This window comes from Williamsia deligens, assembly GCF_024171765.1.
GTDB classification, from domain to species: domain Bacteria; phylum Actinomycetota; class Actinomycetes; order Mycobacteriales; family Mycobacteriaceae; genus Williamsia_A; species Williamsia_A deligens.
Genome location: NZ_JAMTCI010000002.1, coordinates 401,385 through 458,787, shown reverse-complemented (window position 1 = coordinate 458,787; position 57,403 = coordinate 401,385). Strand labels below are relative to the sequence as shown.

52 protein-coding genes (2 of these 52 only partly in view) are annotated in these 57,403 nt (G+C 71.1%); 40 read left to right on the top strand and 12 right to left on the bottom strand.

Features of this window, described 5'->3' with window-relative positions; all coding sequences use genetic code 11:
* Both frr and LX14_RS16415 read left to right on the top strand, forming a co-directional pair.
* Positions 1-385 carry the 3' portion of a ribosome recycling factor gene (frr, locus tag LX14_RS16420; RefSeq protein ID WP_253648398.1) on the top strand. Its footprint begins 173 nt before the window's first position, so only the last 385 of its 558 coding nucleotides appear in the window; its start codon lies beyond the left edge, outside the window; its stop codon occupies positions 383-385.
* Complete coding sequence (locus tag LX14_RS16415; protein ID WP_253648397.1) at positions 382-1,263, top strand: phosphatidate cytidylyltransferase; 882 nt, start codon at positions 382-384, stop codon at positions 1,261-1,263. The genes frr and LX14_RS16415 overlap by 4 nt, the downstream gene beginning before the upstream one ends.
* 40 nt (positions 1,264-1,303) lie before the next feature.
* On the opposite strand, the gene LX14_RS16410 is transcribed toward LX14_RS16415, so the two are convergent.
* Entirely contained in the window at positions 1,304-1,657 is a 354-nt protein-coding gene (locus LX14_RS16410) for a LapA family protein (protein WP_253648396.1), read from the bottom strand.
* 127 nt (positions 1,658-1,784) lie between these two features.
* Here LX14_RS16410 and rlmN point away from each other — a divergent pair, with 127 nt between their 5' ends.
* Positions 1,785-2,894, top strand: a complete 1,110-nt coding sequence (gene rlmN / locus LX14_RS16405; protein WP_253648395.1) for a dual-specificity RNA methyltransferase RlmN — start codon at positions 1,785-1,787, stop codon at positions 2,892-2,894.
* Positions 2,895-2,912: 18 nt separating this feature from the next.
* On the opposite strand, the gene LX14_RS16400 is transcribed toward rlmN, so the two are convergent.
* A complete protein-coding gene (locus tag LX14_RS16400; RefSeq protein ID WP_253648394.1) occupies positions 2,913-3,206 on the bottom strand; it encodes a DUF2631 domain-containing protein in 294 nt (97 codons plus the stop codon).
* A 167-nt stretch (positions 3,207-3,373) separates the two neighbouring features.
* Between LX14_RS16400 and dxr the strand changes: the two genes are divergently transcribed.
* The 9 genes from dxr to LX14_RS16355 all read left to right on the top strand — a co-directional run bounded on the left by dxr (position 3,374) and on the right by LX14_RS16355 (position 14,521).
* Complete coding sequence (dxr, locus tag LX14_RS16395) at positions 3,374-4,549, top strand: 1-deoxy-D-xylulose-5-phosphate reductoisomerase (protein WP_253648586.1); 1,176 nt, start codon at positions 3,374-3,376, stop codon at positions 4,547-4,549.
* Positions 4,550-4,588: 39 nt separating this feature from the next.
* Positions 4,589-5,803 carry a M50 family metallopeptidase gene (locus LX14_RS16390; protein ID WP_253648393.1) on the top strand — a complete coding sequence of 405 codons (1,215 nt, stop codon included), beginning with the start codon at positions 4,589-4,591 and terminating at the stop codon, positions 5,801-5,803.
* A 12-nt stretch (positions 5,804-5,815) separates the two neighbouring features.
* Positions 5,816-7,012: a flavodoxin-dependent (E)-4-hydroxy-3-methylbut-2-enyl-diphosphate synthase gene (gene ispG, locus LX14_RS16385; protein ID WP_253648392.1), complete on the top strand. Its 1,197-nt coding sequence runs from the start codon at positions 5,816-5,818 to the stop codon at positions 7,010-7,012.
* A gap of 81 nt (positions 7,013-7,093) precedes the next feature.
* Positions 7,094-7,930 (top strand): GNAT family N-acetyltransferase, encoded by an 837-nt coding sequence (locus LX14_RS16380; RefSeq protein WP_253648391.1) that lies wholly within the window; start codon positions 7,094-7,096, stop codon positions 7,928-7,930.
* 98 nt (positions 7,931-8,028) lie between these two features.
* Positions 8,029-9,870, top strand: coding sequence for a penicillin-binding transpeptidase domain-containing protein (locus LX14_RS16375; RefSeq protein ID WP_253648390.1), 1,842 nt, complete (start codon positions 8,029-8,031; stop codon positions 9,868-9,870).
* A 23-nt stretch (positions 9,871-9,893) separates the two neighbouring features.
* A complete protein-coding gene (gene map, locus LX14_RS16370) occupies positions 9,894-10,757 on the top strand; it encodes a type I methionyl aminopeptidase (RefSeq protein WP_253648389.1) in 864 nt (287 codons plus the stop codon).
* Between the two features lie 7 nt (positions 10,758-10,764).
* Positions 10,765-12,303 carry a cobyric acid synthase gene (locus tag LX14_RS16365; RefSeq protein ID WP_253648388.1) on the top strand — a complete coding sequence of 513 codons (1,539 nt, stop codon included), beginning with the start codon at positions 10,765-10,767 and terminating at the stop codon, positions 12,301-12,303.
* 62 nt (positions 12,304-12,365) lie between these two features.
* Positions 12,366-13,190, top strand: coding sequence for an alpha/beta fold hydrolase (locus tag LX14_RS16360; protein WP_253648387.1), 825 nt, complete (start codon positions 12,366-12,368; stop codon positions 13,188-13,190).
* Positions 13,184-14,521 carry a carboxylesterase family protein gene (locus LX14_RS16355; protein WP_253648386.1) on the top strand — a complete coding sequence of 446 codons (1,338 nt, stop codon included), beginning with the start codon at positions 13,184-13,186 and terminating at the stop codon, positions 14,519-14,521. The genes LX14_RS16360 and LX14_RS16355 overlap by 7 nt, the downstream gene beginning before the upstream one ends.
* 29 nt (positions 14,522-14,550) lie before the next feature.
* On the opposite strand, the gene mtr is transcribed toward LX14_RS16355, so the two are convergent.
* Complete coding sequence (gene mtr, locus LX14_RS16350) at positions 14,551-15,936, bottom strand: mycothione reductase (protein ID WP_253648385.1); 1,386 nt, start codon at positions 15,934-15,936, stop codon at positions 14,551-14,553.
* The gene (locus tag LX14_RS16345; protein WP_253648384.1) at positions 15,933-17,000 is read right to left on the bottom strand and encodes an alpha/beta hydrolase; all 1,068 of its coding nucleotides are present in this window, start codon (positions 16,998-17,000) and stop codon (positions 15,933-15,935) included. Before LX14_RS16345 ends, mtr begins: the two co-directional genes overlap by 4 nt.
* A 133-nt stretch (positions 17,001-17,133) precedes the next feature.
* On the opposite strand from LX14_RS16345, the gene mqo reads away from it, so the two are divergent.
* The 7 genes from mqo to LX14_RS16310 all read left to right on the top strand — a co-directional run bounded on the left by mqo (position 17,134) and on the right by LX14_RS16310 (position 26,241).
* The gene (gene mqo / locus LX14_RS16340) at positions 17,134-18,753 is read left to right on the top strand and encodes a malate dehydrogenase (quinone) (protein WP_372505411.1); all 1,620 of its coding nucleotides are present in this window, start codon (positions 17,134-17,136) and stop codon (positions 18,751-18,753) included.
* A 14-nt stretch (positions 18,754-18,767) separates the two neighbouring features.
* Entirely contained in the window at positions 18,768-19,238 is a 471-nt protein-coding gene (locus LX14_RS16335) for a GNAT family N-acetyltransferase (RefSeq protein WP_253648382.1), read from the top strand.
* Positions 19,235-21,310 (top strand): VWA domain-containing protein, encoded by a 2,076-nt coding sequence (locus LX14_RS16330; protein WP_253648381.1) that lies wholly within the window; start codon positions 19,235-19,237, stop codon positions 21,308-21,310. The genes LX14_RS16335 and LX14_RS16330 overlap by 4 nt, the downstream gene beginning before the upstream one ends.
* Before the next feature lie 20 nt (positions 21,311-21,330).
* Positions 21,331-21,948, top strand: a complete 618-nt coding sequence (gene cobO, locus LX14_RS16325; protein WP_253648380.1) for a cob(I)yrinic acid a,c-diamide adenosyltransferase — start codon at positions 21,331-21,333, stop codon at positions 21,946-21,948.
* Positions 21,942-23,399, top strand: a complete 1,458-nt coding sequence (locus LX14_RS16320) for a cobyrinic acid a,c-diamide synthase CobB (protein ID WP_253648379.1) — start codon at positions 21,942-21,944, stop codon at positions 23,397-23,399. The genes cobO and LX14_RS16320 overlap by 7 nt, the downstream gene beginning before the upstream one ends.
* Positions 23,396-24,655, top strand: coding sequence for a uroporphyrinogen-III C-methyltransferase (gene cobA / locus LX14_RS16315; protein ID WP_253648378.1), 1,260 nt, complete (start codon positions 23,396-23,398; stop codon positions 24,653-24,655). The genes LX14_RS16320 and cobA overlap by 4 nt, the downstream gene beginning before the upstream one ends.
* A gap of 155 nt (positions 24,656-24,810) precedes the next feature.
* The gene (locus LX14_RS16310; RefSeq protein WP_253648585.1) at positions 24,811-26,241 is read left to right on the top strand and encodes an MFS transporter; all 1,431 of its coding nucleotides are present in this window, start codon (positions 24,811-24,813) and stop codon (positions 26,239-26,241) included.
* Between the two features lie 12 nt (positions 26,242-26,253).
* Here the strand turns inward: LX14_RS16310 and yaaA are convergent, their stop codons facing one another.
* Positions 26,254-26,997, bottom strand: coding sequence for a peroxide stress protein YaaA (yaaA, locus tag LX14_RS16305; protein WP_253648377.1), 744 nt, complete (start codon positions 26,995-26,997; stop codon positions 26,254-26,256).
* A gap of 107 nt (positions 26,998-27,104) precedes the next feature.
* On the opposite strand from yaaA, the gene LX14_RS16300 reads away from it, so the two are divergent.
* Positions 27,105-28,832, top strand: a complete 1,728-nt coding sequence (locus LX14_RS16300) for a proline--tRNA ligase (RefSeq protein ID WP_253648584.1) — start codon at positions 27,105-27,107, stop codon at positions 28,830-28,832.
* Positions 28,833-28,864: 32 nt separating this feature from the next.
* Here the strand turns inward: LX14_RS16300 and LX14_RS16295 are convergent, their stop codons facing one another.
* Together LX14_RS16295 and LX14_RS16290 are read right to left on the bottom strand one after the other, a co-directional pair.
* Complete coding sequence (locus LX14_RS16295; RefSeq protein WP_253648376.1) at positions 28,865-29,299, bottom strand: ferritin-like domain-containing protein; 435 nt, start codon at positions 29,297-29,299, stop codon at positions 28,865-28,867.
* On the bottom strand, positions 29,296-29,859 hold the full coding sequence (locus tag LX14_RS16290; RefSeq protein ID WP_253648375.1) for a hypothetical protein: 564 nt from the start codon (positions 29,857-29,859) through the stop codon (positions 29,296-29,298). Before LX14_RS16290 ends, LX14_RS16295 begins: the two co-directional genes overlap by 4 nt.
* A gap of 183 nt (positions 29,860-30,042) precedes the next feature.
* On the opposite strand from LX14_RS16290, the gene rimP reads away from it, so the two are divergent.
* The 10 genes from rimP to truB all read left to right on the top strand — a co-directional run bounded on the left by rimP (position 30,043) and on the right by truB (position 40,669).
* On the top strand, positions 30,043-30,675 hold the full coding sequence (rimP, locus tag LX14_RS16285) for a ribosome maturation factor RimP (protein ID WP_253648374.1): 633 nt from the start codon (positions 30,043-30,045) through the stop codon (positions 30,673-30,675).
* On the top strand, positions 30,672-31,736 hold the full coding sequence (gene nusA / locus LX14_RS16280; RefSeq protein ID WP_253648373.1) for a transcription termination factor NusA: 1,065 nt from the start codon (positions 30,672-30,674) through the stop codon (positions 31,734-31,736). The genes rimP and nusA overlap by 4 nt, the downstream gene beginning before the upstream one ends.
* A gap of 64 nt (positions 31,737-31,800) precedes the next feature.
* Positions 31,801-32,208 (top strand): YlxR family protein, encoded by a 408-nt coding sequence (locus LX14_RS16275; protein ID WP_253648372.1) that lies wholly within the window; start codon positions 31,801-31,803, stop codon positions 32,206-32,208.
* 80 nt (positions 32,209-32,288) lie between these two features.
* Positions 32,289-35,144: a translation initiation factor IF-2 gene (infB, locus tag LX14_RS16270; protein WP_253648371.1), complete on the top strand. Its 2,856-nt coding sequence runs from the start codon at positions 32,289-32,291 to the stop codon at positions 35,142-35,144.
* 112 nt (positions 35,145-35,256) lie between these two features.
* The gene (gene rbfA, locus LX14_RS16265) at positions 35,257-35,766 is read left to right on the top strand and encodes a 30S ribosome-binding factor RbfA (RefSeq protein WP_253648370.1); all 510 of its coding nucleotides are present in this window, start codon (positions 35,257-35,259) and stop codon (positions 35,764-35,766) included.
* A 50-nt stretch (positions 35,767-35,816) separates the two neighbouring features.
* Positions 35,817-36,764 (top strand): DHH family phosphoesterase, encoded by a 948-nt coding sequence (locus LX14_RS16260; RefSeq protein WP_253648583.1) that lies wholly within the window; start codon positions 35,817-35,819, stop codon positions 36,762-36,764.
* An 86-nt stretch (positions 36,765-36,850) separates the two neighbouring features.
* On the top strand, positions 36,851-38,095 hold the full coding sequence (locus tag LX14_RS16255) for an MATE family efflux transporter (RefSeq protein ID WP_253648582.1): 1,245 nt from the start codon (positions 36,851-36,853) through the stop codon (positions 38,093-38,095).
* Between the two features lie 23 nt (positions 38,096-38,118).
* Positions 38,119-39,102: a metallophosphoesterase family protein gene (locus LX14_RS16250; RefSeq protein ID WP_253648369.1), complete on the top strand. Its 984-nt coding sequence runs from the start codon at positions 38,119-38,121 to the stop codon at positions 39,100-39,102.
* The gene (locus tag LX14_RS16245; protein WP_308214133.1) at positions 39,099-39,752 is read left to right on the top strand and encodes a 4'-phosphopantetheinyl transferase family protein; all 654 of its coding nucleotides are present in this window, start codon (positions 39,099-39,101) and stop codon (positions 39,750-39,752) included. The genes LX14_RS16250 and LX14_RS16245 overlap by 4 nt, the downstream gene beginning before the upstream one ends.
* A 74-nt stretch (positions 39,753-39,826) precedes the next feature.
* On the top strand, positions 39,827-40,669 hold the full coding sequence (truB, locus tag LX14_RS16240) for a tRNA pseudouridine(55) synthase TruB (protein ID WP_253648580.1): 843 nt from the start codon (positions 39,827-39,829) through the stop codon (positions 40,667-40,669).
* Here the strand turns inward: truB and LX14_RS16235 are convergent.
* Positions 40,666-41,400, bottom strand: a complete 735-nt coding sequence (locus LX14_RS16235) for a metal-dependent transcriptional regulator (protein ID WP_308214131.1) — start codon at positions 41,398-41,400, stop codon at positions 40,666-40,668. The two genes, truB and LX14_RS16235, sit on opposite strands and share 4 nt — an antisense overlap.
* Positions 41,401-41,501: 101 nt before the next feature.
* Between LX14_RS16235 and LX14_RS16230 the strand changes: the two genes are divergently transcribed.
* From LX14_RS16230 to LX14_RS16195, 8 genes are all read left to right on the top strand, one after another.
* Positions 41,502-42,488, top strand: a complete 987-nt coding sequence (locus LX14_RS16230) for a bifunctional riboflavin kinase/FAD synthetase (protein ID WP_253648368.1) — start codon at positions 41,502-41,504, stop codon at positions 42,486-42,488.
* 106 nt (positions 42,489-42,594) lie between these two features.
* Positions 42,595-43,641, top strand: coding sequence for an ABC transporter substrate-binding protein (locus LX14_RS16225; RefSeq protein WP_253648367.1), 1,047 nt, complete (start codon positions 42,595-42,597; stop codon positions 43,639-43,641).
* A gap of 62 nt (positions 43,642-43,703) precedes the next feature.
* Entirely contained in the window at positions 43,704-44,714 is a 1,011-nt protein-coding gene (locus LX14_RS16220) for a FecCD family ABC transporter permease (protein WP_253648578.1), read from the top strand.
* Positions 44,711-45,490, top strand: coding sequence for an ABC transporter ATP-binding protein (locus LX14_RS16215; RefSeq protein ID WP_253648366.1), 780 nt, complete (start codon positions 44,711-44,713; stop codon positions 45,488-45,490). Before LX14_RS16220 ends, LX14_RS16215 begins: the two co-directional genes overlap by 4 nt.
* Complete coding sequence (locus LX14_RS16210; RefSeq protein WP_253648365.1) at positions 45,487-46,746, top strand: MFS transporter; 1,260 nt, start codon at positions 45,487-45,489, stop codon at positions 46,744-46,746. The genes LX14_RS16215 and LX14_RS16210 overlap by 4 nt, the downstream gene beginning before the upstream one ends.
* A gap of 143 nt (positions 46,747-46,889) precedes the next feature.
* Positions 46,890-47,159 carry a 30S ribosomal protein S15 gene (rpsO, locus tag LX14_RS16205; RefSeq protein WP_253648364.1) on the top strand — a complete coding sequence of 90 codons (270 nt, stop codon included), beginning with the start codon at positions 46,890-46,892 and terminating at the stop codon, positions 47,157-47,159.
* A gap of 391 nt (positions 47,160-47,550) precedes the next feature.
* Entirely contained in the window at positions 47,551-49,839 is a 2,289-nt protein-coding gene (locus tag LX14_RS16200; RefSeq protein WP_253648363.1) for a polyribonucleotide nucleotidyltransferase, read from the top strand.
* Positions 49,836-51,155 carry a M16 family metallopeptidase gene (locus LX14_RS16195; protein ID WP_253648577.1) on the top strand — a complete coding sequence of 440 codons (1,320 nt, stop codon included), beginning with the start codon at positions 49,836-49,838 and terminating at the stop codon, positions 51,153-51,155. The genes LX14_RS16200 and LX14_RS16195 overlap by 4 nt, the downstream gene beginning before the upstream one ends.
* 6 nt (positions 51,156-51,161) lie before the next feature.
* Here LX14_RS16195 and LX14_RS16190 read toward each other — a convergent pair whose 3' ends face one another.
* A complete protein-coding gene (locus LX14_RS16190; RefSeq protein WP_253648362.1) occupies positions 51,162-51,950 on the bottom strand; it encodes an AAC(3) family N-acetyltransferase in 789 nt (262 codons plus the stop codon).
* A 39-nt stretch (positions 51,951-51,989) separates the two neighbouring features.
* A complete protein-coding gene (locus tag LX14_RS16185; RefSeq protein ID WP_253648361.1) occupies positions 51,990-53,495 on the bottom strand; it encodes an amino acid permease in 1,506 nt (501 codons plus the stop codon).
* Positions 53,496-53,631: 136 nt separating this feature from the next.
* On the opposite strand from LX14_RS16185, the gene LX14_RS16180 reads away from it, so the two are divergent.
* Positions 53,632-55,482 carry a DUF294 nucleotidyltransferase-like domain-containing protein gene (locus LX14_RS16180; RefSeq protein ID WP_253648360.1) on the top strand — a complete coding sequence of 617 codons (1,851 nt, stop codon included), beginning with the start codon at positions 53,632-53,634 and terminating at the stop codon, positions 55,480-55,482.
* Between the two features lie 17 nt (positions 55,483-55,499).
* On the opposite strand, the gene ald is transcribed toward LX14_RS16180, so the two are convergent.
* Positions 55,500-56,606 carry an alanine dehydrogenase gene (gene ald / locus LX14_RS16175; protein ID WP_253648359.1) on the bottom strand — a complete coding sequence of 369 codons (1,107 nt, stop codon included), beginning with the start codon at positions 56,604-56,606 and terminating at the stop codon, positions 55,500-55,502.
* 152 nt (positions 56,607-56,758) lie between these two features.
* Here ald and LX14_RS16170 point away from each other — a divergent pair, with 152 nt between their 5' ends.
* The gene (locus LX14_RS16170) at positions 56,759-57,250 is read left to right on the top strand and encodes an Lrp/AsnC family transcriptional regulator (RefSeq protein WP_253648358.1); all 492 of its coding nucleotides are present in this window, start codon (positions 56,759-56,761) and stop codon (positions 57,248-57,250) included.
* Positions 57,251-57,285: 35 nt separating this feature from the next.
* Here the strand turns inward: LX14_RS16170 and LX14_RS16165 are convergent, their stop codons facing one another.
* A protein-coding gene (locus LX14_RS16165; protein WP_253648357.1) for an NAD(P)/FAD-dependent oxidoreductase crosses the window boundary here: on the bottom strand, positions 57,286-57,403 show its final stretch. Its footprint extends 1,076 nt past the window's final position; the window shows 118 of its 1,194 coding nt (coding positions 1,077-1,194); its start codon lies off the right edge, out of view; the stop codon is at positions 57,286-57,288.

The following is a 57,403-nucleotide window of genomic DNA, read 5'->3' as shown; positions in this document are numbered from 1 at the left end:
CACCCCGGAGGCGCGGCTCGTGGTCATCAAGCCCTACGAGGCGTCGTCGCTGAACGCCATCGAGACCGCCATCCGCAACTCCGATCTCGGCGTGAACCCCACCAACGACGGGTCGATAATCCGTGTCGCCGTGCCGCAGCTGACCGAGGAACGTCGCCGCGAACTGGTCAAGCAGGTGAAGTCCAAGGGTGAGGACGCGAAGATCTCCATCCGCAACGTGCGCCGCAAGGCCGTCGACGAGCTCAAGCGCATCCAGAAGGACGGCGAGGCCGGCGAGGACGAGGTGAACCGCGCGGAGAAGGACCTCGACAAGACCACCGCCGGGTACGTCACCCAGGTCGACGAGCTGGTGAAGAACAAGGAAAGCGAGCTGCTGGAGGTGTGAGTACCGACAGCGAGGGCGCTCGGGTGACCGAGGAGACGCAGGAAACCGCGGCGCAGAAGACGTCCCGCGCGGGTCGTGACCTGCCGGCGGCGATCGCGGTCGGTGGGTCGCTCGGCGTCGGCGTCATCCTCGTCCTGGTGTTCGTCCCCCTCGTCTGGATCCCGGTCGTCGCCGTGTCGATCGCGGTCGCCACCTGGGAGGTCGTGAAACGCGTCCGGGACGGTGGCTACGCCGTCGGCGTGGCGCCGCTCATGCTCGGTGGGCAGGCGATCATGTGGTCGGCGTGGCCGTGGGGACCCACCGGGGCATTGGTCGCCTTCGCGGCGACTGTGCTGGTGGCGATGGTGTGGAAGCTGCTGAGCAGCGGACGGACCACGGCCCCGGTCAACTACCTCCGCGATCTCGCGGTCACCGTGTTCGTGCTCGCCTGGCTGCCGCTGTTCGCGGCGTTCGCCATCATCATGGTCACCCAGGATCACGGCTGGGCGCGTGTGCTCACCCTCATGATCGTCGTCGTGTGCTCCGACGTCGGCGGCTACACCGCCGGTGTGCTGTTCGGTCGGCACCCGATGGTGCCGGCGATCAGTCCGAAGAAGTCCTGGGAGGGGATGGGCGGGTCGCTGGTGTTCGGCACCGTCGGCTCGGTGCTCCTGGTGACGTTCCTGCTCGACGCGCACTGGTGGATCGGCCTGGCCCTCGGCCCGGTGCTGGTGATCTGCGCGACCCTCGGCGACCTCGTCGAGTCGCAGGTCAAGCGCGACCTCGGTATCAAGGACATGGGCACGCTGCTGCCCGGCCACGGCGGAATCATGGACCGTCTCGACTCGATCCTGCCCAGCGCGTTCGTGGTCTGGGCGATCCTCGGCGCCCTGCTGTGACGCGCCCGCCGCGCCCGGGCACCGGGCGCGGCGGAACGGGTCAGGCCTTGCGGACCGCCCGACGCACCTGGAACATCCGCGCGCCGCCCACGACGGCGGTGATGAGGGCGCCGGCGATGGCGGCGATCAGCAGGCTCACACCCTGCGGCAGGTTCACCTGCCAGAAGAAGAGCTGGATCTCCTGCTTGTCCAGGTTCTGCAGGATGAAGACCAGGAGCAGGATCAGCACGATCGCCCCGACGATGATGCCGACCCACGCCGACTTGGTCCGGGTGTGGCGGACCTCGGCGAGTGCCTGCTTGACCGAGTCGGGCTGGTCGCCGTGGGGGGCGGGCGGACCGTCGTCCCGGGTCGGGTCGGGGTCCGATGCGGCGGAGGACTGGGGGTTCGTCATGGCAGTCATCATCCACCGTCGCCCCACGCCGCGCGACGACTCGCGTGGGGATGGTGACCGATCGTGACCAGGCATCCGCCGCGGTGACGATTGGATTTCTGCGCGCAGGTGGGGGACCGTTTCGGGTATGGCAGGCCCCGCACTTCCCCTCGTGTTCGACGCACCCCGACGGGGTCGTCCGCCGACCCACCTCGCCGACCTCGACCAGGCCGGGCGACGGGAGGCGGTCGCCGCCCTGGGTCTGCCGACGTTCCGTGCCGATCAGCTCGCTCGCCAGTACTACAGCCGACTGTGCGCCGATCCCGAGGAGATGACCGATCTGCCTGCGGGGATGCGGGCGGCGGTCGCGCAGGCGTTGTTCCCGACCTTGATGACCCCGGTGCGGCACATCGCGTGCGACGACGGGACCACGCGCAAGACGTTGTGGCGTCTGCACGACGGCACCATGCTTGAGTCGGTGCTGATGGGGTACTCCGGCCGCACGACGGTGTGCGTGTCGAGTCAGGCGGGCTGCGGGATGGCCTGCCCGTTCTGTGCGACCGGCCAGGGCGGGTTGGACCGCAACCTGTCCACCGCCGAGATCGTCGACCAGGTCCGCGCGGCGGCGCGTGCCGTCGCCGACGGGGAGCTGACCGGCGCCCGACGCCTGTCGAACGTGGTGTTCATGGGCATGGGCGAGCCTCTCGCCAACTACACGCGGGTGCGCGACGCCGTGCACCGCATCACGGCACCGGCACCCGAGGGACTCGGGATCTCGCAGCGGTCGGTGACCGTGTCGACGGTCGGCCTCGCCCCGGCGATCCGGCGTCTCGCCGACGAGAAGATGCAGGTGCGGCTGGCCGTGTCCCTGCACACGCCCGACGACGAACTCCGCGACACCCTCGTCCCGGTGAACAACCGCTGGTCGGTCGAGGAGGTGCTGGAATCGGCCCGGTACTACGCCGACGTGTCCGGCCGGCGGGTGTCGATCGAGTACGCCCTGATCCGTGACGTGAACGATCAGCCGTGGCGGGCGGATCTGCTGGCCCGTCGCCTGCGCAAGCACCTCGGACATCTGGTGCACGTCAACGTCATCCCGCTGAACCCGACACCGGGCAGCGAGTGGGACGCCGCGCCCAAGGACGTCGAGCGGGAGTTCGTCCGCCGGGTCAACGAGGGCGGTGTGGTGTGCACCGTGCGGGACACCCGTGGTCAGGAGATCGCTGCCGCGTGCGGGCAGCTCGCCGCAGAAGGGTGAGACCCAGAAGACTCTGGGTCAGTTCTTCCACTTGCCGCGCGAGAGCACGAGGTCGCGGAGCAGGACGAACCACAGCACGGCGGTGACGCCGATGAGGTACAGGTCCTCGACGTGACCCTTGTGGTTGCCGATGATCATCGCCAGCAGCGCCAGACCGGAGATCCAGCCCGCGATGCGCATCGCGGTCTTCGACTCACCGTGCCACCCGAACCTCGCCGACGGCGCGTCCGTGGGCTCGCGACGCCAACCGGTGTCGACGACCTGCACCTCGTGCGAGTGGTCGTCGGTCTGGGCGATCTCGGTGTCGGCCACGGTTCCTCCTGGATCTCCCGCACCGGCCACGCGGCGCGGCGCCGTCAACGATGGCGTGTAGTAGCCACAGCATATCGGGGGGCACAATGACCGTCGTGCCATCACCCCCGCGCCCGCCGGGCTCCCCGTCGACCACCCCGTCGACCACGCCGTCGGACGGGCGCCGCATCCGGGTCACGATCCTCGGCTCGACGGGGTCGATCGGGGTGCAGGCCCTCGAGGTCGTCGCCGAGCACCCCGAGCGGTTCGAGGTCGTCGCGCTGGCCGCCGGCGGGTCGAACCCGCAGCTCGTCGCCGAGCAGATGGCGGCGACGGGGGTGGCCTCGGACAGGGTGGCGATCGCCGACCCGTCCGCCGCCCGCCGTCTCGACGCACTCCTCGACGGCGGTCCACTCGCCCGCGGGCCGGTCCGCAGCGGCGCGAACGCCCTCGTCGACCTCGTCGGCGACGTCCCCGCCGATGTCGTCCTCAACGGGGTCGTGGGCTCGCTCGGCCTCCGTCCCACCCTGGCCGCCCTGGCCTCCGGTGCTCAGCTGGCCCTGGCCAACAAGGAATCACTCGTCGCCGGGGGATCGCTGGTCCTGGCCGCCGCCGCGCCCGGTCAGATCGTCCCGGTGGACTCCGAGCACTCCGCGATCGCGCAGTGCCTGCGGTCGGGGACGGCCGCCGAGGTGGAGCGGCTCGTCGTGACCGCGTCCGGCGGGCCCTTCCGCGGGTGGACGGCCGAGCAGGTCGCCGACGTCACCCCCGAGCAGGCCGGCAAGCACCCCACCTGGTCGATGGGTCCGATGATCACCCTGAACTCGGCGACGCTGGTGAACAAGGCGCTCGAGGTGGTCGAGGCGCACCTGCTGTTCGATGTCCCGTACGACCGCATCGACGTCACCGTGCACCCGCAGTCGATCGTGCACTCGATGGTCACCTTCGTCGACGGCGCCACCATCGCCAAGGCCTCACCGCCGTCGATGAAACTGCCCATCGCGCTGGCCCTGGGCTGGCCCGACCGGGTCCCGGGCGCGTCGAGCGCCTGCGACTTCACCACCGCGTCGCAGTGGACGTTCGAGCCCGTCGACGCCGAGGTGTTCCCCGCGATCGACCTCGCCCGTGCGGCCGGGACGCGGGGTGGCTCGCTGACCTGCGTGTTCAACGCGGCGAACGAGATCTCTGCGCAGGCCTTCCTCGACGGCGCCATCACGTTCCCGCGCATCGTCGGGATCGTGTCCGACGTCCTCGAGCGAGCCGACGAGTGGTCGCGGGAACCGGGTACCGTGGACGACGTCCTCGCAGCCGACGCATGGGCGCGGCGCAGCGCGGAGGACCTGGTGGCGGCGCAGTCGCGCTGATCCCACCCACGGCGAACTCGGGCAGGAGGACACGGGCAGGTGGGCTTCATCATCGGCGTGGTCGTGTTCGCGCTCGGACTGCTGCTGTCCATCGCATGGCACGAGTGCGGCCACATGTGGGCCGCGCAGCGCACCGGCATGGTCGTCCGGCGGTACTTCGTCGGCTTCGGCCCCACCCTGTGGTCGACGCGGCGCGGGGACACCGAGTACGGCATCAAGGCGATCCCGCTGGGTGGTTTCTGCGACATCGCCGGGATGACCACCTACGACGAGGTCGCACCCGAACACGCCGACCGCGCCATGTTCCGGCAGAAGGCGTGGAAGCGGCTGGTCGTGTTGCTCGCCGGACCGGCCCAGAACTTCATCCTGGGGTTCGTCCTCATCGTCATCCTCGCCATCGGGTGGGGGTTGCCGAACCTGAACGCGCCACCGCCGCCCGCGAAGGTCGCGACCACGGACTGCGTCTCGTCGACCATCGCCGGTGACGGGACCTCCTCACCGTGCACCGGGACCGGGCCCGCCGCGGCCGCGGGTCTGCTCCCCGGTGACCAGATCCTCTCGGTGAACGGCGCGAACGTCACGACCGCCGCCCAGATGACGCCACTCGTCCGGTACTCCTCGGGTCCGCTCGATCTCGCGATCCGCAGGGACGGCGTCGTCCGGCAGGTACAGATCACGCCGGACACGGTCACCTACCAGCCCGGCACGGGCACCGGTCTCGACGCACCGCTGACCGTCCGCCAGATCGGCATCTCCTACCCGCAGACCTCCCACAAGGACTTCAGCGTCGTCGGCGCCGTCCCCGGAGCGGTGGTCTTCACCGGCCAGCTCGCCCACGCCACCTGGGACTCGCTGATCGCGCTGCCGCAGAAGGTCGGGGCGCTGTGGACCGCGGTCACCGGTGGCGAACGCGCCGCCGACACCCCGGTCAGCGTGCTGGGCGCGACGGTCATCGGGGGACAGGCCGCCGAACGCGGCCTGTGGCAGACGTTCGTGCTGCTGCTGGTGAGCATCAACTTCTTCCTCGGCCTGTTCAACCTCGTGCCACTGCTCCCGCTCGACGGCGGGCACATGGCCATCGTCGGATACGAGAAGATCCGCGACACCATCCGTCGACGCCTCGGGATGAGCCGCGCCGGGCCCGTCGACTACCTCAAGCTCATGCCCGCCACCTATGCGGTGCTCGCGGTGATGGGGTCCTACATGGTCCTCACCCTGACCGCCGACATCGTCAATCCGCTCAAGCTCTTCTAGAAGGTGACCTCGATGACCTCCGGGAACACGAACGCCGAGAACTCGGCCCCGACAATCGGTCTCGGCATGCCCGCACCGCCACCGCCGGTGCTCGCCCCGCGGCGGAAGACCCGGCAGATCATGGTCGGGTCGGTCGGCGTCGGCAGCGACCACCCCATCTCGGTGCAGTCGATGACCACCACGAAGACCCACGACATCAACGCCACGCTGCAGCAGATCGCGCAGCTGACCGCGTCGGGATGCGACATCGTCCGCGTCGCGTGCCCACGTCAGGAGGACGCCGACGCCCTCGCGACGATCGCGAGGAAGAGCCAGATCCCGGTCATCGCCGACATCCACTTCCAGCCGCGGTACATCTTCGCGGCGATCGAGGCCGGCTGTGCGGCAGTGCGCGTGAACCCCGGCAACATCAAGGAGTTCGACGGCCGCGTCAAGGACGTCGCCCTCGCCGCGAAGGACGCCGGCATCCCCATCCGCATCGGCGTGAACGCCGGGTCGCTGGATCCCCGCCTGCTCGCGAAGTACGGACGGGCCACCCCCGAGGCACTCGTCGAGTCGGCGCTGTGGGAGGCGAGCCTGTTCGAGGAGCACGGCTACGGCGACATCAAGATCTCGGTCAAACACAACGACCCGGTGATCATGGTCGAGGCCTACCGGCAGCTCGCCGCCCAGAGCGACTACCCCCTGCATCTCGGTGTCACCGAGGCGGGACCGGCCTTCCAGGGCACCATCAAGTCGGCGGTCGCGTTCGGCTCGCTCCTGGCCGACGGCATCGGCGACACCATCCGCGTGTCCCTCTCGGCGCCGCCCGCCGAGGAGGTGAAGGTCGGCGACCAGATCCTGCAGTCGCTGAACCTGCGGCCCCGCAAGCTCGAGATCGTGTCCTGCCCGTCGTGCGGTCGTGCGCAGGTCGACGTGTACTCCCTCGCCGACCAGGTCTCCGCCGGGCTCGAGGGCATGGACATCCCGCTGCGGGTCGCGGTCATGGGGTGCGTCGTCAATGGCCCGGGCGAGGCCCGCGACGCCGACCTCGGTGTGGCGTCGGGCAACGGCAAGGGACAGATCTTCGTGAAGGGCGAGGTCATCAAGACCGTGCCCGAGGCGCAGATCGTCGAGACCCTGATCGAGGAAGCCCTACGCATCGCCGAGGAAACAGGGGACACTGGCGAGGGGACCACCGCCGGGTCTCCGGTCGTCAGCGTCGGATAGCCGACGCGCGACCCACCCGGTGACCCCCTTCCGCCCCGCCGACCGGCGAGACGGTCCGCACCCGGTCGGCCAGGAGAGACGGTGCTGAAGCTGGTGGGCGACAAGCCACTCGGTGCGCGTGACGCGCCCGCGGTGACGCGTGCGCTCGAGAGCGACCCCGTCGCGATGTGCATGGTGGCCGCCCGCGTCGAGGAACACGGGCTCGCGCCGAGGATGCTCGGTGGCGAACTGTGGACCGCCGGGGACCCCGCCACGTCTCTGTGCTTCTCGGGCGCCAACCTCATCCCGCTCCTCGGTGACGCCGCCGACATGGCCTCGTTCGCGGCCCGTGCGATCCGCTCGCCGCGGCACTGCTCGTCGGTCGTCGGCCGCGCCGAGTACGTCCTGCCGTTCTGGGAGCACGCCTGTCAGGAGTGGGGCCCGGCCCGCGAGATCCGGGACCGCCAGCCGCTGCTCGCCGTGTCGGGGCCACCCGCCATCGCGCCGGATCCGCGGGTCCGTCGGGTACGTCTCTCCGAGATCGACGCCTATCTCCCCGCGGCCGTCGAGATGTTCCGCGGTGAGGTCGGCGTGGACCCGTGCGCCGGTGACGGTGGCCGGTCCTATCGACGTCGGATCGCCGCCCTCATCTCGTCGGGCCGAGCGTTCGCACGATTCGAAGGCGGCGAGGTGGTGTTCAAGGCCGAGATCGGGTCGATGTCGTCGCGGGTCGGCCAGATCCAGGGTGTGTGGACCGCCGAACACAAGCGGGGGCGTGGGCTCGGTGCCGCCGGTACCGCTGCGGTGGTCGCCGCGATCGCCGCGCAGGGACGGGTGTCGAGCCTCTACGTGAACGACTTCAACGGCCCGGCGCGTCAGATCTACCGGCGGGTCGGGCTCACCGAGGTGGGCGCCTTCGCCACCGTCCTGGTGGACTGACACCCTCGTCGATCAGGGCGCTCTCACCCACTTCACAGGTCCGCGCGCTGCGTGGCATCCCGGAACCGGGTCACCCGGGCCCTAGCATCGCAGGCGCGATGACGAGAACACGACGGGCGACCACACGGGTGCGGGTGCTGACCGTGCTGGTGGCGGCAGCCGTCTGCGTACCCCTCGCGGTGGCCTGCTCCACGACCGACGACGGGCCCCGCGCGGCGGCGTCGTCGTTCCTCGGGGTCGTCGCCGACCGCCGACTCGACGCGGCGGCCGCACAGACCGACACCCCCGGTCAGGCCCGCACCGATCTCGACGCCGCCTGGAGCGGCCTGCAGGCGGACGGGTTGCGCACCGACGTGGGTCGCAGTCGCGTCGACGGCGACACCGCCACCGTCGACGTCCGCTGGTCGTGGGCGTTGCCGCGGAAGGCGACCTGGACCTACGACGGCCGCCTCGACATGGCCCGCACCGACGACGGGTGGCGGGTGCGGTGGACGTCCACCGACATCCACCCGGACCTCGGTGCGACACAACGGATGTCGCTGCAGACGATCACGGCGCCCGTCGGGTCGGTCAACGAGTCGGACGGGTCGTCGGTGCTGGTCCCCGGATCGGTGTACCGGGTGGGGTTGACCGCGTCGACGGCGGCGCAGACGTCGACCGCGGCCGACTCCGCCACGAGCCTCGCCGACGTGCTGCGGCGATTCGACCCGACGGTGGACCCGCAGGCCATCGCCGAGGAGTCCACCGCGCGGTCCGGCGAATACGTCGTGATGACCCTGCGTCGCGACCAGTACGACCAGGTCAGCGACCAGTTGGCCGCCATCCCGGGGGTCACCGCCTCCGACCAGGCCGACCTCGTGCCCACCGATCCCACCTTCGCCCCCGACCTGATGACGCAGATCAAGAAGCAGGTCGCGTCCGATCTCGACGGCAAGTCCGGGTGGCGCGTGGTGTCGCTCAACCCGAACGGCGCGACCGCCGGGGTGCTCGCCGAGGTGGACCCGGCACCGTCACCGTCGGTCGCGATCAGCCTGTCGCGCCAGGTGCAGACCGCGGCCCAGCGCGCGGTCGACGCGGCCTCCCGGTTCAAGACGATGATGGTGGTGGTGCAGCCCTCGACGGGTCGCATCCTCGCGATCGCCCAGAACCGCATGGCGGACGCCGACGGCCCGCTGGCCACGATCGGTCTCTACCCCCCGGGGTCGACCTTCAAGATGGTGACGTCGGCCGCGGCGATCGGCACGGGGCTGGCGAAGCCGTCGACGATGGTCGGGTGTCCGGGGACGGTCACGATCGGACCCCGCACGATCCCGAACTACGACGAGTTCGCGCTCGGCACCGTGCCGTTGCAGACCGCGTTCGCGAAGTCCTGCAACACCACCTTCGCCAAGCTCGCCAGTGAGATGGGCCCGTCGGACCTCGCCGCGGCGGCCGCGAGGATGGGCATCGGCCCGCACTACGACATCCCCGGCATCCCCGTCGACTCCGGGTCCGTGCCCATCGCACCCGACCTCATCCAACGCACGGAGGACGGCTTCGGTCAGGGCAAGGTCCTCACCAGTCCGTTCGGCCTGGCGATGGTGGCGGCCACCGTCGCCCACGGGTCGACCCCGGTGCCGCAGCTCATCCTCGACCGGGCGACGACGGTGAGCGGACCGCACCCGACGATCGACCCCGCCGTGATCACCAACCTGCGGCCGATGATGCGCCAGGTCGTCGAGGACGGCACCGCCGACCGCATCAAGGACCAGGGCGAGGTGTTCGGCAAGACGGGGGAGGCCGAGGTCCCCGGCGGGTCGCACGCGTGGTTCGCCGGCTACCGGGGCGATCTGGCCTTCGCCACCCTGGTGGTGCTGGGCGCGAGTTCCGACAACGCCGTCGGCGTGACCCGCGACTTCTTCGCCGACCTGCCCACGGATTTCCTCGCGGACCCGCGCTGATCGCGCGCGATAAGCTGGGCGACATGTCTGTTCGCACCGCCCTGGCGCCCGGCGTCGTCTCCCCGACGCTGCCGGTGCCCTCCTCCATCCCGCGGCCCGAGTACGCGTGGCGCCCGACGGTGAACGAGGGCAACGAGCCGTGGGTGCAGACGCCGGAGACCATCGAGAAGATGCGGGTCGCAGGACGTATCGCCGCCGACGCGCTCGCCGAGGCGGGCAAGGCCGTCGCCCCCGGCGTCACGACCGACCACCTCGACCGCATCGCCCACGAGTACATGGTCGATCACGGCGCGTACCCGTCGACGCTGGGCTACCGCGGCTTCCCGAAGTCGTGCTGCACCTCGCTGAACGAGGTGATCTGCCACGGGATCCCGGACTCGACGGTGATCGAGGACGGCGACATCGTCAACATCGACGTCACCGCCTACATCGACGGTGTCCACGGGGACACCAACGCCACGTTCCTCGCCGGCGACGTGAGCCAGGAGAACCGCGACCTCGTCGAGCGCACCCACACCGCGACGATGCGCGCCATCAAGGCCGTGCGCGCGGGTCGCGAACTCAACGTGGTCGGTCGGGTGATCGAGGCGTACGCGAACCGCTTCGGCTACAGCGTCGTCCGCGACTTCACCGGGCACGGCATCGGCGAGACCTTCCACAACGGACTCGTCGTCCTGCACTACGACCAGCCCAACGTCGACACCGTGTTGGAACCCGGCATGGTGTTCACCATCGAGCCGATGATCAACATCGGGTCGCTGCCGTACGAGATCTGGGACGACGGCTGGACCGTCGTCACCCGGGACCGGAAGTGGACCGCACAGTTCGAGCACACCCTGGTGGTCACCGAGGACGGCGCGGAGATCCTCACCCTGCCGTCCGAGTAGGGCGTCGATGCGTGGTGCGGTGCTCGTCGGGGGCACGACCTCCGACGCCGGCAAGAGTCTCGTCGTGGCAGGACTGTGTCGGTCGCTGGCACGTCGGGGCGTCGCGGTGGCCCCGTTCAAGGCCCAGAACATGTCGAACAACTCCGTCGTCACCGCCGACGGCGGTGAGATCGGACGCGCGCAGGGGATGCAGGCGCAGGCCTGCGGCCTCGAGCCCTCGACGCGCTTCAACCCGGTCCTGCTCAAACCCGGCAGCGACAGCCGCTCGGCGGTCGTCGTGCGCGGACGACCGGACGGGTGGATCGGCGCGGCCGACTACCACGATCGACGGGCCGCCCTCGCCGACGTGGTGAACACCGAACTGGCCTCGCTGCGTGCGGATTACGACGTCGTCGTCTGCGAGGGTGCCGGCTCGGTCGCCGAGATCAACCTGCGCGACACCGACATCGCCAACATGGGGCTCGCGACCGCGGCCGACATCGGGGTGCTCGTCGTCGGCGACATCGACCGCGGGGGAGTGCTGGCCCATCTGCTCGGGACGATGGCCGCATTGTCCGACGCCGACCAGCGCCTGGTGGCCGGGTTCGTCGTCAACAAGTTCCGTGGCGCCCGGTCGATCCTGCAGCCGGGACTCGACGCGCTCGCCGAGCGGACCGGGCGGCCCACGCTGGGCGTGCTGCCCTGGCTCGACGATCTCTGGCTCGACGCCGAGGACTCCCTGTCGTCGCCCATCGGACGTCCGATCGGACCGTCGACCCCGGCGGTCGGCGGCGATCGTCTGTCGGTCGCGGCGATCCGCCTGCCGCGCCTGTCGAACTCGACCGATCTGGAGGCCCTGGCGTGTGAACCGGGCGTCGACGTGCGCTGGGTCGACGACATCGCCAGCGTCGCCGCGGCCGACCTCGCCGTGCTCCCCGGGACCCGGGCGACGGTGGACGACCTCGCGTGGCTGCGGCGGCGTGGCCTCGACCGCGCCCTGCTCGACCGGGCGCGGCACCACCGGCCGATCGTCGGGATCTGCGGTGGCTACCAGATGCTCGGCGAGACCATCGTCGACGGCGTCGAGTCGTCGGGGACGGGGAGCGGTGCCCGTGTGGTCGACGGCCTGGGCATCCTCGACCTGACGATCCGGTTCGAGCAGGAGAAGACCGTCCGCCCGGTGACCGGCACGTGGGGGACCCACCGCGTGCAGGGCTATGAGATCCACCACGGGCGCGTCGTCGACAACGGGCACAGGCCCTTGTTGGTCGACGACGACCACGGTCCCGAAGGCAGTGTCGGCGAGGCGGTCTGGGGCACCCACTGGCACGGGTTGCTCGCGAACGACGACGCCCGTCGTGTCCTGCTCGACGAGGTCGCCACCGCCGCCCGGCGTGCGGATTTCCGCGTCGCCCCGGACACCGACGTCGAGGCGGCGCGTGTCGCCCAACTCGACCGGCTCGCCGACGCCGTCGACGAGCATCTCGACCTCGACGCCGTCGACGCGCTGATCACCGACGGTCCGCCGCGCAGCGCGTCCACCGTGCACACCACCGTCATCGGCTGAGGGCCGGTGACACCTCGGCGGACCCCCGCCGTCACCGCCTGCGCCGACGTAGGCTGACCGCGATGGACGTACAGACCCAGACCGTGACCGTCGGTGACCTCGACTTCACCGTCCGCACCGGCGGCCCGCCCACCGGTCCCGCGGTCCTGCTGCTGCACGGATTCCCCAATGTCGGAACGTGTTACGACGGTGTCGTGGCTCGTCTGCACGAGTCCGGTCTGCGCACGATCGTGCCCGACCAGCGCGGGTACTCACCGGGCGCACAGCCGACCGAGGTGCAGGCGTACGGCATCGCGCATCTCGTCGACGACGCCATCGGAATCCTCGACGCCGTGGGCGTCCACTACGCCCTGGCCGTCGGGCACGACTGGGGTGCGCTGGTGGCCTGGCACCTCGCGGGACGGCACCCGGAACGCCTGACCGGCCTCGTCGCCGCCAGCGTCGGCCACCCGTCGGCCATCGCGGGCTCCCTCTCGCACGATGACGACCAGCGCCGCCGGTCGTCGTACATCCCCGGGTTCATCGACCCGTCGGCCGAGGACACCCTTCTCGCCGACGACGGTGCGCGCCTGTGTGCACTCGTCCCCGACGACTCGGTCCTGCCGCTGCTGCACCGGCCGACGCTGACCGGTGCCCTGAACTGGTACCGCGCCAACTTCACCGGCGACATCGCGGGGAACCTGGCGTGCCCTCCGGTGGAGGTCCCCACCACGATGGTGTGGAGTGACGGCGACCCCGCACTCGGCCGTGCCCAGGCGGAGGCCAGCGGCCGGTTCGTCTACTCCGACTACCGCTTCTCCGAGCTCCACGGCGTCGACCACTGGGTGCCGCAGAACGCCGCGGCCTCGCTCGCGAGTGAGATCGCGCTGCGCTCCTCCACATGGTGACTCCGGCGGACACCACGGTCGTCGACGCACCGGCCGGGCGGTTCCGTGTCCGCGTCGCGGGTGGGGTCCTGCACGCGTCCGGGGTGCGGTACGCCCGAGCAGAACGGTTCGCGCCGTGCGAACCCGTCGTCCGGACCGACGAGGTCGTCGACGCGACGCGACCGGGCCCGGCGTGCCCGCAGATCGTGTCGCGGCTGGCCTCGGTCACAGGGCCTGTCGCCGACGAGCTCGAGCAGTCCGAGGACTGCCTCGTCCTGTCGGTCTTCGCACTCCACACCCCGGAGAACGCGGACCCCGCCCAGCCGGCGCGCCCGGTGATCGTGTGGATCCACGGGGGCGCGTACGTCTCCGGGGGCGGCGAGGCGGTCGCCCACGACTTCACCGCGATGGTCGCGGAACAGGACGTGGTGGTGGTGTCGGTGACCTACCGACTCGGCATCCTCGGCTTCCTGCCGATCGACGGGGTCGCCCCGGCGAACCTCGGGCTCTCCGACATCCTGGCTGCGCTGCGCTGGGTTCACTCGACCATCGCCGCGTTCGGCGGTGACCCGGACCGCATCACGGCGATGGGGCATTCCGCCGGCGCGGACGCGCTGTACGCCCTGATGGGGCTCGAGGAGGTCACCGACATGCTGTCCGGTGTCATCCTCCAGAGCGGTCCCTTCGACATCCGGCGCGACGTCGACGCCATGACGGCGGCGATGTCCGCGGCGGCGTCGGAGGCGCTCGGCGACGACCCGGCCGGCCTGTCCGTCGACGACGTCCTGGCGGCGCACGTCGCCGCCCTGTCCGCGGCGCAGGGACACCCGGGTGCCGGGGTCGCCTACGGTCCGCTGTACGGCCATGCGCCCCTGCCGACCCGCGGGCAGGCGATCGCGCATCGGGCCTCGGCGGCACCGGGCGTCGCGATGGTCGTCGGGTGGGCCGCCGACGACGGCTCGCCCTACGTCGACCTCGTCCCACCGCTGGCCCGCATCGCCGGACTGCCCGTCGTGGGACGCCCCGCACGATCGCTCATCACCCGCGGCATCACCCGACGCGTGTTCTCCGGGCCCGCACGTCGCGTCGCCGGGGATCACCGTGCCGCGGGCGGGTCGGCACAGACGTACCGGTTCGCCTGGCGCGCGGCGGGATTCGCCGAGGGCGCCTGCCACAGCGTGGAACTGCCGTTCCTGATGGGTGCCGACGACGCGTGGTCGCGGGCACCGATGCTCGGGGACGACCCAGACGCCGCCCTGCGCCAGCACGGTCCGATGATGCGCCGCCACTGGGCCGATGTCGCACGCACGGGGCGTGTCCCGGACGTCGGCGACCACGTCGACCTCCCCTGAGCGGCCGCGACCGCCCAGGAGGGGGCGGGTCAGATGTCGAGTCCGAGCAGCGCGTTCTCGAGCACCTCGGGCATCGCCGGGTGGATCCAGTACTGACCGCGGGCCATCGTGTGGGCGTCGAGGCCGAACGACATCGCCTGCACGACAGGCTGGATGACCGTGGGCGCCTGCGGGCCGAGGATGTGGGTGCCGACGATGCGGCCCGTCCCGCGCTCGGCGATCACCTTGCACAGCCCGGTGGTGTCCTCCATCGCCCAGCCGTAGGCGACGTCGCCGTACGCCTGGACCTTGACCGTGATGTCGATGCCCTGCTCGCGCGCCTGCTTCTCGGTGAGACCCACGGCGGCGATCTGCGGGTGGGTGAAGACGGCCGACGGGACGACGTCGTGCGGGAAGGTGTCGAGGTCGTCGGCATCCCAGTCGCGCTCGAGGTTGGCCTGCACCACCCGCGCCTCGGCGTTCGCGACGTGCTTGAGCTGGTACGGAGAGCTGACGTCGCCCAGCGTCCACACGTCCCGCGCCGCGGTCCTGCCGTGGCTGTCGCACTCGACGCGTCCCGCGTCGTCGAGCTCGACGCCGATCGTGTCCAGGGCGAGACCGTCGCCGTTGGGCTTGCGGCCGGTCGCGACCAGGATCGCGTCGCCGGTGACCGACGAGCCGTCCGACAGCTCGAGGATCACCGCACCCTCGTCGCCGAGGCGAGCCCGGGTGACCTCCACGCCGGTGCGCACGTCGTGACGCTCCCGGGCGATCTCGGTGTAGCGGGCGGCGATGTCCTCGTCGTGGGCCCGCAGGAGGTGGTCGCCGCGGACGATCATCGTGACGTGCGACCCGAGCGACCCGAACACGTGCGCCATCTCGGCGGCGATGTACCCGCCGCCGATCACGAGCAGCCGCTCCGGCAGGTTCGCGAGCCGCATGATGTCGTCGTTGGTGTGGTACGGGACACCGGAATCCGCGATCGCGGGCGGGATGACAGGGCGCGACCCCGCGGCGATCACCACCCGGCGCGCGATCACCTCCGTGCCGTCGTCGGCGGTGAGGCGGTAGCCGTCGTCGGTGCGTCCGTCGAAGCGGACGTGCGAGCGGACCACCGTGACGTTGTCGCACCGGTTCTCGCGGTAGTCCAGGCCTCCCTGCGAGATCGGGTCGATGCGTCCGAACACCCGGGTGACGATGTCGCGCCAGCGGACGTCGTCGACGTGGGCGTCGATCCCGTACTGCGAGGACTCGGCGATCGTCGTCGCCACCTCACCGGCGTAGACGAACATCTTCGACGGGATGCACCCGACGTTGAGGCAGGTGCCGCCGAAGACGCCCTGGTCGGCGATGACCACCGACCAGTCGTCGAACCTGCTGTCGACGATGGAGTTGCCACTGCCCGAACCGATCACGGCGAGGTCGACGACGGTCATGAAGAAGCTCCTGACGATGGTGCGGATCCCGTCGACGGTGCGTGCACCGACCGACGGGACGAGAGGGTGGGGGTCGCCCTGGCCAGCCAGTCGGTCAGCTCGGCGTAGGCGATGTCGCGGGCGGGGGAGCGCGACAGGAAGACGTCGTGCCGGGCGCCGGGGACGGGGACGACGGTGACCCGGTTGCCCAGGCATCCGCTCCACCGCGCGATCTGGGCGACGTCGAGAACGGCGTCGGCGGAGTCGATCTCGGCACGGTAGGGACCGCCGAGCACCGATCGGTCCGATCGCAGGACCAGCGACGGGACGCCCACGTCGATCCCGCGGTGCAGCGTCGCGTGGCCGCGTCGGACCGCGGACAGGAACCCGAAGGTCACCGGGAACCCGCCGAGGGGCTTGAGGTCGAGGTCGTACTCCCACTCACCGTGGGCCGAGACGTGCAGGCTCTCGCCGTACCCGCCGGGGAGCCGCTGGGGGATCTCCCGCGTCGGCGCGACCGCCGCCACCGCGTGGACGAGGAGGGTGCCGTAGGAGCGCAGCGCCGGCGCGCCCTGGAGGTCGAACCACGGGCTGTTGAGGGCCAGTCCGGCCACGCGGGCGTGTCGGACGGGGTCGGTGCGGCGCAGGCGGTCCAGCCACAGCGGGGTGATGAGCCCACCGGTGGAGTGCGCGGCGACCACGACCGGCGCCCCGCCGGTCTCGGCCTCGACGATGTCGAGGGCTGCGTTCAGATCCGCGTCGTAGGTCGCCAGGTCGGTGATGTGGTGCGGCGTCTGGCCGTCCCGTCGCGAGCGGCCGCACTTGCGCAGGTCGAGCGCGAAGAAGTCGAACCCCGTCGCCGCGAACGCCTCGGCGAGAGGGGCCTGGAAGAAGTAGTCGGTGAAGCCGTGCACGTAGAGGACAGCCGCACGGGGGGCCTGACCTGTCGGCGGGGTGGGGTCGGGGCGATGGCGGATCACCGTGGCGACGACCGGGGTCTCGCCGTCGGGATCGGCCCCGAGGTCGACGGTGGTGGCGGTGAATCCGTCACCGAGCAGGTCGGGGTCCCAGTGCACCGAGGTCACCGGGCCAACTGTAGACACCGGTCCCCGTCGCGCCCGCGACGAGGAGATGGTGACCGATCACACCTGCGGAATCGCCCACAGGTGGATGGTCTGCGACCCGGCCCGGGGTGGACAATCACCGAGAAGGTGGACAATGGGTTCACGAGACACACATGGGCGGCTCGGCGAGGCGCCGCCCGACGGCGACAGGGGTTTCACAGTGGCTGACGACACCGCAGGATCCGACACCACGACGGCAGACGTCGTCCTCATCGGCGCGGGCATCATGAGCGCGACCCTCGGGGCGCTCATCCGTCAGTTGCAGCCCGACTGGACCATCGCGGTCTACGAACGCCTCGACGCGGCCGCCGCCGAGAGCAGCGACCCGTGGAACAACGCCGGCACCGGCCACTCCGCCCTGTGCGAGCTGAACTACACGCCGCAGAACTCCGACGGTGGTGTCGACATCGCCAAGGCGCTGACCATCAACGAGCAGTTCCAGGTGTCCCGTCAGTTCTGGGCGCACTCGGTGGAGAAGGGTCTGCTCGACACCCCCGCCGAGTTCATCAACCCGATCCCGCACGTCAGCTTCTGTCACGGCGCCGACGGTGTGGACTACCTGCGCAAGCGTTACGACGCGCTCGCCTCGCAGCCGTTGTTCGCCGACATGGAGTACATCGACGACGACGCGGAGTTCGAGCGGCGTCTGCCCCTGATGTCGGCCGGTCGTGACTTCTCGGACCCGGTCGCCCTGAACTGGTACACCAACGGCACCGACGTCGACTTCGGCGCGCTCACCCAGAAGCTGCTCAACATCGTCGCCGAGGGTGGGACGGTCAACTTCGGTCACTCGGTGACCAACCTCAAGCAGCAGTCCGACGGCAGCTGGGTCGTCAAGGTCGCCAACCTGCGCACCAAGCGCAAGTCGTCCGTGCGGGCCAAGTTCGTGTTCGTCGGCGCCGGTGGCGGTGCCCTGCACCTGCTGCAGAAGTCCGGTATCCCCGAGGCGCGTCAGTTCGGTGGCTTCCCGGTGTCGGGGGCGTTCTTCCGCTGCACGAACCCCGAACTCGTCGACGAGCACAAGGCCAAGGTCTACGGCCGCGCGGCGGTCGGCGCGCCGCCGATGTCGGTGCCGCACCTCGACACCCGCGTCATCAACCACAAGCCGGGTCTGCTGTTCGGCCCGTACGCGGGGTGGTCGCCGAAGTTCCTCAAGGAGGGCAGCAACACCGACCTGCTGACGTCGGTGACGCCGTTCAACGCGTTCCCGATGGCCAGCATCGCACCGAAGGAGTTCGGCCTGCTGAAGTACCTCATCAGCGAGCTCGCCGCCGGTCCGGCCGATCGTGTGGAGACGCTGCGCGAGTTCGTGCCGCGGGCCGTCGGCTCCGACTGGGAACTCATCACCGCCGGCCAGCGCGTCCAGGTCATCCGCAAGAAGAGCGCCTTCAACGGTGCCCTCGAGTTCGGTACGGCCGTCGTCAACTCCGCCGACGGCACCATCGCCGGCCTGCTGGGTGCCTCGCCGGGCGCCTCGACCGCCGTGCCCGCGATGCTCGACGTGCTCGAGCGCTGCTTCCCGTCGCAGTTCGCCGCCTGGAAGCCGCGACTGACCGACATGATCCCGTCGTTCGGGCGCACCCTGAACTCCGAACCGGACCTGTTCCGCGAGGTGTTCGACTGGAGCTCGCGTGTGCTGTCGCTGACCGAGACCCCCGCCGACGATTCGGTCGAGCAGGGCGAACGTCGAATGGCCGCACCCTCGGCCGTGTGATAGCCATGGGACCCATGACCGTCACCGCGTCCCTGCATCGCAGCTGGGCTCTCGACCTCGACACCGCCACGCTGTACCGGATCCTCAAGCTGCGCGTGGACGTGTTCGTCGTCGAGCAGTCGTGCCCGTATGCCGAACTCGACGGTCGCGACCTCGCTCAGGACACCCGTCACCTGTGGCTCGAGGAGGACGGGCAGGTGGTGTGCACGTTGCGCCTGCTCGAGGAGCACGACGACGGCAAGTCGTTCCGGATCGGTCGTCTGTGCACCGAGCGCGCCCATCGCGGGCAGGGCCACACGACCCGCCTGCTGCGGACGGCGCTCGCCGAGGTCGGCTCGAACGCGTGCCGCATCGACGCGCAGACCTACCTCGTCGACATGTACGCCAAGCACGGCTTCGCCCCGGAGGGCCCGGAGTACCTGCTCGACGGCATCCCGCACGTGCCCATGCGGCGCGGCGGCGGGGCGCCCTGGCAGCCGGCGTGACCTCGACGCTCTTCCCGTTCAGTGCCGTCGTCGGACAGGACCGACTCAAGCTCGCGCTGATCCTGTGCGCCGTCGCCCCCGAGATCGGCGGGGTCCTCATCCGCGGTGAGAAGGGCACGGCCAAGTCCACGGTCGTGCGTGCGCTCACACCGCTGCTACCGCCCGACCCTGACACGGGTGCGGCCGGTCGCCTCGTCGAACTGCCCATCGGAGCCACCGACGACCGCGTCGTGGGGTCGCTCGACGTGCAGAAGATCCTGCGCGACGGCGAGACGGCGTTCACGCCGGGACTCCTCGCCGACGCCGACGGCGGCGTGCTCTACATCGACGAGGTCAACCTCCTGGCCGACCACCTCGTCGACCTACTTCTCGACGCCGCCGCGATGGGTCAGGTGACGGTCGAACGCGATGCGATCTCGCGGTCCTACCGATCGCGGTTCGTGCTCGTCGGGACGATGAACCCCGAGGAGGGGGAACTGCGGCCGCAGCTGCTGGACCGCTTCGGTCTCGCCGTGGCCGTCGCGGCGACCCAGGACGTCGACGAGCGCGTCGAGGTGGTCACCCGGCGCATGGAGTTCGACGCGGATCCCGCGGCGTTCGCCGCCCGGTGGGTGGCCGCCGACGCATCGGTGGCGCAGGACATCGCCCGAGCGCGTGCGCTGATCGCGGACGTCCGCACGCCGCGGTCGGAGCTGCGGCGTATCGCGGCAGCGTGCACCGCCCTGGGTGTCGACGGGTTGCGGGCCGACATCGTCGTCGCACGCACGGCCCGGGCGCACGCGGCGTGGCGCGGTGCCGACGCCGTGAACGCCCACGACATCCGCGTGGCGCTGGAACTCGCCGCGCCCCATCGTCGCCGGCGCGACCCCTTCGACGACGCCGACCTCGGCGAGGACGCCCTGGATTCGGCACTGCAGGCCGGCGACGACGCCGCGCAGTCCACCCCACCGGACCGCACCCCGGAACCCCCGCCCTCGAACGGCCAGGGTTCCGAGTCGGAGCACGGTCCCGAATCCCCGACGAGCGACGTGGCGGGGCCGACGCCCGGCAGCGCCGGCGGTGGACCCGACGGGGGTGACTTCGACGGGGGTGACTTCGACGGGCGCGGACCCGACGACGACGATCCGGGACCCGGCTCGGGTGGGCAGGCCGCCGACGGCCCCGGAGACCCGGCGCCGTCCTCCACCTCCCGGACGTCGGGATCACAGACATCGACATCCCCGTCCTCGGCGCCCGCACGGACGGGTGCGCTCCGCGTCGACACCGCGTCGGCGTCGCTGCGCCCGTCGGTCGCGCGCAGCGTCCGCGCCACGGGGATCGGCGACGGGGATCCCGGGCGACGCTCCGCGGCGTGGAGTCGCCGCGGTGCCGCCGTCGGGAGCAGGGCGTACGACGGCACCGGGGTGCACATCACGGCCTCGGTGCTCGCCGCGGTGACGGACATCGCCGTGGTCGCCCGCACGCCCGCAACCGCGGTGACCGTCGCGCCCCGTCACCTCCGCTCGCCGGTGCGTGTCGGCCGCGAGGGCAACCTCGTCGTGTTCTGCGTCGACCTGTCGGGCTCGATGACCGCACGTCGACGCCTCGACGCGGTCGGTGCGGCCTGCGCCTCCCTGCTGCGCGACTCCTACCAGCGGCGTGACCGCGTGGCGGTGGTCGCCGCCCGCGGCGACGGCGCCGAGGTGCTGGTGCCGCCGACTCGGTCGTCGTACATCGCTGCACAGCGACTCTCCGGCGCGCGGACAGGGGGACGCACACCCCTCGCCGAGGGCATGCTCGAGAGCCTCGCGCTGATGGATCGCGCCCGGCACACCGACGCCCGGCGGCGTCCGCTGCTGGTCGTCGTCACCGACGGACGGGCGACCGCCGGCCGCGACGCTCCGACCCGGGCCTGGGAGGCGGCGGGACGGGTGCGGTCGCGGGGGATCACGTCGGTCGTCGTCGACTGCGAGGCCGGTGTCGTCCGTCTCGGCCTCGCCCGCACGCTCGCAACACATCTGTCGGCCACGTGGATGCCCCTGTCGGAGATCACCGGGGACGCGATGACCGGTATCGTCCGCTCGGCCGCCTGAGCGGCGAGAGGAGAACGCCGATGCCCCAGGGAGTCCCCGCCACCGTGCCCGACGACGGTCTCACCACCCGTCAGCGCCGCAACGCCGCGGTGCTCGCGGTCCACACCGGCGACGGCAAGGGCAAGTCGACCGCCGCGTTCGGCATGGCGATGCGCGCGTGGAACGCCGGCATGGACATCGGGGTCTTCCAGTTCGTCAAGAACGCCAAGTGGCGTGTGGGGGAGGAGACCGCGCTGACCGCGCTCGGCGACGTCCACACCGCGACCGGCGCGGGCGGGCCGGTCGAGTGGCAGAAGATGGGGTCCGGCTGGTCGTGGATCCGCCGCGACGACGACGCCGAGGCCGACCACGCCGAGCAGGCCCGGGCGGGGTGGACGGAGATCGCGCACCGCATCGCCACACAACGGCACGACTTCTATGTGCTCGACGAGTTCACCTATCCCCTCGGCTGGGGGTGGATCGACGTCGACGAGGTGCTCGACGTGCTCGTGGGCAGGCCCGGACGGCAACACGTCGTCATCACCGGACGCCGGGCGCCCGAGAAGCTTCTCGACGCCGCCGATCTCGTCACCGAGATGGTCAAGACCAAGCACCCGATGGACGCAGGACGCAAGGGGCAGAGGGGGATCGAATGGTGAGCTGGGGAGGGGTGGCGGGCATACCCACCGTCGTCATCGCCGCGCCCGCCTCGGGCAGCGGCAAGACGACGGTGGCGACCGGGCTGATCGGCGCGCTCACCGCCGCCGGTCACCGCGTCGCGCCGTTCAAGGTGGGACCGGACTTCATCGACCCCGGCTACCACGCGGTCGCCGCGCGCCGCCCGGGTCGCAACCTCGACCCCAACCTCGTGGGGGCGCACCGTGTCCCGGCACTGTTCGCGGCCGGGTCCGTCGGGGCCGACATCGCCGTGATCGAGGGCGTGATGGGGCTGTTCGACGGGCGCATCGCCGACGACCCGGATGCCGCCGATCCCGACGAGATCGCCCACGGGTCCACCGCGCACGTCGCCGCTCTGCTCGGCGCGCCGGTGGTCGTCGTGATCGACGCGGCCGGCCACGGCCAGACGCTGGCGGCGATCCTGCACGGGCTGCGTGCGTTCGACCCCCGCGTCGACATCTGCGGGGTCGTGCTCAACCGCGTCGGGTCGCCCCGGCACGAGCAGGTGCTGCGGGACGCATGCCGGCGCGTCGGGCTCCCCGTGTTCGCCGTCCTCCGGCGTGCCCCCGAACTCGCCGTCCCGTCCCGGCATCTCGGTCTCATCCCCGCGGTGGAGCACGGACACGCGGCGCAGCTCGCCGTCGAGGCCATGGCCGGGTTGGTGACCGCCGACGCCGACCTGCCGGGGATCCTCGCCGCGGCCCGCGGGCGCCGCATGACCGACGTGACACCGTGGTCGCCCGGCGACGAGATCGCCGCCGTCCGTGAGCGGTCCGGCATCGACGGCCCCACCGATCCCGTGGTGGTCGCGATGGCGGGTGGCGCGGCGTTCACCTTCGGCTACGCCGAGCACACCGAGATGCTCGCCGCCGCCGGCGCGCAGGTGCACACCGTCGACCCCCTCAACGACACCGAACTCCCCGCCGGCACCGACGCCCTCGTCGTCGGCGGCGGGTTCCCCGAGGAACACGTCCACGAACTCGCCGCGAACGGGTCCCTGCTCGACGCTGTCCGCGCGCACGCCCGGGCCGGGCGGCCCGTGGCCGCCGAGTGCGCCGGTCTGCTGTACCTCGCACGCGATCTCGACGGGCACCGCATGGCCGACGTCGTCGGCGTCAGCGGGCATTTCGGTCCCACCCTGACCCTCGGCTACCGCGACGCCGTGGCCACGACGGAGTCGGTCCTCTACGCCGCCGGGGACCGCGTCACCGGACACGAGTTCCACCGCAGCACGGTGACACCGATCGGTGACGTCGACCCCGCATGGCGGTGGCGCCGGGGCGACGCCACCCCGTCCGACGGTGTCGTGTCCGGATCGGTGCACGCGTCGTACCTGCACACGCATCCCGCCGCCACCCCGGGTGCGATCGCCCGCTTCGTCGACCGCGCGGCGGTCGTCGCACGCGGGTCCCGGGCCGGAGCCCGGACATGACCACGCCCGGGCAGTCGGGTGGCGCGCCCACCGGTGACTCCCACTACCTCGTCGGGCTGGACCTGCGGGGACGCAAGGTCGTCCTCGTCGGCGGCGGGTCGGTCGTGTCCCGCCGACTGGGCACACTCGCCGCGGCGGGCGCCGACATCCACGTCGTGGCGGTCGAGACCACGCCGACGGTCGAGTCGTTCCCCGGCATCACCGTCAGCACCCGGCCCTACCGGCACGGCGACCTCGAGGGCGCCTGGTATGCCCTGGCCTGCACCGACGACCCCGAGGTGAACGCCGCGGTGGTCGCCGAGGCCGAGGAGCGCCACATCTTCTGTGTCCGCGCCGACGACGCCGACCACGGCTCGGCCGCGACACCGGCCACCGTCCACCACGATCAGCTGACCGTCGGGGTCCTCGCCTCCGGCGACCACCGACGCTCCGCCCGCATCCGCGCCGAGATCGCCGACGCCCTCCTCGACGGCTCGCTGGGGACGCCGAGTCGCGGGACGCATCCCGCCGGTGTCGCACTGGTCGGCGGCGGACCGGGGGACGCGGACCTCATCACCGTGCGCGGGCGTCGACTGCTCGCCGCGGCCGACGTCGTCGTCGCCGACCGACTCGCTCCGCCGGCGCTGCTGGCCGAGCTCGCACCCTGGGTGCAGGTGATCGACGCCGCGAAGGTCCCCTACGGCCGCGCGATGAAGCAGGAGGCGATCAACGCCGCCCTCGTCGAGCACGCGCAGGCGGGCAAGTTCGTCGTCCGGCTCAAGGGCGGCGACCCCTACGTGTACGGCCGCGGTTTCGAGGAGGTCGTCGCCTGTGTGCAGGCCGGCGTCCCGGTCACCGTGGTCCCCGGGGTGTCGAGCCCCATCGCGGCACCCGCCGCCGCGGGCATCCCCGTGACCCACCGCGGGGTCACCCACGAGGTGGTCATCGTGTCCGGCCACATCCCGCCCGACCACCCCGACTCACTCGTCGACTGGTCCGCACTGGGGCGTCTGCGCGGCACGATCGTGCTGATGATGGCCGTGGAACGCCTCGAGGTCTTCGCCGAGGCGCTGATGGCGGGCGGTCGGGACGCGTCGACCCCGGTCGCGGTCATCGAGAACGGCTCGATGCCGGGCCAGCGGCGCATCACGAGCGACCTGCGATCGGTCGGCGACGACGCGCGGGCCGCGGGCGTCCGGCCGCCGGCCATCGTGGTCATCGGCGAGGTGGCCGCGTTCGACGCGCTCACCGGATCGTTGGGTCGCGTCCCGTCGTGAGACGCCGCGTGAGACCGCTCACGCATGCGCGGGGGATTACCCCCGTCGGCGACCGCCCGGTAGCGTCGGGTGTCGTGTCCACCCTTTCCCCCACGTCAGCGGCCGCCGACGGCGCCACACGCGTGTTCGGGTGGCCGATCGTGGTGCTCGGCGGCATGCAGCTGCTCGTGGTGCTCGACGGCACGGTCGCCGCCCTCGCGCTGCCCCGCATCCGTGACGCGCTCGACCTCACCGAGTCCGGCGCCAACTGGATCATCACCGCCTATGTCATCGCCTTCGGCGGGTTGATGCTCCTCGGCGGTCGGCTCGGCGACACCTTCGGTCGCAAGCGCATGTTCATCGGCGGTGTCGCCGCCTTCACGCTGACCTCGCTGCTCTGTGGACTCGCGTGGGACGAACCCAGCCTCGTCATCGGCCGAGCCCTGCAGGGTGCGGCGGCGGCGGTCGCCGCCCCCACCGCGATGGCGCTGGTCACCACCACCTACGCGCCGGGTCAGCCCCGCAGTCGCGCCTTCGCCGTGTGGGCCGCCATGAGTGCGGTCGGGTCCGTTGCGGGGCTCATCGCCGGCGGCGCGCTCACCGAGATCTCATGGCGGTTGGTGTTCCTCATCAACGTGCCGATCGGCGTGCTCATCGTCATCGGTGCCATCGCGGTCCTCGGCGAGTCCCAGGGCGAACGCCTGCAGCTCGACATCCCCGGGGCGGTGTCGGCCACGCTCGGTGCCTCGCTCCTGGTGTTCGCGGTGAACGAGGGCCCCGGCGGGTGGGCGCGGCCGATCGTGTGGGTGCCCGCCATCCTCGCCGCCGTCGCCTGGGTGACCTTCGTCGTGGTCGAGCGTCGCGCCGAGCACCCGATCGTCCCGTTCAGCCTCTTCAGCAGCCTGAGCCGGGTCGCCGCGCTGGTGAGCATCCTGTTGTCCGGGGCGATCCTCATGTGCATGGCGGTCTACATCGCGCTGTTCCTGCAGGGCATCATCCGCTACAGCCCGCTGCAGAGCGGCATGGCCGTGGTGCCCTTCGCGTGGGGGCTCGGCATCGCCGCGCTCGTGGCCTCCAAGGCGGCCATGTGGGTGCAGTGTCGCTGGCTGGTCATGGTCGGCGGCGTGTCGATCATCGCCGGGTGTCTGTGGGCCGCGCACATCGCGACCACCTCACCCTCGTACTTCCCGGCCATCTTCATCCCCGTCGTCGTCATCGGGTTCGGCGTGGGTGCCGCCTCGGTGCCGCTGACGCTCGGTGCCGTCGCCGGTGTCGGCCCGAACGAGGTCGGGCCCATCACGGCGATGGTGCAGGTCGCACAGAACCTCGGCGGCGGCATCGGGCTGGTGATCGTCGGTGCCTTCGTCACGTCGCGGACGTTGTCGCTCGGAGGGACCACAGGACCCGTCGAGGACATGACGGCACCGCAGCTCGACGCACTCGCCGGCGGCTACGGCCTGGCGTTCCTGTGCGCGGCGGGCATCGCCGTGGTGACCGGCGTGGTCGTCTTCTTCATGCGGTTCACGCCGCAGGAGGTCGCCGAGGGGCAGCTCGCGCAGAAGGCCGCCAACGAAGGCGATCCGGAGACGGTCGCCGCCGACCGCTGAGCCCTGCGACGTCTACGTCGTCACGACGGTGATCTCGGTGTCCGAGGTGACCTCCACCTGCTGACCGCCGTCGGCGATGACCGCGGCGACGGCCTCGACGTCGCGCACCGCGCGCCGGGTGGTGACCATGCTGCGGGCCACCAGCCCCTTGTGGTGCTTGTTGAAGTGACTCACCACCGACCGTGACCCGTCCTGTGCCTCGTGGAGGACGGTGACCTCCACGGCGTCGCGGATCGGCCCGAGGGCCCGATAGCCGCCCGATCGGAGATCGACGACCACGTCCTCGTCGAGCGCGGCCAGCGCCGGTGTCAGCACGGGCTTCCACACCGACGCCAGGGTGCCCATCCCCGGCAGCTTCGATCCCGACGACAGCCGGTAGGCGGGGATCGGGTCCGTCGCGCGGACCACACCGAACAGCGCCGACCCGACCGCGAGGCGTTCGGCGGCCTTGCGCTTGCCCGCCCGGGTCAGCCCCGCGTGGTCGAGGGCGTCGTAGAGCACGCCGGTGTAGCGCTCGATCGCCGGCCGCGTCGGTGACGAGAAGAGTGCGGCGTTGCGCGCGATCTCATGCTGCTGCGACACCCCGATGCCGAGCGCCGCGAAGCTGGCGTCGGTGTCGGCCGCGAGGTCGACGACGGTCCCGGCGATCCGACGACGCACGTCGGTGAGCTCCGGCAGCGACAGCGCGTCGAGGTCCAGGGGCGCACCCGAGCCCCCGTCGGCCTTGGTCTCCGAGGGCGGCAGCACGATGAGCACGAGCGCACACGCTAACAACCCCGCCCGCGACAGCCGGGCGGCCCCGGCCATGGCGGAGCCGTCCCTCGCCGTCGCGCCCACTAGGCTGACCAGTCGTGATCACCCGCATGTCGAGCCTGTTCCTGCGCACCCTCCGCGACGACCCGGCCGACGCCGAGGTCCCCAGCCACAAGCTCCTCGTGCGCGCGGGCTACGTCCGCCGCGTCGCGCCGGGCGTCTACACCTGGCTGCCGCTGGGGCTCCGGGTCCTGCGCAGGGTCGAACAGATCGTGCGCGAGGAGATGGACGCCATCGGCGGCCAGGAGATCCTGCTGCCCGCGCTGCTGCCCAAGGAGCCCTACGAGGCGACCGGTCGCTGGACGGACTACGGGCCCAACATGTTCCGGCTCACCGACCGCAAGGGCGTGCAGATGGGTCTCGGCCCGACGCACGAGGAGTTCTTCGCGCAGCTGGTGAAGAGCGAGTACTCGTCGTACAAGGACCTGCCCGTCACGCTCTACCAGATCCAGACGAAGTACCGCGACGAGGAACGGCCCCGCGCCGGCATCCTGCGCGGTCGCGAGTTCGTGATGAAGGACTCCTACAGCTTCGACCTCGACGACGCCGGTGCCAAGGCGTCCTATGCCGCCCACCGTGAGGCCTACCAGCGCATCTTCGCCCGCCTCGGCGTCCGCTACGTGATCGTCGCGGCCACCTCGGGTGCGATGGGCGGGTCCGCCTCGGAGGAGTTCCTGGCCGAGAGCGAGGTCGGTGAGGACACGTTCGTGCGGTGCCCGGACTCGGGATACGCGGCAAACGTCGAGGCGGTCGTCACCCCGGCTCCGCCCGCGCGGCCGATCGACGGACTGCCCGAGGCCGTCGTCCACGACACCGAGAACACCCCGACCATCGCGACCCTCGTCGACTGGGCGAACCGCACCCTCGACCGCACCGTCACCGCGGCGGACACGTTGAAGAACGTCATGGTCAAGGTCACCCACCCCGGTGAGGCGCCCCAGATCGTGGGCATCGGCGTCCCCGGTGACCGTGAGGTCGACATGAAGCGGCTCGAGGCGTCGTTCGAGCCGAGCACGGTGGACCTCCTCGACGAGGCCGATTTCGCCGCCAACCCGTTCCTCGTCAAGGGCTACATCGGACCGCGTGGACTGCAGGCCAACGGCGTCCGCTTCCTCGTCGACCCGCGCGTCGTCGACGGCACCGCCTGGATCACCGGCGCAGACGAGCGGGGCAAACACGTCATCGACCTCGTCGCCGGCCGCGACTTCACCCCCGACGGCACCGTCGAGGCGGCCGAGGTCCGGGACGGGGACGCCTCACCGGACGGCATGGGCACGCTCGTCAGCGCCCGCGGGATCGAGATCGGGCACATCTTCGCGCTCGGGCAGAAGTACACCGACGCCTTCGAGGTCGACGTGCTCGGCGAGAACGGTGCCCCCGTCCGGCTGATCCAGGGGTCCTATGGCGTCGGCGTCTCGCGCATGGTGGCGGTCGTCGCCGAGCAGACGCACGACGAGAAGGGTCTGAGCTGGCCCGACGCCATCGCCCCGTTCGACGTCCACGTCGTCATCGCCAACATCAAGGACGCCACGCTGGTGGAGGGGGCGGGTCGCGTCGCCGCCGCCCTCGAACGCAGCGGCCGGACGGTCCTCCTCGACGACCGCAAGGCGTCACCCGGGGTGAAGTTCAAGGACGCGGAGCTCCTCGGGATGCCGGCAATCGTGGTCGTCGGCCGTGGATACGCCACCGGACTGGTCGAGGTCCGTCACCGGGCCACCGGCGACGTCGCGGAGGTCGCCGTCGACGACCTCGTGGCGACACTCGACGCGCGGCGCTGACCGCGCCGACCACCCGGCGCTGAGGGCGTCGATCAGACGGCGGTGCCGGGCAGTGCAGTCGTCGACGGGGAGATCTGCAGGACCAGTCGCCACCGGGCTGCGCGGACCGCTGCGCCCGACAGCGCGTCGACGCCCGCACGGCGGACGGCCTCGGAATCGGCCTTCTCGAGCAGCACCCGGTAGGCGCGTGTGCAGTCCTCCTCGGCGGTGAGCACGGCGCGGATCGCCGACGTGGGATCCGTGACCGGGACCGGGATCACGTAGCCGACGGCGGCCTCCGGGGGCGTAGCGCCTGCCGCCGTCAGCAGGCGGGCCCATTCGTCGCGCCGCGACCGGTGGTCGGCGGTGTACTCCGCGACCGTGTCGCGGCGGGGGATGGCGGCGTAGGCCGCGGCGATCCCGTAGACGAAGACGGCTGCGTCCTCGGCCCGGACGGTACCGGCGAGGGCGTCGGTGGTGGCACTCATCCGAGCTGCACCTCCACGAGCGCGGCCAGCGATGCGGCGATCGACCCCAGGAGTCCTGCGCGGTACCCGTCTGCGGACACCGCGGCCGTCGTCGTGTCGGTACGGGCGCCGGCCAGTCGCGACCGCAGCTGATCGACCGATGATGCGACCGGTTGCGCGGTCGTGCCGGACGGCGCGGTCCCGGAGGGGGTGGGGGAGGCGGACACCTCGGCGGCGAGATCACCCGACAGGCGGGCGATCTCGTCGGTCAGGGCCTGCGCGTGCACCGTCCGCTCGTCGGCGACGACGCGCAGGGCGGCGGCACGATCAGGGGTCCGCGCGGCGAGGTCGCGAGCCGCGACCGCGTCGTCCGCCGCGGCGCGCGCCAACGGCACCAGTTGCTGCGCTGCACGGGTGGCGGCATCGGGGCCGGAGGACGTGGAGCACCCGGCGAGCAGCGTCCCGGCCACGCCCGCGGCGAGGACGCCGCCGAGCACGGCGCGACGACTCGGTGCAGACCCCCTCCCCGGTCGACCGGGAGGGGAGAGATGGGTCACGTCGGACGACTCGAGCAGGGCCACGAGCGACCATCGTGCCAGGTGCGTCGGCACCGGGCCGAGATGCCGTGTGCGAGTCACCCCGTCGGGCGCCGAGGGTGACGGGGGAGCGTCGCGAAGCGGGGTAAACTCCGTCAGCGCGCCGAGCCGGGACACCGGTGGCGACGCAGCCGGCGGGACACAACTGCACACGAGGAGGCACCGGGTATGTCGGGCGACGATCGGTCGGAGAGCGACCGGCAGAGCGATGACGATCCCGGAACCCGTGTGGACGGCACCGACGGTCTCGTCGCGGCGGTCGTGACCCCCGTGGTCGCCGGACGCGGGATCGATCTCGAGGCGGTCGAGCTGTCCGGGTCGGGGAACTCCACCGTGGTGCGCATCGTGGTGGACGCCGACGACGGCGCCGAACTCGACGATCTCGCGGCGCTGAGCCGCCTGCTGTCCGAAGCGCTCGACGCCGCCGACCCCGATCCGCTCGGGGACCGGCAGTACACCCTCGAGGTCACCTCGCCGGGTGTCGACCGCCCGCTGACGGCGCCGCGGCACTGGCGACGCGCTCAGGGCCGCCGGGTCTCGGTGGAGATCCGACCGTCCCAGGGAGCAGCACCGGCGACGCGGGGCGAGCGCCTCGCCGGCCGGATCGGACGTCTCGTCGCCGACGGCGAGGGCGTGGAGATCGTGCTCCCGGCGCGTCGCGGGAGCTTCGAGGTCCGCGAGGTGTCGCTGGCCGATGTCGCCTCGGCGGTCGTCGGGGTCGACTTCTCGCCGCCCGGACCGACCGAACTCGCACTCTGTGGACTCGATGGCGCCGACACGCGCCGGGAAGGTGGACGATGAACATCGACATCGGCGCTCTGCGCATGATCGAGGCCGACAAGGGGATCCCCGCCGGCACCGTCATCACGGCCATCGAGACGGCCCTGTTGACCGCGTACCGGCACACCGATGGGTTCGCCCCGCACGCCCGCGTCGACGTGAACCGCAAGACCGGCGAGGTCCGGGTGATGGCGCAGACCCTCGACGAGGACGGCACCGTCATCAGCGAGTGGGACGACACCCCGGAGGGATTCGGTCGCATCGCCGCCACCACGGCCCGCCAGGTCATCCTGCAGCGACTGCGTGACGCGGAGAACGAGAAGAGCTTCGGCGAGTACGTCACGCACGAGGGCGAGATCGTCGGCGGCGTCGTGCAGCAGGACGCGCGGGCCAACGCCCGCGGACTCATCGTGGTGCGCATCGGCAGCGAGGCGACCGGCGCGGAGGGCATCCTCCCGCCCGCGGAGCAGGTGCCCGGTGAGACCTACAAGCACGGCGACCGCATCAAGTGCTACGTCGTCGGCGTGACCCGCGGCACCCGCGGACCGCAGATCACCCTGAGCCGCACCCACCCCAACCTGGTGCGCAGGCTCTTCTCTCTCGAGGTCCCCGAGATCGGCGACGGCTCGGTCGAGATCGTCGCGGTGGCCCGTGAGGCCGGCCACCGGTCGAAGATCGCCGTGCACACCGGCGTCGCGGGTCTCAACGCCAAGGGTGCGTGCATCGGCCCGATGGGCCAGCGCGTGCGCAACGTGATGAGCGAGCTCGCCGGCGAGAAGATCGACATCATCGACTACAGCACCGATCCCGCGGTCTTCGTCGGCAACGCCCTGTCGCCGTCGAAGGTGGTGTCGGTGACGGTCGTGGACCTCGCGACCAAGGCCGCCCGCGTCGTCGTCCCCGATTACCAGCTGTCGCTGGCGATCGGGAAGGAGGGGCAGAACGCCCGGCTGGCGGCGCGGCTGACCGGGTGGCGCATCGACATCCGGTCCGACGCCGAGGAACGCGAGGCGCAGGCCGCGAGGGGTGCAGGCGACGTCGCAGGGCGCACAGCCCCGGGTGTGACGACCTCCGACGGCTGACGACACGCCATGGGGACGTCGTCATGCGGTCACCTCGGATTTGCGACGGGCGGTAGACTGCTCGATGGTTGACAGAGCGCTGACGACCACCGGCCCCGTGCGAACGTGTGTCGGGTGTCGCCGGCGCGCCGCGGTGGCCGATCTGATTCGGTTCGCCGCGGTGGTGTCCGCGGATCCGATCACCGAGGCCGTCACGACGACGGTGACACTCGACCGTGCGTCGGATCTCGGGGGCCGAGGCGCCTGGCTGCATCCCGATCGTGAGTGTCTGCGATCGGCGGTGCGACGCCGGGCCTTCATCCCCGCACTGCGGGCACCCGATGCGCGAGTGGACGAGTCGGTCCTCGGAGACGAGATCGACGCGGTGCTCGCAGACCGAGAGGGACGACCGGCCGCCGACGGCGGTCGGGGAGAGTCGAGGGCAGACCGGCCCACGACAGGACAGGTAGCAGAAGACATGAGCACACCGTGAAGTTCCCACGATGAGCACGTTTCGGACGTAATCCGAGGCCGTAGCGGGCAGCCCGCTCGGCCTCACCAGTGAGGAGAGCAGTGGCAGGCAAGGCCCGCGTGCACGAGTTGGCCAAAGAACTCGGTGTCACCAGCAAGGAAGTCCTGGCTCGCTTGAGCGAGCAGGGCGAGTTCGTGAAGTCCGCGTCGTCGACGGTGGAAGCCCCCGTCGCCCGACGCCTCCGGGAGTCGTTCCCGTCCGCCGGCGGAGGCAAGTCCGGCGGTTCGTCCACCGGCAACGGTGCGGCGTCGTCCGCTCCCAAGCCCGGTGCCACACCCGGCCCCCGGTCGGCGGCACCCCAGTCCGCACCCCCGGCCGCGGCACCCCAGTCCAGTGGTCCCAAGCCGGGTGCTCCGAGGCCCGCTGCCCCGCCGGCACCCGCTCCGGCGGCGCCCGCGGCTCCGGCCGCTCCCGCGCAGCCTGCACCGGCCGCCGCGGCGACCCCGGCCCCGGCGCAGCCCGCCCCGCCCGCGGCTCCGCAGGCCCCGGCCGACCCGCCGGCCGCCGGCGGCACCGCCGCCCCGCAGGCCCCGGGTCCGCGGCCCGCACGTCCGGGCCCCAAGCCCGGCCCGCGTGCACCGCGTGTCGGGAACAACCCCTTCTCGTCGACGCCCGCACCGCGTCCCGCTGCTCGCCCGGCTCCGGGCCAGCAGCCCGGTGGCGGCGCACCCCGTCCGGGTGCGCGGCCCGCAGCCGGCCCCGGCGGTCCGCGCCCGGCGCCCGGCCAGGGCGGACCCCGTCCGAGCCCCGGCAGCATGCCCCCGCGCCCGAACCCCGGCGCCATGCCGGCACGCGCAGCACGTCCCGGCCCTGCCGGTGCTCCCGGCCGCGGCCGTCCCGGCGGCCCCGGTCGTCCGGGTGCCGGCGGCGGCGGTGGTGGCTACCGCGGTGGCGGTGCACCCACGGGTGCCCCGACCGGTGGTCCCCCCGGCGGTTTCCGGGGTCGTCCCGGTGGTGGCGGTCGAGGTCGCGGCGGCGGTGCCGCAGGTGCCTTCGGTCGTCCCGGTGGAGCGCCGCGTCGCGGCCGCAAGTCGAAGCGGGCGAAGCGCGCCGAATACGAATCGATGCAGGCCCCGGCCGTCGGCGGCGTCCGTCTGCCCCGCGGCAACGGCGAGACGATCCGTCTCGCCCGCGGTGCCTCGCTGGTCGACTTCGCCGACAAGATCGACGCCAACCCGGCAGCTCTGGTGCAGGCGTTGTTCAACCTCGGTGAGATGGTCACGGCGACCGAGTCGGTCAACGACGAGACGCTGGAGCTGCTCGGCGGCGAGATGAACTACGTCGTCCAGGTCGTCAGCCCGGAGGACGAGGACCGCGAGCTGCTCGACAGCTTCGACCTCACCTACGGCGAGGACGAAGGTGGCGAGGAGGACCTCGAGCAGCGTCCGCCCGTGGTCACCGTCATGGGTCACGTCGACCACGGCAAGACCCGACTGCTGGACACGATCCGCAAGGCCAACGTCCGCGAGGCCGAGGCCGGTGGCATCACCCAGCACATCGGTGCCTACCAGGTCGACACCGACCTCAACGGCGAGCACCGTCTCATCACCTTCATCGACACCCCGGGTCACGAGGCGTTCACCGCCATGCGTGCCCGTGGTGCGAAGGCGACCGACATCGCGATCCTCGTGGTCGCCGCCGACGACGGCGTCATGCCGCAGACGGTGGAGGCGCTCAACCACGCGCAGGCGGCCGACGTGCCGATCGTCGTGGCGGTCAACAAGATCGACAAGGAAGGCGCCGACCCGGCCAAGATCCGCGGTCAGCTCACCGAGTACGGATTGATCCCCGAGGAGTACGGCGGCGAGAGCATGTTCGTCGACATCTCCGCGCGGGAGGGCACCAACATCGACGCCCTGCTCGAGGCCGTCCTGCTGACCGCGGACGCGTCGCTCGACCTGCGGGCCAACCCGGACATGGACGCCCAGGGTGTCGCCATCGAGGCCCACCTCGACCGCGGTCGCGGCCCTGTGGCCACCGTCCTCGTCCAGCGCGGCACGCTCAAGGTCGGTGACTCGATCGTCGCCGGTGACGCCTACGGTCGAGTCCGGCGCATGGTCGACGAGCACGGTGACGACGTCGCCGAGGCGACGCCGTCGCGTCCGGTCCAGGTGATCGGGTTCACCTCGGTGCCCGGCGCCGGCGACAACCTCCTCGTCGTCGACGAGGACCGCATCGCCCGTCAGATCGCCGACCGTCGCAACGCGCGCAAGCGCAACGCGATGGCCGCACGCAGCCGCAAGCGCATCAGCCTCGACGACCTCGACGCCGCGCTGAAGGAGACGTCGCAGCTCAACCTGATCCTCAAGGGCGACAACTCCGGAACGGTGGAGGCCCTCGAGGAGGCGCTGCTCAACATCGACATCGGCGACGAGGTGCAGCTGCGCGTCATCGACCGCGGTGTCGGTGGCGTCACCGAGACCAACGTCAACCTGGCGACGGCCTCGGACGCGATCATCGTCGGGTTCAACGTGCGCGCGGAGGGCAAGGCCACCGAGCTGGCCAACCGCGAGGGCGTCGACATCCGGTACTACACGGTGATCTACCAGGCGATCGAGGAGATCGAGAACGCTCTCAAGGGCATGCTCAAGCCGATCTACGAAGAGGTCGAGCTCGGGCGGGCGGAGATCCGCGCGATCTTCCGCTCCTCCAAGGTCGGCAACATCGCCGGTTGCCTCGTGCAGTCGGGCATCATGCGGCGCAACGCCAAGGCCCGCCTGCTGCGCGACAACGTCGTGGTCGCCGAGAACCTCACCGTCTCCTCGCTCAAGCGTGAGAAGGACGACGCCACCGAGGTCCGCGAAGGCTACGAATGCGGTCTCACCCTGACGTACAACGACATCAAGGTCGACGACGTCATCGAGACCTACGAGCTGCAGGAGAAGGCCCGCACCTAGAGTCGCGGTCCGCAACACGACAGAGGTTCACACCCCCGACGCCCGGGCACCCGATCCATCAGGTGCCCGGGCGTCGGGCTCCCCGGGCAGGGAGCGAGGAAGGAGCACCACCATGGCCGATCCGGCCCGCGCACAGCGACTCGCCAAGCGCATCTCGTCGATCGTGGCGTCTGCGATCAGCGGGGAGATCAAGGATCCCCGTCTGGCGTACGTCACCGTCACCGACACCACCGTCACCGCCGACCTGCACGAGGCGACCGTCTACTACACGGTCATGGGGGAGTCGATCGACGCCGAACCCGACCTCGACGCGGCCGCGGCCGGGCTCGCCCGCGCCACCGGGGTGCTGCGCTCCAAGGTCGGTGCCGGCACCGGGGTGCGGTTCACCCCGACACTGCGGTTCGTCCTCGACACCGTCCCCGACACCGCCCGCGAGATGGAGGAACTCGTCGCGCGTGCGCGCGCCCAGGACGAGATGGTCGCCCGTCGGGCCGCCGAGGCGGTGCCCGCGGGCGATCCGGACCCGTACCGCAGCGACGCGGACAGTTCCGATCACGACGACGATGACGCCGGATCGGATGGTGCGCACGGCTACGATGGGCCACGATCGTCCGCGCCGTGACGGGCCCGGACCGCGGGGGGACGACGGGATCGGAGGTGGGGGTGCCGGACATCGGATCGTGTGATCGCGTCGTCGAGGTGCTCCGTGAGGCGCCCGCCGTCACCCTGCTCACCCACGTACGCCCCGACGCGGACACGGTCGGATCTGCACTGGCCCTCGCGCTGGCGCTCGACCGATCCGGCGTCGACGTGGAGGTCGGTGTCCCGGGTCCGATGCCCCTGCCCGACGCGCTGGGTCGACTGCCCGGGGCGAAGCTGATCGTCCCGGCCCCGGAGATCGTGGGGAACCGGACCGTCGTCGCGCTCGACTGCGCGAGCGCGGAACGCCTCGACGACCTGCGCGACGTGTTCGACTCGGGCACCACCCGCGTCGTCATCGACCACCACGCCTCCAACGTCGGGTTCGGCGACGTCGACCTCATCGACCCCGACGCCGACTGCACCGCCGAGATCGTCCTGCAGGTGCTCGACGGGTACGGCGCCGACGTCGACGTGGATGTCGCGACCTGTCTGTACGCCGGACTCGTGACCGACACCGGGTCGTTCCGGTGGGCGCGTCCCGGGTCGCATGCGATCGCCGCCCGACTGCTCGATGCCGGTGTCGACGGCCCCGGGTGGACGCGCACCCTGCTCGACACCCACCGCTTCGGGTGGCTCGCCATGGTCGCCGACGCACTCCGATCGGCGGTCCTCGTCCCGGAGGCGTTCGGCGGCAACGGCCTGGTCTACGCCTGCGTCGACCACACCTGGCGCGACGCGATCGGGTGGGACGAGGCGGAGAGCGTCATCGACCTCGTCCGCACGATCGGCGACGCCGATGTCGCGGTGGTCTTCAAGGAGTCCGCCCCCGGGCGGTGGACCGTGTCGATGCGGTCCCGGTCGGTGACGGATCTGGTCCCGGTCGCCCGTGCGCACGGCGGCGGTGGACATCCGCATGCCGCCGGCTTCGGGTTCACGGGTTCCGTCGACGAGGTCGTGGCCTCGTTCACCACGGCGTGAGCGACGGGTCCACCACCTCCTTCCCCGCGATCGGCCATCTCGCCGCGTCGGCGTTGGTGGTGTTGATCGCCGAACCGCTGTATCTCATGGAGGACCTCGCGGTCGTCGGCAGGCTCGGCACGGAACCCCTTGCCGCGCTCGGGGTCGGCACCGTCGTCCTCGGCGTCGTCAGCACCCAGCTGACCTTCCTGTCCTACGGGACCACCGCGCGGTCGGCGCGATGGTTCGGTCGTGGCGATCGTTCCGCGGCGGTCGGGGAGGGGGTGTCGGCGTCCTGGCTCGCGATCGGGGTCGGTCTGGCCATCGTCGCGGTCGTCGCGTCACTCGCGGGACCGATCGTCGGTCTCATCGCCGCCGACGGGGCCGTCGCGGGCGAGGCCGCCGGATGGCTGCGGATCGCCGTCTGTGGTGTCCCGCTCATCCTGCTGACCATGGCCGGCAACGGATGGATGCGCGGCGTCCGCGACACCCGACGGCCTGTCGTGTACGTCGCCCTCGGACTGGGGCTGAGCGCCGTGCTCTGCCCACTGCTCGTCCACGGGCTGCTCGGTGCACCCGATCTGGGTCTGCACGGCAGCGCGGTGGCCAACGTCGTCGGACAGTCGGTGGCGGGGGCGCTGTTCGCGGTCCGACTCCTGAGGGAGACGCGGGAGTCGGGCGGTGCGATCTCGCCGTGGCCGGTGTTCGCGGTGGTGCGGGCGCAGCTCGTCCTCGCCCGCGACCTCGTCGTGCGGAGCCTGTCGTTCCAGGTCTGCTTCCTCTCCGCCGCGGCGGTCGCCGCCCGGTTCGGCGTCGCCGCACTGGCGGCCCACCAGGTGGTGCTGCAGCTGTGGAACTTCCTGTCGTTGCTGCTCGACGCCCTGGCCATCGCCGCGCAGTCGCTCGTCGGGGCGGCGCTGGGTGCCGGGACCGCTGTCGCTGCGCGCATCGTCGCCCGACGCGTGACCCTGGTGTCGGTGGCCGTGGCCGCCGTGGCACTGCTGGTGCTGGCCGCGGCGCGCACGCCGATCGCCGGGATCTTCACCACCGACCCCGAGGTGCTCGACGCGTCGGCCACCCCCTGGTGGTTCCTCGTCGGGATGTTGCCGGTCGCGGGGGTCGTCTTCGCGCTCGACGGGGTGCTCCTGGGTTCCGGTGACGCGGCGTACCTGCGGACCACCACCGTCGCGAGTGCGCTCGTCGGGTTCCTGCCGCTGATCTGGGCGTCGCTGGCCTTCGACTGGGGGTTGGCCGGCATCTGGACGGGGCTGGCGGCGTTCATGGCGTTGCGGCTCGTCGCCGTGACCGCGCGACTCGCCTCGGGACGGTGGACGCGGATCGAGCTGGGCTGAACAGCATCGATAGAGTCGATCGGATGGCAACCCTGTGGGCGATCAGCGATCTGCACGTCAGCCATCGCGGCAACGACGAGATCGTGGACCGGATCACACCCGACTCTCCCGACGACTGGCTGATCGTCGCCGGTGACGTCGCCGAACGCACCGACGACATCGCCGAGACGTTGCGTCGACTGCGCACGCGGTTCGCGACCGTGGTGTGGGTGCCCGGCAACCACGAGCTGTACACCACAGCGAAGGACCCGCTGCAGATCCACGGCGTCGCCCGCTACGACTACCTCGTCCAGGCGTGCCGCGACCTGGGGGTCGTCACCCCCGAGGACATCTACCCGCTCTTCGATCCCGGCGACGGGACGCCCCCGGTGCGGGTGGTCCCGATGTTCCTGTTGTACGACTACACCTTCCGTCCACCGGGCACCCACACGGCGCTGTCGGCGCTGGCCGTCGCCCGCGAGAACAACGTCGTGGCGACCGACGAGTTCCTGCTCTCACCCGAGCCGTACGGCACCCGCGACGCCTGGGGGCGCGCCCGCATCGAGGCCACCCGGACCCGCCTCGACGCCCTCGACCCGTCCGAGCGGACCATCCTGATCAACCACTGGCCGTTGCGGCGCGAGCCGACGGACGCGTTGATGTACCCGGAGTTCGCGCTGTGGTGCGGCAGTGAGCTCACCGAGGACTGGCACACCCGCTACAACGCGGCCTGCTGCGTGTACGGCCACCTCCACATCCCGCGCACCACCTGGTACGACGACATCCGCTTCGAGGAGGTGTCGGTCGGATACCCCCGCGAGTGGAAGCGACGCGGACTGCCGGACCCGCTGTTGCGGCGCATCACCCCCGACGACGGCACCCGCCCGGAGGATCTGCCCGAGCACGGCGCCCGGTTCGAGCTGCCCCCGGACTACCGCGAACGCGCGAAGGAGTTCACCGAGCGGGTGGCCCGACAGCGGGAGCTCCGTGCGGAGAAGCGTGCGCAGCGCGACGGGGGCGCATCGTGATCGAGAAGGTGGTCGCCTCGGGTGCGGTGTGCGCCGAGGCCTTCGACGACCCGCAGGACGCGGGGCTGCTCCCCGGTGAGGAGTCGATCGTGGCCCGCGCCGTCGACAAGCGACGGCGCGAGTTCGCGACCGTGCGGACCCTGGCGCGTCGTGCGCTGTCGCATCTCGGGGAGGAACCGGTGGCGATCCTGCGCGGGGAGAAGGGCGAACCGCTGTGGCCGCGCGGTGTCGTCGGGAGCCTCACGCACTGCGACGGTTATCGCGCCGCCGTCGTCGGCCACAAACTGCGGATCCGGTCGGTCGGGATCGACGCGGAGCCCCACGGACCGCTGCCCGACGGTGTGCTCGACCACGTCAGCCTCCCCGAGGAACGCGAGGTCCTCGCGCGTCGCGATCCCGGCCTGCACTGGGACCGACTGCTGTTCTGCGCCAAGGAGGCCACCTACAAGACGTGGTTCCCGCTGACCGGCCGGTGGCTCGGGTTCGAGGACGCGCACATCGAGTTCGAGCGCGCCGACGATTACTCGGGGTCGTTCCGCTCCCGGCTCCTCGTCGACGGGTCCGTCACCGACGGCGGCACGCCGCTCACCGAGTTCGAGGGCGCGTGGCGCGTCGAGAACGGCCTCATCGTCACCTCGATCACGCTGTGACGGCCGACGACAGGCGCTCCGACGCCGGAGCGGTGACCGCCGCCGGACTCGTCCTGGTGGACAAGCCGGGCGGGATGACGAGCCACGACGTGGTCGCCCGCTGCCGGAAGGCGTTCTCCACCCGCAAGGTCGGCCACGCCGGGACCCTGGACCCGATGGCCACCGGTGTCCTGGTCATCGGCATCGAACGCGCGACGAAACTGCTCGGGCTGCTGTCGCTGACGACGAAGTCGTACACGGCGACCATCCGGCTCGGCGCGGGCAGTGACACCGACGACGCCGACGGGACGGTCGGGGACCGGGTCGACGTCGATCACCTCGACATCGACGGGGTCCGCGCCGCCGCGGCCCGGTTCGAGGGGGAGATCGACCAGGTCCCGGCGAGCGTCAGCGCCATCAAGGTCGACGGCCGCCGTGCGCACGCCCTGGTGCGCGACGGGGTGGAGGTCACCCTCGCGTCGCGGCGGGTCACCGTCTCCCGGTTCGCGATCGTCGGCCACCGCTTCACCGACGGGTGGCTCGACGCGGACGTGGAGGTCGACTGCTCGTCGGGGACCTACATCCGTTCGCTGGCACGCGATCTCGGTGCCGCTCTCGGGGTCGGCGGGCACCTCACGGTGCTCCGCCGCACCGCCGTCGGGCCGTTCACGATCGACACCGCCACCCCGCTCGACGAACTCGAGACCGATCCGCGGATGTCGTTGCCCATCGATCAGGCGATCGCCGTCGCGTTCCCCCACCGCGTCATCGACGACGACCAGGCGGAGTCGATCAGTCAGGGCCGCTGGCTCGAACCCGTCGGCATGACGGGTGTGTACGCCGCGGTCACCGCCGACGGGCGGGTGATCGCACTCCTGCAGGAGAAGGGGCGGCGTGCGGCGTCGGTGATGGTGGTCCGGCCCGCCACGCTCCGCTAGGGCTCGCGGACGGGGTCGACCCAGATCGCGCGGGTGGCGGGGTCGCCGAGATCGATGGGGTCGCCGTTGTCCACGCACACCGAGACGGTGCCCGCGAACGGGCGCTGCTCGACGACGTCGATCCGTCGGTCCAGCGCGATGCCGATCGAGTCGAAGTACCGCAGCATGGCCGGGTCGGTGTCGGCGATGCGCGCGACGAGACCGCCGGAGCCCGGGCCGAAGTCGGCGAGTTGACGTGCCTGCGACGTGGGCAGATCACCGGTCCGGTCGGGGATCGGGTCGCCGTGCGGATCCCGGGTGGGGTGGCCCAGCTTGGCGTCGAGACGGTCGACGAGTTTCTCCGACATGGCGTGTTCGAGGATCTCCGCCTCGTCGTGCACCTCGTCCCAGCCGTAGCCGAGTTCGCGGACCAGGAACGTCTCGATCAGCCGGTGACGCCGCACCATGAGGATTGCGGCGGAGCGGCCCCGTTCGGTGAGGGTGACCGCGCCGTAGCGGGCGTGCGAGACGAGGCCCTGGTCGGCGAGTTTGCGCACCGCTTCCGACACCGTCGACGGGGAGACGGTCAGCTTCTCCGCGAGGAGCTTGGTCGTGACCTTGGCCTCCGACCACTCCTGCGCACTCCAGATCACCTTCAGGTAGTCCTGCGCGACCGTCGACAGGTCCGCCACGGGGACCACGGCGGGGTCCGCCGTGCCGTCGGTGCCGGGGCGGCCGTCGCTGGGAGACACCCCGCGAGCCTATTGCACCCGGATCGGTGCGCGTGTGACGCACGGGACGTCGGCGTACGGGAGGTGTTCCTCGCCCGCGGCCCTGCCCGTACGCTGGGGGCGTGCTGCGATGGCGAGGGTTGGAGGACATCCCTGCGGGATGGGGCCGTTGCGTCGTCACCATCGGCGTCTTCGACGGGGTGCACCGAGGTCATGCCCAACTGATCGCGACGGCGACGGCGGCCGCGAAGAAGCGCGGCGTCCCGGCCGTGCTGATGACCTTCGACCCGCATCCGGCCGAGGTGGTCCGGCCCGGGACGCATCCCCCGCAGCTGTCCACCCTCACGCGGCGCGCGGAACTGGCCGAGGAACTCGGCATCGACGTCTTCTGCGTGATGCCCTTCACGCCGGTGCTGGCTGCGCAGTCACCCAAGGACTTCGCCCACGAGGTGCTCGTCGAGGGCCTGCACGCGGCCGATGTCGTGGTCGGCGCGAACTTCACCTTCGGGAAGAAGGCGGCAGGCACGGTGGAGGTCCTCGCCGATCTCGGCCGCACGTTCGGCTTCGAGGTACAGGCGGTGTCGCTGCTCGGGGACGGGACCGGCGACTCGGGGTCGCAGCGTCCGGCGGTCACCTTCTCGTCGACCTACATCCGGTCCTGCGTCGCCGCCGGCGACGTCGAGGCCGCGGCGGAGGCGCTGGGCCGCCCGCACCGTGTCGAGGGTGTCGTGGTCCGTGGCGACGGCCGCGGGCGCGAGATGGGTTATCCGACAGCGAACGTCGCACCGCCGATGTACTCGGCCATCCCGTCCGACGGGGTCTACGCGGCGTGGTTCACGGTGCTCGGCCCGGGCCCGGTCGTGGGGCAGGTGGTCCCCGGCGAGAGCTACCAGGCGGCGGTGTCCGTCGGGTCGAACCCGACGTTCTCCGGTCGGACACGGACCGTGGAGGCCTTCGTCCTCGACACCCACGCCGACCTGTACGGACAGCACGTCGCCGTCGACTTCGTCGCCCGCATCCGGGGCATGGAGAAGTTCGACTCCATGCAGGAGCTCATCGACCAGATGGATCGCGACGTCGAGGTGGCCCGCGAGGCGCTCGCCCCCTGAGCACCCCGCTCGTACCTGCCGATTCACGGCGATTCGGACACGACCGATAAGGTTTGGCTATCCAAACCGACGGTCAGTCGGTCCGTCGGCGGTGGAGGAATGCCGGATGCGTCAACTTCTCGGGCGAGCGATGAGCCTCGCCCTGGTCACGGTGTGTGCGGCGTCCGTCGCCGCCTGCGGGGCATCGGAGTCGCTCGACGATCGGCCTGCCGGCCGGGGGGAGCCCTCGGGAACGTTCCCGCAGTCGCTCGACAACTGCGGCGAACGGCTCACCGTCCACGAGGCGCCGACGCGGGTCGTGTCCCTGGACCAGGGGTCGACGGAGATCCTGCTCTCGCTCGGTCTGGCCGACCGCATCGTCGGGACCGCGTCCTGGACGGATCCCGTCAAGGCCGATCTCGCCGACGAGAACGCCCGTGTACCGCGACTGGCCGACAATGCACCGAGCTTCGAGGCCGTGATGGCCACCGAGCCGACGTTGGTGACGGCATCCTTCGGTCGCCACCTGCGGGAGAAGGGGGGCGTGGCGTCGCGGGAGCGGTTCGCGACCAGCGGTGTCCCCACCTACCTGTCCCCGGCCGACTGCGACAACGGCCGCAGCGTCAACGGCGGCGCCAAGCGCACGACCCCGCAGACCATCGACTCCGTGTTCCGCGAGATCACCGAACTGGCAACCCTGTTCGACGTCCGCGCCCGCGGTGAGGCTCTCGTCGCGAGCCTGCGGGCACGCGTCGAGAAGGCGCGTTCGAGCGTTGCGTCGTCCGGTGCGTCGATCGGGTTCTGGTTCGCCGACACCCGCACGCCGTACTTCGCCGCCGGACTCGGCTCGGGCAATCTGCTCGCGCAGTCGGTGACGGCGCGCAACGTGTTCGCCGACGTCCGAGACGACTGGCCGGCCACCACCTGGGAGAGCGTCGTGGACCGCGATCCCACGGTCATAGTTCTCGGTGACCTGACCCGGGATCGGTTCCCCGGCGACCGTCTCGACGACAAGAAGCGGTTCCTCGCCACCGACCCCGTCACCCGGACGATGCCCGCGGTGCGGGAGCAGCGGTATGTCGCGCTGCACGGCGCCGAGATGAACGCCTCGATCCAACTCGTCGACGGCATCGAGAAGCTGGCCGCGGGTCTGGCCCGCCTGCCCCAGAGGTGAACGCACCCGTGGTGGATCCCGCTCTCGTGGCACGGAGCAGCAGCGTGCGGTCGGCGACGCCCATGGTCATCACCGGTGTCCTGGTCGTCGTCGGTCTCGTCGCGTGTGTGCTGTCGGTGATGGTGGCAATCACCCTCGGAGCGGCGGACATCTCGCTGGTCAACGTGCGGGACATCGTCGGGAACCACCTCGGCGTCACCGACATCCCCGTGCGGCGGTCCGAGGACGCCATCGTCTGGCAGGACCGTCTGCCGCGGTCCCTCGTGGCGGCGGCGGCGGGCGCGGGTCTCGCGATCTGCGGTGTCGTGTTGCAGTCGCTCCTGCGCAACCCGCTCGCGGACCCGTTCCTGCTCGGCATCTCATCGGGAGCGTCCACCGGGGCGGTGGTGCTGGGGATCCTCGGGCTCGGCGCCGGTGCGGTGGGACTGTCGGGCGGTGCGTTCATCGGCGCGCTGGTCGCATTCGCGTTGGTCGTGTTCCTGGCCCGGGTGTCCGGAGGCACCACCGACCGTCTGGTACTCGCGGGGATCGCTGTGACGCAACTGTTCTCGGCCCTGACCTCGCTGGTCATCTTCGCCTTCGCCGACGCCGACGAGACCCGCGGCGTGATGTTCTGGCTCCTCGGTTCGCTCGACGGTGTGCGGTGGGGGGATGTGCAGGTGGCCGCCGCCGCGGCAGTCCTCGGCGTCGCCGTGTGTTGGGCACTGGCGCATGTGCTCGACGCCTTCGCCTTCGGCGACGACGTCGCCTCCTCCCTCGGCGTGCCCGTGACCGCGGTCCGGTCGGCGCTGCTGGTGGTGACCGCCCTCGTCACCGCTGCGCTCGTCAGCGTCACCGGTGCGATCGGCTTCGTCGGGCTGGTCCTCCCGCACGCCGCGAGATTCCTGGTCGGCCCCGGCCACGCACGTCTGATCCCGGTCTGCTCGGTCGTCGGTGCGGTGTTCATGGTCTGGGTCGACACGGTGTCGCGGGTCGCGTTCTCACCCACCCCGCTGCCCGTGGGTGTGGCGACCGCGCTCATCGGCGTGCCGGCCTTCGTCGCGCTGATGTCCCGGCGGGGTGCGCGGCCATGACCCTGCGCGCGCTCGACGTCTCGTGGGACCGCGGTGGGGCGATGGTCCTCGACGGTGTCTCCGTCGAACCCGAGACAGGGGAGACGGTCGGGCTGCTGGGGCCCAACGGTTCCGGGAAGTCGTCGCTGCTGCGACTGCTGGCCGGCTTCGACCGCCCCAGCGCCGGCGCCGTCCGCCTCGGTGACACCGACCTGCGCGGGGTCCGGCGGCGAGAGATCGCCCGGTCACTGGCCGTCGTCGCCCAGGAGTCGGGCACCGACGTGGCCATCCGCGTGCGCGACGTCGTCGCGCTCGGTCGCCTCCCGCACCGAGGACCTCTCGGTCCCGACCACGCGTCCGACCGCGCCGCCGTGGACCGAGCGTTGACCCACGCCGGCCTCGTCGACAAGGCGGACCGGCTCTGGCACCAGCTGTCGGGCGGTGAGCGTCAGAGGGTGCAGATCGCGCGGGCGCTCGCGCAGGAACCCACCCACCTCCTGCTGGACGAGCCGACGAACCATCTCGACATCCGCCACCAGCTGGACCTGCTGGACCTGGTGGCACGGCTACCGGTGACGGCAGTGGTCGCCCTGCACGACCTGAACCTCGCCGCGATGTTCTGCGACCACATCGTGGTGCTCAGGGCGGGTCGCGTCGTCGCAGCCGGGCGCCCGGCGGAGGTGTTGACGTCCGACCTCATCGCGGACGTCTACGAGGTGACCGCGGACGTCGTCGTCGAGGCCGACGGCACGGTGACGGTCCGGTACGGGCGGACGCGCCTGTCGACGGGGAGATGACCGCCCCCACACCGGCGGCCGTCGTGCGCGGCGTCGTGCGCTCGTCGTCCACCGTGCGCCTGCTCGTCCTCACGCAGCTGGTCTTCAACACCGGCTTCTTCATGGTCCTGCCGTATCTGGCGGTGCATCTCACCGACGGGGTGGGGCAGGGCGCCGCTGTCGTCGGGGCGGTGCTGGGTCTGCGGACGCTCATGCAGCAGGGACTGTTCGTGGTCGGGGGCGCTGTCGCCGACCGGTTCGGCGCGCGCCCGGTCGTGGTCACCGGATGTCTCTGCCGGGCAGCGGGATTCATCGCCCTCGGGTGGGCGGGTTCACTCCCCGCGATCGTCGTGAGCGTGTGTCTCACCGGGTTCGCGGGGGCTCTGTTCTCGCCCGCGGTCGACGCGGAACTCGCGCATGCCACCACCGACGGTGCGAGCGCCGGGACCGCACACGCCGCCCGGCTGGAGGGGTTCGCCCTCATGAACCTCGGCGGCCAGGTGGGTGCGGCGGCAGGCCCGGTGATCGGGGCGGCGCTGCTCACGGTGGACTTCCGGGTCGTGTGCGTCACGTCGGCCGCGGTGTTCGTCGTGATGTCGGTGGTCCACCTGCGGATGTTCCCCACGGGAGGGCGACAGTCAGGGATCGACCGCACCTCGGGGGAGGTGCGACGGATCCTGCGTGACCGGACGTTCGTCGCGTTCGCGCTGGTCGTCAGCGTGCAGGTGGTGATCTACAACCAGCTGTACTTCCTGCTCCCCGACGCCGTCGAGGGCGCCTGGGGTTCGCAGACCCCGATGGGTGTCCTGTTCGCGATCGCGGCGATCACCGTCGTCGTGGCGCAGCTGCGGGTGTCCGCGCAGGTCGTGGACCGGGCGCCGGGCCATGTCCTCGCCGCCGGTCTCGGTGTCGTCGCTGTCGGCCCCCTGGTCGCGGCGCTGGTCCCGGTGTCCGGACTGACGGGTCCACCCGCCGTCGTCGTCCTGGCCGTCTTCGTGTTCTCCGCGGTCGGCGGACAGATGATCGTGGGTCCGGCGCTGCGCGCCGTGATCCCGGCGCTGGCCCGGGGCCGCCACCTGGGCACGCACTACGGACTGTGCGCCTCGGTGGGCGGGATCCTGGTCCTGCCGTGCTCCGCCGCGGTCGGGGCACTCGTCGACCACCTGCCGGCGGAGGGCATCGGCGCGGCGGTGCCCTGGTGGTCGCTCGCGGCCTGGGCGGCGATCGCGGCGGTGATCTGTCGCCGGTGGTCCGTGCCGGCGCTGCGTGGGCGGTGAGCGGCTCCGCGATTTGGGGACCGTCCCGACCCGTGGGTACCCTGGCCAGTCGGTGTTGCTGCAGTCCGCGGTGGCGCACCACCCCCGGACCGCCCTGGTGGGCGAGGGGATCTCATGAACGCGGTACCGATGTAGAGGAACACATGGCTCTCACGACCGAGCAGAAGAAGTCGATCCTGTCCGAGTACGGCCTCCACGAGACCGACACGGGTTCGCCCGAGGCGCAGATCGCGATGCTCACCAAGCGCATCAGCGACCTGACCGAGCATCTCAAGCAGCACAAGCACGACCACCACAGCCGTCGCGGGCTCCTGCTCCTCGTCGGTCGTCGCCGTCGTCTGCTCAAGTACATCGCGGCCGTCGACGTCCAGCGCTACCGCGCGCTGATCGAGCGCCTCGGTCTGCGTCGCTGACACGACACCCGCCTCCACCTGAGGCGGGGCGTCTTGCACGGACTCTCGGGTCCCCGGTGGTAGTCTCGCCGGGGACCCGATCTCGTGAGGGGTCGCCTCGCGGTACACGCTCGGGCGATCGGTCTTCGGTAGTGGCTGCCGGAACTCCTGTTCCGACCGCTTCGATCGACGGCCGTCGCCACGTGAAACACCCCGCCGCCGTCTGCGTGCTCCGGCACCACGCGGCCGCAGGACGCGTCGTCCCGACGCCGTCCGGCACTGCCGGGGTTCCCGCACCGCCGTCTCCTCGCACCCATCGGACCCACGCCGGTCGCCGTCACGGCACCGACGTCACCGACGCGCGCCCGCCGTCTGCGCGGGCGCCGCTCGATCGAGAGGATCTCTCCCACCCATGACAGATGTCACCACCGCCCCGGCCGACGAACTCGAGTACGACGACGAGATCACCGAGGCGACCGCCGTCATCGACAACGGCGCCTTCGGCACCCGCACGATCCGCTTCGAGACGGGCCGCCTCGCGCAGCAGGCCGCCGGCGCCGTCGTCGCCTACCTCGACGACGAGAACATGCTGCTCTCGGCCACCAGTGCCGGGAAGCACCCCAAGGACAACTTCGACTTCTTCCCCCTGACGATCGACGTCGAGGAGCGGATGTATGCCGCCGGGCGCATCCCCGGGTCGTTCTTCCGCCGCGAGGGCCGCCCCTCGACCGACGCGATCCTCACCTGCCGCCTCATCGACCGGCCGCTGCGCCCGTCCTTCGTCGACGGCCTGCGCAACGAGATCCAGGTCGTCATCACCGTCCTGTCGCTGAACCCGAACGACCTCTACGACGTCGTCGCGATCAACGCCGCGTCGGCGTCCACCCAGCTCGCTGGTCTGCCGTTCTCCGGCCCCGTCGGCGGCGTGCGCGTCGCGCTCATCCCGACCGAGACCAACCGGGCCGGCCAGTGGGTCGCGTTCCCGACCGTCGAGCAGCTCGAGGGCGCCGTCTTCGACATGGTCGTCGCCGGTCGCATCGTCGGCGAGGGTGACACCGCCGACGTCGCGATCATGATGGTCGAGGCCGAGGCGACCGACAACGTCATCGAGCTCATCGAGGGCGGGGCACAGGCCCCCACCGAGGCCATCGTCGCCGAGGGCCTCGAGGCCGCGAAGCCGTTCATCCGCTCGCTGTGCGAGGCGCAGAAGCAGCTCGCCGCGCAGGCCGCCAAGGCCACCGGCGAGTTCCCGCTGTTCCCCGCGTACCAGTCCGACGTCTACGACGCCGTCGAGTCGGCCGGCAAGGACCGCCTCTCGGAGATCCTGACCATCGCGGGCAAGACCGAGCGCGACGACAAGACCGACGAGCTCAAGGGCGACATCCTCGCCTCACTCGGCGAGCAGTTCGCCGGGCGCGAGAAGGAGATCGGCGCGGCCTACCGCTCGCTGACCAAGAAGCTCGTGCGTCAGCGCATCCTCACCGACCACTTCCGCATCGACGGCCGTGGCATCACCGACATCCGGTCGCTCTCGGCCGAGGTCGCTTTGATCCCGCGCGCGCACGGCAGCGCACTGTTCGAGCGTGGCGAGACCCAGATCATGGGCGTCACCACCCTCGACATGGTCAAGATGGCCCAGCAGATCGACTCGCTCGGGCCCGAGACCTCCAAGCGCTACATGCACCACTACAACTTCCCGCCGTACTCGACCGGTGAGACCGGTCGCGTCGGGTCGCCGAAGCGTCGCGAGATCGGCCACGGGGCGCTCGCCGAGCGTGCGCTCATGCCGGTGCTGCCCAGCGTCGACGAGTTCCCGTACGCCATCCGCCAGGTCTCCGAGGCGCTGTCCTCGAACGGCTCGACCTCGATGGGTTCGGTCTGTGCGTCGACCATGTCGCTGCTCAACGCCGGTGTGCCCCTGAAGGCCCCGGTCGCGGGTATCGCCATGGGTCTCGTCTCCGACGAGGTGGACTTGGGCAACGGAAAATCGGAGACGCGCTACGTCGCCCTCACCGACATCCTCGGTGCCGAGGACGCGTTCGGTGACATGGACTTCAAGGTCGCCGGCACGAAGGACTTCGTGACGGCCCTGCAGCTCGACACCAAGCTCGACGGCATCCCGTCGGCCGTGTTGGCCGGCGCGCTCAGCCAGGCCAAGGACGCACGGACCACCATCCTCGAGGTGATGGCCGAGGCGATCGACGAGCCCGACGAGATGAGCCCGTTCGCTCCTCGCGTCACCACCGTGAAGGTCCCGGTCGACAAGATCGGCGAGCTGATCGGGCCCAAGGGCAAGAACATCAACGCGATCACCGAGGAGACCGGCGCCAACATCTCCATCGAGGACGACGGCACCGTGTTCGTCGGCGCGACGGATGGTCTCAAGGCGCAGGCGGCCATCGATCGCATCAACGCGATCGCCAACCCGCAGCTGCCCAAGGTGGGGGAGCGGTTCCTCGGAACCGTCGTCAAGACAACGGCTTTCGGCGCCTTCGTGTCGCTGCTGCCGGGTCGTGACGGCCTCGTCCACATCTCGAAGCTGGGCCAGGGCAAGCGCGTGAACAAGGTCGAGGACGTTGTGAACGTCGGCAGCAAGCTCCGCGTGGAGATCGCCGACATCGACGACCGCGGCAAGATCAGCCTCGTCCCCGTCGCCGACACCCCCGTAGAGGGCGCGGACGCGCCCGCGGACGCCGGCTGACACTGACCGGCACACGTACCCCGCAGCCCACCGGCGGCGCTGTCTCGCGCAGCGTCCTCCCCGGTGGGCTGCGGGTCGTCACGGAGCGGGTACCCGGCGTCCGGTCGGTCTCGGTCGGGGTCTGGGTCGGCGTCGGATCGCGGGACGAGACACCGGGTCTCGCCGGAGCCGCGCACTTCCTCGAACACCTGCTGTTCAAGAAGACCCCCACGAGGACCGCCGCGTCGATAGCGCGGGACCTCGACGCCGTCGGGGGAGAACTCAACGCCTTCACCGGCAAGGAACACACCTGCTTCTACGCGCACGTCCTCGACGAGCACGCGGCGCTGGCCGTGGACACCCTCGCCGACGTCGTCATCCGCGGTGAGTGCGCGGCGGCCGACGTCGAGGTCGAGCGCGAGGTGGTCCTCGAGGAGATGGCGATGCGCGAGGACGATCACGAAGACCTCCTCGCCGACGCGTTCATGACCGCGGTGTTCGGCGACCAGCCGATCGGGCGGCCCGTGATCGGCTCCGCCGAGGTGGTCGGGTCGCTCTCGGCGAGCCGCATCCGTGGGTTCCACCGTCGCCGGTACACCCCGGAACGCATGGTCGTGGCGGTGGCCGGGAACATCACGCACGCAGAGGTTCTCGCCCATGTCCGCCGATCGTTCGGGCCGCACCTGCACCCCGGGACGGTCGTCGCCCCACCGCGGCGCCGTTCGCGCCCGGCCCGGGCGTCCGGATCAGCCCAGGTGCTCGACCGCGACAGCGAGCAGGCGCACCTGATGATCGGCATGCCGACCGGTGGTGTCGACGATCCCGCTCTGCCCGCGCTGTCGGTGCTGAACGCCGCCGTGGGCGGTGGCCTCAGTTCCCGTCTCTTTCAACAGATCCGGGAGGAGCGGGGGCTCGCCTACTCCGTGTACTCCTCGCTCGACACCTTCACCGACGTGGGCACCTTCTCGGTGTACGCGGGCTGCAACCCCGAGCGTGTCGGGGAGGTCGCGGCGGTCGTCACCGACATCCTCGCCGACGTCGCCGAGAACGGCATCGACCGTGAGGAGATCGACCGGGCCAAGGGATCCCTGCGCGGATCGATGCTCCTGGGGCTCGAGGACACCGGGTCGCGGATGCATCGCGCGGGCGTCGGCGAGATCGACCAGGGCCGTTCGCGTCCGGTGACGACGTCGCTGCGACGCATCGACGGGGTCCGCCCCGCCCACGTGTCCCGGATCGCCCGCGAGGTCCTCTCGGCCCGACCGTCGGTCGCGGTGGTCGGTCCATACCGGCGCACCCGCGACCTGCCCCCGTCGATCCGCGCGCTCACGGGCTGAAACCCGTCAGACCCTGCTCAATCGCCGACCGAGCTCCGTTCTCGCGAAGTCGACATAGTCGCGGCTGGAGAAGACTTCCGTGGTCGCATCGCCGATGCGACCACGCCGATGCGACGTCGACGCAGACGCGAAAGCGGCACCGACAGCGGGGAAGTGGGTGCTGTTGTCGGCACCGACATCCATCGCCTCGACCCACACCCGTTCCCCGTCCACGAGGTGAGGAAAGCGGCGCACCCAGTGCCGGCGAACACCTGGGCCGAGGAGCGACTCGACGTGATGGAGCATCGAGCTGCGGTTGTGTCCGACCCCGACGAGAACGATGGTGGCGTCCAGATCGATGAGGCGCGAGAAGGGCGAGTCCCGCCCGAGAGCGAAGGACAACGGCTGTGCGCCGCAGATGAACCCCGCGTGACGTCCGATCGCGGCGACGGAGGCCTGCGGGTGGGTGCTCCGACGGCGATCGTCGTCGGCGAGCACCGCGGTCGGGATCGCGCCGGTCTCGGTCGGTGTCGAGGACGCGGAGAACAGAGGTACCGCATCTCGCGCGGCGGTGACCGATGGGTCGACGGCTCCGAGCTCCGCCGACCTGCACGGGTCGGTGACGGTGGCGCTGAACGCCGGCGTCACCAGTGTTCCTTCGTCACCGAGGACCCGTCGAAACGCGGCCACAACAGCCTGGGCGCCGCCGTCGACACGTCCGATGCTCGACAGCGAGGAGTGGAGGAGGACGGTGTCGCCGCCGGTGACCCCGATCCGCGTCAGGTCCTCGCTCAGCGTCTCGGTCGTGGCCCCCACGAGCTCAAGTTAGCACCCCTAACGACAGGCGAGAATCCGTCAGCCGGCGGTGCGGGTCTTGTGCTCCGCCTCTGCCTCGGCCCACGCGGAACCGATACGACCGCCCGTGTGCTCGGCGACGTTGCCCCGGATGAAGTACCAGCCGGCGGTCAGGGCCGCGGCGAGCGCCGGGATGCCGACGACGACGACCCAGAAGTCGACCTGTCCGCCCTCGTGGTCGAGGTAGCCCGAGATGGCGAGTCCGATGATGACGGCGGCGAGGAAGATCAGTCCGGCGATGCTGGCCCACGGGTACAGCGGCGCCTGGAACTTGCCCCGCGGGATGATGCCCTTGTTGACCAGCGACCGGAGTTTGAGCTGGCAGGCGAAGATCGTCCCCCAGGTGAACACGATGCCGAGCGACGCAGCCTCCAGGGCGATGTCGAAGGCGCGGCCGGGGACGAGGACGTTGAGCACCACGCCGAGGACGTAGACGATGGTGGTCATGGCGATACCGGCCCAGGGGACACCGCCGTCGCTCATCTTCGTGGTGAAGCCCGGGGCCTGCTTGCTCATCCCGAGGCTGCGCAGCACCCGGCCGGTCGAATACAGCCCCGAGTTCAGGCTCGACATGGCGGCCACGATGAGGACCACCTGGATGACATCGCCCATCCACCCGAATCCGAGCTTCTGGAACACCGTCACGAACGGGCTTGTGCCCGAGGTGTACGAGGTCGTGGGGAGCATCGCGCAGAGCAGCAGGATCGACCCGATGTAGAAGACGGCGATGCGGAAGATGACGGCGTTGACCGCGCGCGGGACCTCGGTGTCCGCGTCCTCCATCTCGCCGGCGGCGACACCGACCATCTCGATGGCCGCGTAGGCGAAGACGACACCGGACATCACGAGGATCGGGCCGTACCAGTTGTAGGCGCCGCCCGTGGGCCAGAAGCCGCCCGGGTTGTCCCACAGGTTCGAGAACCCGGCCTGGTGGTCACCGACGTGGACGGCACCGAGCACCACGACGAGTCCGACGATCAGGAAGAGCACGATCGCGCCGACCTTGAGGATCGACGCCCAGAACTCGAACTCGCCGAACGCCTTCGCGCTGAGGAGGTTGACGGCCAGCACGACGACGAGGGCGATGAGCGCCGACGCCCAGTTCGGCATGGACGTGAACTTGTTGTGGACGTACACGCCGACGGCGGACAGCTCGGCCACACCGGTGAGCGCCCAGTTGAGCCAGTACATCCAGCCCGTGACGTAGGCGGCCTTCTCGCCGAAGAACTCACGCATGTACGACACGAAGGCACCGCTGGTGGAGCGGTGCAGCACGAGTTCGCCGAGGGCGCGCATCAGGAAGTAGGCGACGAGACCGGCGACGGCGTAGCTCACCAGGAGGGCGGGTCCGTTGCTGTTCAGTCTCGACGCGGACCCGAGGAACAGTCCGGTACCGATCGCACCGCCGATCGCGATCATCTGGACCTGACGGCGTCCGAGCGACTGTTTGTAACCGACCTTCTCGGCGTCGAGATGTGCCGTGGCCGAAGCGGTGTCGGAAGTCATGGGGTGTGAGTATGCGCACACGATGTGTCATCGGTGTTTCCGGGGCGCGCGAACGATGTTGCCCCGGCGGACAAACCGTACGATTCGGACACGCGACCTGCACGCGAGCACACCCGGCATGTGTCACGATTCTGCGATGACCGACGTCGCGGGCTTCCTCGGGCGACACCCGCCGTTCGACGCACTCGACACGCGCCAGCGCGAGCGTCTCGCCGCTGCGGTCCGGGAGCGACACCACGTCGCGGGCGAGGTGATCGTCGACGGGTTCGCGCAACACGTGGTCGAGCTGACGGTGGTGGTGTCCGGCGAGGTCGGGCTCTGGAACCGACCCGTCGACGCGCCGCACGGGATGCCCGAGACCGACCCCGACGAGATCCTCGGCGTCGGTGGCGTGTTCGGCTACCTGTCGCTGCTGACGCGGGCCGCCTCCGGTCCGCGCGCCGTGGCGCTGACGAACGCCACGGTCCTCGCGCTGCCCAGCGAATCGGTGCAGGCGGTGTTCTCCACGATGGCCGGCGCACAGTTCCTCGCCGGACAGCTGCAGTTCCCGCGGCGGGTTGTGACCGCCCCGACGCGCGGCACCGTCGACGAGTTGATCCGGACCACCCCGGCGGTCGGGACACCGGGGATGACCGTCGCCGAGGCGGCACGCGTCATGACCGACCGCGGACGGGACCACCTGGTGGTCCCCGGGCCCGACGGTGCGCTGGGCATCCTCACCGACGTCGACATCCGGGCCCGACTGGTGGCCCAGGGCCTGCCGCCGAGCACCCCGGTCGCGCAGATCATGACGCAGCGGGCTCGCACGGTCCTCAGCGGGACGCCCGCGACGGAGGGCCTCCTTCTCATCCTCGAACACGACCTCACCGGACTGCCTGTCGTGGACTCCGCCGGGCGGCTGCTCGGGGTCGTCGGTCCCGGCGACTTCGTCTCCGCTCCCGGCGGCGCGACCGTCGGACTCCGCGCCCAGATCCGACGCGCCGCCTCGGTGCCCGAACTCGCCGAACACGCGCGGCGGATGCCGTGGGTGCTCGGCGAACTCGTCCGACGCGGGCAGCCCTCGCACGAGATCACCACAGTGCTCTCGCTCGTACACGACGCGATGGTGCGACGAGCACTCGAACTCGCCCTCGACGACGCCCCTGAGCTCGACGGGGACCGGTTGACGTGGCTCTCCCTCGGGTCCAACGCGCGCCGCGAGGCCGTGCTGAGCTCAGACGTGGACAGCGCCGTCGCGTTCGACGACAGCCTGACCGATCCGGCCGAGAACGCCGCCTACCGAGCGGTGTTCGCCCGGGTCGACGACATCCTGCGCGACTGCGGACTCGAGATCGACCCGAACGGTGCGATCGCCTCGTCGGCGCTGTTCGCGAGGACCCACGCGCAGTGGCGGGCGGCGGCCGGGGAGTGGTTGCGCGCGCCGCTGGAGAACAAGGGCATGATCATGACCTCACTCATGCTCGACGAGCGTCCCATCTGGGGCGACCGTGGGCTGTCGGAGGTGACCCAGGTGTTCTCCGACCTGCGATCACACCCGTCGACGCTGCGTCTGCTGTTGGCGGAATCGTTGTCGCACCGGGCCCGGATCCGTTCCGCCCGCGATGTTCTCGTCGGTCGCGGCGGCACCTTCGACATCAAGACCCATGCCCTGACGCCGCTGATCAACATCGCCCGGTGGGCGGCGCTGTCGGTCGAGTCGACCGAACTCGACACACGATCGCGCCTCCGCGCGGCGGCCGGGACCCCGATGCTGACCGAGGACAACGCGTCCACGCTCGTCGAGGTGTTCGACGTGTTGCAGAAGGTGCGGTTGTCCTACCAGGTGGCACAACTCGACCGCGCGGAGCGCGTCGGGGACGTGATCACGATGCGACGACTCTCACCGCTCGACCGCGGGCTCGTCGGGCAGGCCGTCCGCGAGATCTCCTCGGTCCAGCGGCGCATGGCGACCGTCAGTCACTACACGCCGCTGGTCCCGGAGGACTGAATCACTTGCAGCGGAGGTCAGATCGGGGAGGGGGACACCGGCAGTCCGAGTGCGTCGGCGACCGACGGGGCGAGCAGGGCGCCGGCGTGGGTGCTGAGTCCGGCCGCCAGTCCCCGGTCGGCACGGCACGCGGCCTCCCACCCCTTCTCGGCGAGCGCGACGACGTGGGGCAGCGTCGCGCCGGTGAGCGCCATCGTGGAGGTGCGGGCCACCGACCCGGGCATGTTCGCCACGCAGTAGAAGACGGAATCGTGCACGGTGAACACCGGATCGTCGTGCGTGGTGGGACGCGAGTCCTCGAAGCAGCCGCCCTGGTCGATGGCGATGTCGACGAGGACCGACCCCGGCTTCATCCGCGCCACCAGCGCGTTGGAGACGACCACGGGCGCCTTCGCGCCCGGGACCAGCACGGCGCCGATGACGAGATCCGCTGTGACGACGGCCTCCTCGAGCGCGAGTGCGGTGCTGTAGCGCGTGTGGACGCGCCCGCCGAACCGGGCATCGATGGCGCGCAACTTGGTGATGTCGAGATCGAAGACGGTCACCCGGGCGCCCATGCCCAGGGCGATGGTCGCGGCGTTGACGCCGCTGACACCGCCACCGATGACGACGACATCGGCGGGCTCGGTGCCGGGCACGCCGCCCATCAGGACGCCACGCCCACCCGCGGACCGCATGAGGTGGTAGGCGCCGACCTGGGGCGCGAGCCGCCCGGCGACCTCGCTCATCGGCGCCAGCAGCGGGAGCGAACCATCCGGGGCGGTGACGGTCTCGTAGGCGATGGAGGTGATCCCCGAGGCCAGCAGAGCGTCCGTGCACGGACGGCTCGCGGCGAGGTGCAGATAGGTGAACAGGGTCTGGCCGGACCGCATCCGGCCGTACTCCTCGGCGATGGGCTCCTTGACCTTCAGGACCAGGTCGGACTGGTCCCACACCGCGTCGGGACCCGAGATGACCTGTGCCCCGGCCTGTTTGAAGTCGGTGTCGTGGAAGGCCGAGCCCTCGCCGGCCCCGGACTCGACGACCACGTCGTGGCCGCGGCGGGTCAGCTCCGTGACGCCTGCGGGGGTGATCGCCACCCGGTATTCGTTGTTCTTCACCTCACGAGGGATGCCCACGCGCATGATCCGCCTCCTCCAGTCGATCCTCGGGCCGCGTCTGATGCGGCTTTGCTCGTGAAGAAATCGTGAAGGGTGTTCGGCACAGGGGCAACATCGCTGAACACAATTCTGTAGACGACCGCTCATGCGAAGTTCGTCCGATAGAATCGGCTCCCATGACCACCATGCCGAAGGATCTTCGGCCCTCGGAGCTCGTCGAGCTCGACGACGTCGACCGGGCACTGGTCCGGTTGCTGCGGGCAGACGGCCGCATGGCCAACCGGGAGCTCGCGGATCGCGTGGGGATCGCCCCGTCCACGTGCCATGGGCGCGTGCGCCGACTGGTCGAGATCGGCGTCATCCGCGGGTTCTTCGCCGACATCGACCCCGCCGCGGTCGGGCAGACGCTCCGCGCGATGGTGGCCGTCAGCCTGCAGTCCGATGCCCGCGGTCAGATCCGGCACTTCGTCGGCCAGATCCGCCACCGCGAGGAGATCATCGACGTGTTCTTCCTCGCCGGTACCGACGACTACCTGCTGCACGTGGCCGTACCGGACACCCAGGCGCTCCGGGAGTTCGTCGAGACACTCAACTCCCGGCCGGAGGTCGCCGGCACGACGACGTCGCTGGTGTTCGAGCACGTTCGTGCAGCGGCTCCCGTGTTCTGAGCCGTACACCTCTCCCGGGTCCGGGCCCGTCCGGTTCAGGCGTGGACGGCGGCGACGGCGGACATCCGCCTGTCCATCGACTTGCGCAGACGGGTGAAGCTGCGGGGTGAGTCCACACCGACCACGGCGTCGGGCGCGTCGGGATCGCCCACC

Bases quoted from the DNA above. Each gene is read 5' to 3' on its own strand.
- LX14_RS16410 (WP_253648396.1), bottom strand. From the start codon at position 1,657: ATGACGAACCCCCAGTCCTCCGCCGCATCGGACCCCGACCCGACCCGG.
- rlmN (WP_253648395.1), top strand. From the start codon at position 1,785: ATGGCAGGCCCCGCACTTCCCCTCGTGTTCGACGCACCCCGACGGGGT.
- ispG (WP_253648392.1), top strand. From the start codon at position 5,816: ATGACCTCCGGGAACACGAACGCCGAGAACTCGGCCCCGACAATCGGT.
- LX14_RS16375 (WP_253648390.1), top strand. From the start codon at position 8,029: ATGACGAGAACACGACGGGCGACCACACGGGTGCGGGTGCTGACCGTG.
- map (WP_253648389.1), top strand. From the start codon at position 9,894: ATGTCTGTTCGCACCGCCCTGGCGCCCGGCGTCGTCTCCCCGACGCTG.
- LX14_RS16365 (WP_253648388.1), top strand. From the start codon at position 10,765: ATGCGTGGTGCGGTGCTCGTCGGGGGCACGACCTCCGACGCCGGCAAG.
- LX14_RS16360 (WP_253648387.1), top strand. From the start codon at position 12,366: ATGGACGTACAGACCCAGACCGTGACCGTCGGTGACCTCGACTTCACC.
- LX14_RS16355 (WP_253648386.1), top strand. From the start codon at position 13,184: ATGGTGACTCCGGCGGACACCACGGTCGTCGACGCACCGGCCGGGCGG.
- mtr (WP_253648385.1), bottom strand. From the start codon at position 15,936: ATGACCGTCGTCGACCTCGCCGTGATCGGTTCGGGCAGTGGCAACTCC.
- mqo (WP_372505411.1), top strand. From the start codon at position 17,134: ATGGGTTCACGAGACACACATGGGCGGCTCGGCGAGGCGCCGCCCGAC.
- LX14_RS16335 (WP_253648382.1), top strand. From the start codon at position 18,768: ATGACCGTCACCGCGTCCCTGCATCGCAGCTGGGCTCTCGACCTCGAC.
- cobO (WP_253648380.1), top strand. From the start codon at position 21,331: ATGCCCCAGGGAGTCCCCGCCACCGTGCCCGACGACGGTCTCACCACC.
- LX14_RS16320 (WP_253648379.1), top strand. From the start codon at position 21,942: ATGGTGAGCTGGGGAGGGGTGGCGGGCATACCCACCGTCGTCATCGCC.
- cobA (WP_253648378.1), top strand. From the start codon at position 23,396: ATGACCACGCCCGGGCAGTCGGGTGGCGCGCCCACCGGTGACTCCCAC.
- LX14_RS16310 (WP_253648585.1), top strand. From the start codon at position 24,811: ATGCAGCTGCTCGTGGTGCTCGACGGCACGGTCGCCGCCCTCGCGCTG.
- LX14_RS16300 (WP_253648584.1), top strand. From the start codon at position 27,105: ATGTCGAGCCTGTTCCTGCGCACCCTCCGCGACGACCCGGCCGACGCC.
- LX14_RS16295 (WP_253648376.1), bottom strand. From the start codon at position 29,299: ATGAGTGCCACCACCGACGCCCTCGCCGGTACCGTCCGGGCCGAGGAC.
- rimP (WP_253648374.1), top strand. From the start codon at position 30,043: ATGTCGGGCGACGATCGGTCGGAGAGCGACCGGCAGAGCGATGACGAT.
- nusA (WP_253648373.1), top strand. From the start codon at position 30,672: ATGAACATCGACATCGGCGCTCTGCGCATGATCGAGGCCGACAAGGGG.
- LX14_RS16275 (WP_253648372.1), top strand. From the start codon at position 31,801: ATGGTTGACAGAGCGCTGACGACCACCGGCCCCGTGCGAACGTGTGTC.
- rbfA (WP_253648370.1), top strand. From the start codon at position 35,257: ATGGCCGATCCGGCCCGCGCACAGCGACTCGCCAAGCGCATCTCGTCG.
- LX14_RS16255 (WP_253648582.1), top strand. From the start codon at position 36,851: ATGGAGGACCTCGCGGTCGTCGGCAGGCTCGGCACGGAACCCCTTGCC.
- LX14_RS16250 (WP_253648369.1), top strand. From the start codon at position 38,119: ATGGCAACCCTGTGGGCGATCAGCGATCTGCACGTCAGCCATCGCGGC.
- truB (WP_253648580.1), top strand. From the start codon at position 39,827: ATGACGAGCCACGACGTGGTCGCCCGCTGCCGGAAGGCGTTCTCCACC.
- LX14_RS16225 (WP_253648367.1), top strand. From the start codon at position 42,595: ATGCGTCAACTTCTCGGGCGAGCGATGAGCCTCGCCCTGGTCACGGTG.
- LX14_RS16220 (WP_253648578.1), top strand. From the start codon at position 43,704: ATGGTCATCACCGGTGTCCTGGTCGTCGTCGGTCTCGTCGCGTGTGTG.
- LX14_RS16215 (WP_253648366.1), top strand. From the start codon at position 44,711: ATGACCCTGCGCGCGCTCGACGTCTCGTGGGACCGCGGTGGGGCGATG.
- LX14_RS16210 (WP_253648365.1), top strand. From the start codon at position 45,487: ATGACCGCCCCCACACCGGCGGCCGTCGTGCGCGGCGTCGTGCGCTCG.
- rpsO (WP_253648364.1), top strand. From the start codon at position 46,890: ATGGCTCTCACGACCGAGCAGAAGAAGTCGATCCTGTCCGAGTACGGC.
- LX14_RS16200 (WP_253648363.1), top strand. From the start codon at position 47,551: ATGACAGATGTCACCACCGCCCCGGCCGACGAACTCGAGTACGACGAC.
- LX14_RS16185 (WP_253648361.1), bottom strand. From the start codon at position 53,495: ATGACTTCCGACACCGCTTCGGCCACGGCACATCTCGACGCCGAGAAG.
- LX14_RS16180 (WP_253648360.1), top strand. From the start codon at position 53,632: ATGACCGACGTCGCGGGCTTCCTCGGGCGACACCCGCCGTTCGACGCA.
- ald (WP_253648359.1), bottom strand. From the start codon at position 56,606: ATGCGCGTGGGCATCCCTCGTGAGGTGAAGAACAACGAATACCGGGTG.
- LX14_RS16170 (WP_253648358.1), top strand. From the start codon at position 56,759: ATGACCACCATGCCGAAGGATCTTCGGCCCTCGGAGCTCGTCGAGCTC.